The sequence below is a fragment of the Kutzneria chonburiensis genome (assembly GCF_028622115.1).
GTDB classification, from domain to species: domain Bacteria; phylum Actinomycetota; class Actinomycetes; order Mycobacteriales; family Pseudonocardiaceae; genus Kutzneria; species Kutzneria chonburiensis.
Window position 1 is genome coordinate 4107784 of record NZ_CP097263.1, and the last position, 55521, is coordinate 4163304.

The 55521-nt window shown below is 69.7% G+C and carries 56 protein-coding genes and 1 pseudogene (2 of these 57 cut by a window edge); 31 read left to right on the forward strand and 26 right to left on the reverse strand.

What is annotated here, in order from left to right; translation table 11 throughout:
• The 6 genes from M3Q35_RS18375 to M3Q35_RS18400 form a co-directional block, all read left to right on the forward strand.
• Window positions 1-30: the final stretch of a DUF1775 domain-containing protein gene (locus M3Q35_RS18375; RefSeq protein ID WP_273943091.1), read on the forward strand. It extends 1410 nt beyond the left edge of the window; the window shows 30 of its 1440 coding nt (coding positions 1411-1440); its start codon lies off the left edge, out of view; its stop codon occupies window positions 28-30.
• Window positions 27-1658, forward strand: a complete 1632-nt coding sequence (locus tag M3Q35_RS18380) for a copper resistance CopC/CopD family protein (RefSeq protein WP_273943092.1) — start codon at window positions 27-29, stop codon at window positions 1656-1658. Before M3Q35_RS18375 ends, M3Q35_RS18380 begins: the two co-directional genes overlap by 4 nt.
• Before the next feature lie 69 nt (window positions 1659-1727).
• Window positions 1728-2276, forward strand: coding sequence for a cysteine hydrolase family protein (locus M3Q35_RS18385; RefSeq protein ID WP_273943093.1), 549 nt, complete (start codon window positions 1728-1730; stop codon window positions 2274-2276).
• A gap of 7 nt (window positions 2277-2283) precedes the next feature.
• A complete protein-coding gene (locus M3Q35_RS18390; protein ID WP_273943094.1) occupies window positions 2284-3180 on the forward strand; it encodes a GlxA family transcriptional regulator in 897 nt (298 codons plus the stop codon).
• 156 nt (window positions 3181-3336) lie between these two features.
• Entirely contained in the window at window positions 3337-4311 is a 975-nt protein-coding gene (locus M3Q35_RS18395; protein ID WP_273943096.1) for a hypothetical protein, read from the forward strand.
• 347 nt (window positions 4312-4658) lie between these two features.
• Window positions 4659-5816: a YcaO-like family protein gene (locus M3Q35_RS18400; protein ID WP_273943097.1), complete on the forward strand. Its 1158-nt coding sequence runs from the start codon at window positions 4659-4661 to the stop codon at window positions 5814-5816.
• Here the strand turns inward: M3Q35_RS18400 and M3Q35_RS18405 are convergent.
• From M3Q35_RS18405 to M3Q35_RS18430, 6 genes are all read right to left on the reverse strand, one after another.
• Window positions 5782-6972, reverse strand: coding sequence for a helix-turn-helix transcriptional regulator (locus M3Q35_RS18405; RefSeq protein ID WP_273943099.1), 1191 nt, complete (start codon window positions 6970-6972; stop codon window positions 5782-5784). The two genes, M3Q35_RS18400 and M3Q35_RS18405, sit on opposite strands and share 35 nt — an antisense overlap.
• The gene (locus M3Q35_RS18410; protein WP_273943100.1) at window positions 6891-7859 is read right to left on the reverse strand and encodes an ATP-binding protein; all 969 of its coding nucleotides are present in this window, start codon (window positions 7857-7859) and stop codon (window positions 6891-6893) included. The genes M3Q35_RS18405 and M3Q35_RS18410 overlap by 82 nt, the downstream gene beginning before the upstream one ends.
• Window positions 7802-8380, reverse strand: a complete 579-nt coding sequence (locus tag M3Q35_RS18415) for an AAA family ATPase (RefSeq protein WP_273943101.1) — start codon at window positions 8378-8380, stop codon at window positions 7802-7804. The genes M3Q35_RS18410 and M3Q35_RS18415 overlap by 58 nt, the downstream gene beginning before the upstream one ends.
• Before the next feature lie 24 nt (window positions 8381-8404).
• Complete coding sequence (locus M3Q35_RS18420; RefSeq protein WP_273943102.1) at window positions 8405-9280, reverse strand: methyltransferase family protein; 876 nt, start codon at window positions 9278-9280, stop codon at window positions 8405-8407.
• Window positions 9277-9540 (reverse strand): hypothetical protein, encoded by a 264-nt coding sequence (locus M3Q35_RS18425; protein WP_273943103.1) that lies wholly within the window; start codon window positions 9538-9540, stop codon window positions 9277-9279. Before M3Q35_RS18425 ends, M3Q35_RS18420 begins: the two co-directional genes overlap by 4 nt.
• Window positions 9541-9602: 62 nt before the next feature.
• Window positions 9603-10769 (reverse strand): DUF3089 domain-containing protein, encoded by a 1167-nt coding sequence (locus M3Q35_RS18430; RefSeq protein WP_273943104.1) that lies wholly within the window; start codon window positions 10767-10769, stop codon window positions 9603-9605.
• Between the two features lie 157 nt (window positions 10770-10926).
• Here M3Q35_RS18430 and M3Q35_RS18435 point away from each other — a divergent pair, with 157 nt between their 5' ends.
• The gene (locus M3Q35_RS18435) at window positions 10927-11127 is read left to right on the forward strand and encodes a TMEM175 family protein (protein WP_273943105.1); all 201 of its coding nucleotides are present in this window, start codon (window positions 10927-10929) and stop codon (window positions 11125-11127) included.
• Window positions 11061-11558: a TMEM175 family protein gene (locus M3Q35_RS18440; protein WP_273943106.1), complete on the forward strand. Its 498-nt coding sequence runs from the start codon at window positions 11061-11063 to the stop codon at window positions 11556-11558. The genes M3Q35_RS18435 and M3Q35_RS18440 overlap by 67 nt, the downstream gene beginning before the upstream one ends.
• A 66-nt stretch (window positions 11559-11624) precedes the next feature.
• Here the strand turns inward: M3Q35_RS18440 and M3Q35_RS18445 are convergent, their stop codons facing one another.
• Genes M3Q35_RS18445 through M3Q35_RS18470 form a run of 6 tightly spaced genes read right to left on the reverse strand, consistent with a single transcriptional unit; the run spans window position 11625 to window position 18711 of the window.
• Window positions 11625-13022: a GH1 family beta-glucosidase gene (locus M3Q35_RS18445; RefSeq protein ID WP_273943108.1), complete on the reverse strand. Its 1398-nt coding sequence runs from the start codon at window positions 13020-13022 to the stop codon at window positions 11625-11627.
• 29 nt (window positions 13023-13051) lie between these two features.
• A complete protein-coding gene (locus M3Q35_RS18450; protein ID WP_273943110.1) occupies window positions 13052-14047 on the reverse strand; it encodes an ABC transporter ATP-binding protein in 996 nt (331 codons plus the stop codon).
• Window positions 14047-15018, reverse strand: coding sequence for an ABC transporter permease (locus M3Q35_RS18455; RefSeq protein WP_273943111.1), 972 nt, complete (start codon window positions 15016-15018; stop codon window positions 14047-14049). Before M3Q35_RS18455 ends, M3Q35_RS18450 begins: the two co-directional genes overlap by 1 nt.
• Window positions 15019-15021: 3 nt before the next feature.
• The gene (locus M3Q35_RS18460; protein WP_273943112.1) at window positions 15022-16002 is read right to left on the reverse strand and encodes an ABC transporter permease; all 981 of its coding nucleotides are present in this window, start codon (window positions 16000-16002) and stop codon (window positions 15022-15024) included.
• Window positions 15999-17039 carry an ABC transporter ATP-binding protein gene (locus M3Q35_RS18465; protein WP_273943113.1) on the reverse strand — a complete coding sequence of 347 codons (1041 nt, stop codon included), beginning with the start codon at window positions 17037-17039 and terminating at the stop codon, window positions 15999-16001. Before M3Q35_RS18465 ends, M3Q35_RS18460 begins: the two co-directional genes overlap by 4 nt.
• A 1-nt stretch (window position 17040) precedes the next feature.
• The gene (locus M3Q35_RS18470; protein WP_273943114.1) at window positions 17041-18711 is read right to left on the reverse strand and encodes an ABC transporter substrate-binding protein; all 1671 of its coding nucleotides are present in this window, start codon (window positions 18709-18711) and stop codon (window positions 17041-17043) included.
• Window positions 18712-19200: 489 nt separating this feature from the next.
• Here M3Q35_RS18470 and M3Q35_RS18475 point away from each other — a divergent pair, with 489 nt between their 5' ends.
• The 17 genes and pseudogenes from M3Q35_RS18475 to M3Q35_RS18555 all read left to right on the forward strand — a co-directional run bounded on the left by M3Q35_RS18475 (window position 19201) and on the right by M3Q35_RS18555 (window position 36228).
• Entirely contained in the window at window positions 19201-20427 is a 1227-nt protein-coding gene (locus tag M3Q35_RS18475; protein ID WP_273943115.1) for an ROK family protein, read from the forward strand.
• A gap of 45 nt (window positions 20428-20472) precedes the next feature.
• On the forward strand, window positions 20473-21393 hold the full coding sequence (locus M3Q35_RS18480) for a GNAT family N-acetyltransferase (RefSeq protein ID WP_273943116.1): 921 nt from the start codon (window positions 20473-20475) through the stop codon (window positions 21391-21393).
• A gap of 263 nt (window positions 21394-21656) precedes the next feature.
• A pseudogene (locus tag M3Q35_RS18485) lies at window positions 21657-22490 on the forward strand (glycoside hydrolase family 16 protein); the annotation flags it as partial.
• Window positions 22491-22809: 319 nt separating this feature from the next.
• Window positions 22810-24054, forward strand: a complete 1245-nt coding sequence (locus M3Q35_RS18490; protein WP_273943118.1) for a family 16 glycosylhydrolase — start codon at window positions 22810-22812, stop codon at window positions 24052-24054.
• Complete coding sequence (locus M3Q35_RS18495; RefSeq protein WP_273943119.1) at window positions 24054-25118, forward strand: ricin-type beta-trefoil lectin domain protein; 1065 nt, start codon at window positions 24054-24056, stop codon at window positions 25116-25118. Before M3Q35_RS18490 ends, M3Q35_RS18495 begins: the two co-directional genes overlap by 1 nt.
• Window positions 25115-25675, forward strand: a complete 561-nt coding sequence (locus tag M3Q35_RS18500; protein WP_273943120.1) for a ricin-type beta-trefoil lectin domain protein — start codon at window positions 25115-25117, stop codon at window positions 25673-25675. Before M3Q35_RS18495 ends, M3Q35_RS18500 begins: the two co-directional genes overlap by 4 nt.
• Entirely contained in the window at window positions 25612-26481 is an 870-nt protein-coding gene (locus M3Q35_RS18505; protein ID WP_273943122.1) for a chitinase, read from the forward strand. Before M3Q35_RS18500 ends, M3Q35_RS18505 begins: the two co-directional genes overlap by 64 nt.
• A gap of 73 nt (window positions 26482-26554) precedes the next feature.
• Window positions 26555-27910 (forward strand): serine hydrolase domain-containing protein, encoded by a 1356-nt coding sequence (locus tag M3Q35_RS18510; protein ID WP_273944391.1) that lies wholly within the window; start codon window positions 26555-26557, stop codon window positions 27908-27910.
• A 90-nt stretch (window positions 27911-28000) separates the two neighbouring features.
• Window positions 28001-28666, forward strand: a complete 666-nt coding sequence (locus tag M3Q35_RS18515; RefSeq protein WP_273943123.1) for a YoaK family protein — start codon at window positions 28001-28003, stop codon at window positions 28664-28666.
• A 31-nt stretch (window positions 28667-28697) separates the two neighbouring features.
• On the forward strand, window positions 28698-30071 hold the full coding sequence (locus tag M3Q35_RS18520; protein WP_273943124.1) for a sialidase/neuraminidase family protein: 1374 nt from the start codon (window positions 28698-28700) through the stop codon (window positions 30069-30071).
• 4 nt (window positions 30072-30075) lie between these two features.
• Window positions 30076-31104, forward strand: coding sequence for an MsnO8 family LLM class oxidoreductase (locus M3Q35_RS18525; protein ID WP_273943125.1), 1029 nt, complete (start codon window positions 30076-30078; stop codon window positions 31102-31104).
• A gap of 40 nt (window positions 31105-31144) precedes the next feature.
• On the forward strand, window positions 31145-32233 hold the full coding sequence (locus M3Q35_RS18530; protein WP_273943126.1) for a phenylacetate--CoA ligase family protein: 1089 nt from the start codon (window positions 31145-31147) through the stop codon (window positions 32231-32233).
• A 131-nt stretch (window positions 32234-32364) separates the two neighbouring features.
• The gene (locus tag M3Q35_RS18535; protein ID WP_273944392.1) at window positions 32365-33555 is read left to right on the forward strand and encodes an aldehyde dehydrogenase family protein; all 1191 of its coding nucleotides are present in this window, start codon (window positions 32365-32367) and stop codon (window positions 33553-33555) included.
• A gap of 153 nt (window positions 33556-33708) precedes the next feature.
• Complete coding sequence (locus M3Q35_RS18540; protein ID WP_273943127.1) at window positions 33709-35094, forward strand: xylulokinase; 1386 nt, start codon at window positions 33709-33711, stop codon at window positions 35092-35094.
• A 75-nt stretch (window positions 35095-35169) separates the two neighbouring features.
• The gene (locus M3Q35_RS18545) at window positions 35170-35655 is read left to right on the forward strand and encodes a hypothetical protein (RefSeq protein ID WP_273943128.1); all 486 of its coding nucleotides are present in this window, start codon (window positions 35170-35172) and stop codon (window positions 35653-35655) included.
• Between the two features lie 22 nt (window positions 35656-35677).
• Entirely contained in the window at window positions 35678-35977 is a 300-nt protein-coding gene (locus M3Q35_RS18550) for an SRPBCC family protein (RefSeq protein ID WP_273943130.1), read from the forward strand.
• An 89-nt stretch (window positions 35978-36066) separates the two neighbouring features.
• A complete protein-coding gene (locus M3Q35_RS18555; RefSeq protein WP_273943131.1) occupies window positions 36067-36228 on the forward strand; it encodes a hypothetical protein in 162 nt (53 codons plus the stop codon).
• 149 nt (window positions 36229-36377) lie between these two features.
• Here the strand turns inward: M3Q35_RS18555 and M3Q35_RS18560 are convergent, their stop codons facing one another.
• Both M3Q35_RS18560 and M3Q35_RS18565 read right to left on the reverse strand, forming a co-directional pair.
• A complete protein-coding gene (locus tag M3Q35_RS18560; RefSeq protein ID WP_273943132.1) occupies window positions 36378-37610 on the reverse strand; it encodes an amidohydrolase in 1233 nt (410 codons plus the stop codon).
• 9 nt (window positions 37611-37619) lie between these two features.
• Window positions 37620-38051: a nuclear transport factor 2 family protein gene (locus M3Q35_RS18565; RefSeq protein ID WP_273943133.1), complete on the reverse strand. Its 432-nt coding sequence runs from the start codon at window positions 38049-38051 to the stop codon at window positions 37620-37622.
• A 79-nt stretch (window positions 38052-38130) separates the two neighbouring features.
• On the opposite strand from M3Q35_RS18565, the gene M3Q35_RS18570 reads away from it, so the two are divergent.
• Window positions 38131-38661, forward strand: coding sequence for a TetR/AcrR family transcriptional regulator (locus M3Q35_RS18570; RefSeq protein ID WP_273943134.1), 531 nt, complete (start codon window positions 38131-38133; stop codon window positions 38659-38661).
• Here the strand turns inward: M3Q35_RS18570 and M3Q35_RS18575 are convergent.
• A complete protein-coding gene (locus tag M3Q35_RS18575) occupies window positions 38617-39558 on the reverse strand; it encodes an Lrp/AsnC family transcriptional regulator (RefSeq protein WP_273943135.1) in 942 nt (313 codons plus the stop codon). The genes M3Q35_RS18570 and M3Q35_RS18575 overlap by 45 nt on opposite strands.
• A gap of 72 nt (window positions 39559-39630) precedes the next feature.
• On the opposite strand from M3Q35_RS18575, the gene M3Q35_RS18580 reads away from it, so the two are divergent.
• From M3Q35_RS18580 to M3Q35_RS18590, 3 genes are all read left to right on the forward strand, one after another.
• Window positions 39631-40275 carry a class I SAM-dependent methyltransferase gene (locus M3Q35_RS18580; RefSeq protein ID WP_273943136.1) on the forward strand — a complete coding sequence of 215 codons (645 nt, stop codon included), beginning with the start codon at window positions 39631-39633 and terminating at the stop codon, window positions 40273-40275.
• Window positions 40276-40348: 73 nt separating this feature from the next.
• Window positions 40349-40912, forward strand: coding sequence for an NADPH-dependent FMN reductase (locus M3Q35_RS18585; RefSeq protein WP_273943137.1), 564 nt, complete (start codon window positions 40349-40351; stop codon window positions 40910-40912).
• Window positions 40913-40915: 3 nt separating this feature from the next.
• Window positions 40916-42766 (forward strand): maleylacetate reductase and hydroxyquinol 1,2-dioxygenase domain-containing protein, encoded by a 1851-nt coding sequence (locus tag M3Q35_RS18590; protein WP_273943138.1) that lies wholly within the window; start codon window positions 40916-40918, stop codon window positions 42764-42766.
• Here the strand turns inward: M3Q35_RS18590 and M3Q35_RS18595 are convergent.
• Both M3Q35_RS18595 and M3Q35_RS18600 read right to left on the reverse strand, forming a co-directional pair.
• Complete coding sequence (locus M3Q35_RS18595; protein WP_273943139.1) at window positions 42742-43935, reverse strand: MFS transporter; 1194 nt, start codon at window positions 43933-43935, stop codon at window positions 42742-42744. The genes M3Q35_RS18590 and M3Q35_RS18595 overlap by 25 nt on opposite strands.
• A gap of 12 nt (window positions 43936-43947) precedes the next feature.
• On the reverse strand, window positions 43948-44718 hold the full coding sequence (locus tag M3Q35_RS18600) for a DeoR/GlpR family DNA-binding transcription regulator (RefSeq protein WP_273943140.1): 771 nt from the start codon (window positions 44716-44718) through the stop codon (window positions 43948-43950).
• A 95-nt stretch (window positions 44719-44813) separates the two neighbouring features.
• Here M3Q35_RS18600 and M3Q35_RS18605 point away from each other — a divergent pair, with 95 nt between their 5' ends.
• A complete protein-coding gene (locus M3Q35_RS18605) occupies window positions 44814-45416 on the forward strand; it encodes a TetR/AcrR family transcriptional regulator (RefSeq protein WP_273943141.1) in 603 nt (200 codons plus the stop codon).
• Here M3Q35_RS18605 and M3Q35_RS18610 read toward each other — a convergent pair.
• Genes M3Q35_RS18610 through M3Q35_RS18620 form a run of 3 tightly spaced genes read right to left on the reverse strand, consistent with a single transcriptional unit; the run spans window position 45397 to window position 48775 of the window.
• Window positions 45397-46890 carry a carboxylesterase/lipase family protein gene (locus M3Q35_RS18610; RefSeq protein ID WP_273943142.1) on the reverse strand — a complete coding sequence of 498 codons (1494 nt, stop codon included), beginning with the start codon at window positions 46888-46890 and terminating at the stop codon, window positions 45397-45399. The genes M3Q35_RS18605 and M3Q35_RS18610 overlap by 20 nt on opposite strands.
• A gap of 59 nt (window positions 46891-46949) precedes the next feature.
• Window positions 46950-48044, reverse strand: coding sequence for a Gfo/Idh/MocA family protein (locus M3Q35_RS18615; protein WP_273943144.1), 1095 nt, complete (start codon window positions 48042-48044; stop codon window positions 46950-46952).
• Window positions 48041-48775 carry a sugar phosphate isomerase/epimerase family protein gene (locus tag M3Q35_RS18620; protein ID WP_273943145.1) on the reverse strand — a complete coding sequence of 245 codons (735 nt, stop codon included), beginning with the start codon at window positions 48773-48775 and terminating at the stop codon, window positions 48041-48043. Before M3Q35_RS18620 ends, M3Q35_RS18615 begins: the two co-directional genes overlap by 4 nt.
• A gap of 132 nt (window positions 48776-48907) precedes the next feature.
• Here M3Q35_RS18620 and M3Q35_RS18625 point away from each other — a divergent pair, with 132 nt between their 5' ends.
• Window positions 48908-49660, forward strand: a complete 753-nt coding sequence (locus M3Q35_RS18625) for an SDR family NAD(P)-dependent oxidoreductase (protein WP_273943146.1) — start codon at window positions 48908-48910, stop codon at window positions 49658-49660.
• A 9-nt stretch (window positions 49661-49669) separates the two neighbouring features.
• Here M3Q35_RS18625 and M3Q35_RS18630 read toward each other — a convergent pair whose 3' ends face one another.
• The 6 genes from M3Q35_RS18630 to hsaD form a co-directional block, all read right to left on the reverse strand.
• Entirely contained in the window at window positions 49670-52447 is a 2778-nt protein-coding gene (locus M3Q35_RS18630) for an AfsR/SARP family transcriptional regulator (RefSeq protein WP_273943147.1), read from the reverse strand.
• Window positions 52448-52547: 100 nt separating this feature from the next.
• The gene (locus M3Q35_RS18635) at window positions 52548-52742 is read right to left on the reverse strand and encodes a ferredoxin (RefSeq protein WP_273943148.1); all 195 of its coding nucleotides are present in this window, start codon (window positions 52740-52742) and stop codon (window positions 52548-52550) included.
• 15 nt (window positions 52743-52757) lie between these two features.
• Window positions 52758-53990, reverse strand: a complete 1233-nt coding sequence (locus M3Q35_RS18640) for a cytochrome P450 (RefSeq protein ID WP_273943149.1) — start codon at window positions 53988-53990, stop codon at window positions 52758-52760.
• A 79-nt stretch (window positions 53991-54069) separates the two neighbouring features.
• A complete protein-coding gene (hsaB, locus tag M3Q35_RS18645; RefSeq protein ID WP_273943150.1) occupies window positions 54070-54597 on the reverse strand; it encodes a 3-hydroxy-9,10-secoandrosta-1,3,5(10)-triene-9,17-dione monooxygenase reductase subunit in 528 nt (175 codons plus the stop codon).
• Window positions 54598-55497: an iron-dependent extradiol dioxygenase HsaC gene (gene hsaC, locus M3Q35_RS18650; RefSeq protein ID WP_273943151.1), complete on the reverse strand. Its 900-nt coding sequence runs from the start codon at window positions 55495-55497 to the stop codon at window positions 54598-54600.
• Window position 55498: 1 nt separating this feature from the next.
• Window positions 55499-55521, reverse strand: the 3' portion of a protein-coding gene (gene hsaD, locus M3Q35_RS18655) for a 4,5:9,10-diseco-3-hydroxy-5,9,17-trioxoandrosta-1(10),2-diene-4-oate hydrolase (protein WP_273943153.1). 802 nt of this gene lie beyond the right edge of the window; 23 of the gene's 825 nt are visible here — the last part of the coding sequence; its start codon lies beyond the right edge, outside the window — the gene reads right to left on this strand; it ends in the stop codon at window positions 55499-55501.

Here is a 55521-nt window from a genome sequence, read left to right on the forward strand (position 1 = left end):
GCGCTGCGCCGGGGGCGAACCGCCGAATGAGGGCGTTCTTACTGATCCTGGCCGGTGTGTTCGCGGCGATGGCCGCGACCGCCGGCCAGGCGTCTGCGCACGCCGTGCTGGAATCGACCACGCCGTCCAACGGATCGCTGGTGCAGTCCGCGCCGACCCGGGTGACGCTGACGTTCGGCGAGGCCGTGCAGATCGAGCCGGACGGCGTGCACGTGATCGCGCCGGACGGCAAGTCGGCCGACGACGGCAAGGCCGACCACCTGGGCGGTGACGGCAACAACGTTGGCGTGTCGATGAATTCGACGGCCGAGGGCACGTACACGGTCTCCTGGCACGTGGTCTCGGCCGACTCGCACCCGATCTCCGGCGCCTTCACGTTCTCCGTCGGCCACGCCTCGGCCGCCGCACCGGTGGCCGCTCCCTCGTCGGGCAGCCTGACAGTGTCCATTGTGTACTGGACGGCCCGTGGCCTCGAATACGCCTCGTTCGCGCTGTTGATCGGGGCCGTTGCCTTCGTGTTCTGGTGCTGGCCGAGCGGTTCCACCCGACGCAGTGTTCGCCGGCTGATCGGCGGATCGTGGCTGACGTTGTTGCTGGCCACCGTGGCCGGCGCGCTGCTGCAAGGCCCTTACGGCGCCGGGGCCGGCCTTGACCGGCTGTTCGACGGTCAGCTGTTCTCGTCCACATTGGACATTGCGCTGGGCACGGGCGTGATCGTGCGGATCGTGTTGCTGGCCCTGGCCGCCCCGTACATCGGCGAGATCCTGGCCACGCAAGAGTGGACCCCGAACCGCCGGGCGGTGCTCGGCGGTCTCGGCGTGGTCCTGCTGAACGGCCTGGCCTGGACGTGGTCGATGTCCGGGCACGCGGCCGCCGGCTTGCAGTCCGAACTGGCACTGCCGGTCGACGTGCTGCACCTGGACGCCATGGGCGTCTGGCTCGGCGGACTGGTCGTGTTGTGGCGGGCCAAGCCGCCGCAGGAGGCAGTGCAGCGGTTCTCTCAGGTCGCGTTCCTGTGCGTCGGTGTGCTGGTGGCGACCGGGACGTACCAGAGCTGGCGGCAGCTGGGCAGCTGGGCCGGCTTCGTGGACACCGAGTACGGCCGGCTGCTGCTGCTCAAGATCGCCGGTGTGCTGGCCGTGCTGGCCGCCGCGTACTTCTCCCGGCAGTGGGTCCGCACGCACATCGGCAAGCTGCGGCGGCCGGTGCTGATCGAGACGGCCGGCGCGGTGATCGTGCTCGGGCTGACCGCGGCCCTGGTCAACGCCGAGCCGGCGCGTACGGCCGAAGCCGCGACCACGCCGGTCGTGCAGGCCACGCCGGACGGCCAGACGCTGCCGTTCGACACCGGCGGCGCGGGCGGCAAGGGCAATCTCAAGGTCTACATCACGCCGGCCCGCACCGGCCCCAACCTGCTGGACGTCACGGTCGAGGACCAGGGCGGCACGGCCGAGGATGTGCCGGAGCTGACCGTCGCGCTGACGCTGAAGGAGCGCAACGTCGGCCCGCTGAAGATCGACATGAAGCATGTCGGCCGGGGCCGCTACCGGGCGGCCGAAGCGCAGATCCCGCTGCCCGGCGTGTGGCAGGTCGCGCTGACCGTGCGCACCTCCGACATCGACGAGACGACCTCGGTCGGCATGTGGCAGGTCGGCTGACCAGATCGTTCCGCCCGACGACGAGTCCGTGCCTGTCGGCCGGGCCGGCCGGCGGGCACGATCGACGTCGTGACCAAGGCATTGCTCGTCATCGACGTCCAGGAATCGTTCCGCCGGCGGGAGAACTGGGCCCGGGTGTCTACTCCGGACATCGTGGCCAAGTCCGCCACGCTGGTCGACATCGCGCGCCGGGCCGGCGACCTGGTGGTGTGGGTGCTGCACAGCGAGCCCGGCACCGGCAACCCGTTCGACCCGGCGAGCGGCCACGTGCGGCTCATGGACGGGCTCGAGCCGGCGGCCGGTGAGCCGACGCTGACCAAGACCTCCCGCAACGCGTTCACCACCACCAACCTCCAGCAGATCCTTACCGAGCAAGGCATTCGCGAGCTGGTGATCTGCGGCATCCAGACCGAGCAGTGCTGCGAGACCACCGCCCGCGTCGCCGCCGACCTCGGCTTCGACGTCACGTACGTGACCGAGGCGACGGCCACCTTCCCCATCGCGCACCGCAGCGGCGTCGGCGAGCTCGGCGTGGAGGACATCATCGAGCGCACCGAATACGCGCTGGCCGGCCGGTTCGCCACCATCAGCACCATCGCGGAGCTGGCCGTAGGCTGACCGGATCATGCCGATCGTCGCCTTCCTGCTCACGCGGAACCTGCACCTGCTCGACCTGGCCGGGCCGGCGCAGGTGTTCGGCTCGGCGGCCAAGCACGGCCTGGACTACCGGCTGTGCTACCTCGCCGACACCGACACCGTGCGGACCGCGCAGGGCCTGACCGTGCAGGCGGCGACCGAGATCCCGGCGCTCGGCCCGGACGACCTGGTCGTGGTGCCCGGCTGCGCCGGCGACCGGCTGAGCCGGGCCCCACGGCTCGGGCCGGCGCTGATGGCCCTGCTGCGGGAGTTCCCCGGCACCGTGGCCAGTGTCTGTTCCGGGGCCGAGCACCTCGGCCGGGCCGGGCTGCTCGACGGCCGGCGCTGCACCACCCATCACGAGCTCCAGCACGAGCTCGCGCAGCGGTATCCGCAGGCCCAGGTCGTGCACGATGTGCTGTACGTGATCGACGGCCGGATCGTCACCTCGGCCGGCATCGCCTCCGGCATCGACCTCGCGCTGCACCTGGTGGCCAGCGCCCACGGGCCGGCCATCGCCGCCCGCATCGCCCGCGAGATGGTCGTCTACGCCCGCCGCAACGGCGATGACCACCAGGCCAGCGCCATGCTGCGGCATCGTTCGCACGTGAACGACACCGTGCACCGGCTCCAGGACCACATCGACGGCCACTACACCGCCCGCTTGCCGCTGGCCGAGCTGGCCCGGGCCGTCGGGTGCAGCGAGCGGACCGTGACGCGCCTGTTCACTCGGGCCACCGGGCTCACGCCGCTGCGCTACCAGCAACTGCTGCGCGTGGAGCGCGCCGAGCACCTCATCGGCTTGGGCGCGACCATGGAAACCGCCGCCCACACCGTCGGCTTCGAGGACGCCCGCATGCTCCGCCGCCTCCGCGCCCGCCCCTAGTTTCGTCACATGCGGTCCGGATGTGCCTCAGGGAGGCAAGTATGACGCGCATGTGACATTTGGGTTGTCCACAGGGGATGGGACGGGACGGTGGGTTGAGGGAGTTGTCCACAGGGGCGAGGGGGGATGGTTGCGGCGAGGGCCGGTATGCCGACCATGGAGTGGGTGACCCGACTTTCCAAGACCGACTTCGCATTGCTCGCCGAAAGGTTCCCCGACGCTGTCGCCACGTGGCGAGATCTCGTCAAGCTCGGCGTCGGCGAGGCCGTGCCCTCTCGCCGGTGTCGCCCGGGCGGCGGTTGGACGAGACTGTTGACCGGCACATATCTGCTGACCGGAGGCGCGCCGTCCAGACGACAACTCGTCCGAGCTGCCCTGCTTCGCGCCGGACCGCTTGCGGTCGTCACAGGAGTCGAAGGCGCGCGGCGGCACGGCGTCCGAAGGCTCCCCGACGAGCTCCGCGTCCATGTGTTGGTGCCCGGTGGCCAACACGTCAGCAGCCAGTCGTTTCTCCTGGTCGAACGAACCGAGCGGCCATGGCGTCAGAGCATGGTCGACGGCTTTCCCATTGCCCAGCCCGCTCGGTGCCTCGTCGACGCTGCCCGTCGCGAACAACGAATCGACACCGTTCGCGCCATGATCGCGGACGCGGTGCAACGGGACGCCTGTTGCGTCCAGTCGCTGGCCACAGAGCTCAGGCATTTGCGGCTGCGTGGCACCGCAGTTCCTCGATCAGTGCTGGATGAGGTGAATGCCGGTGTGCGTTCAGCAGCCGAGGCATGGGCGCGGCGGCTCGTACGTCGTACCTCGCTACCCGAACCGGAGTGGAACGTCGAACTCCGCTCAGCCACAGGTCACAGGCTCGCCATTGTCGACGCGTGGTGGGAGGACGTCGGTCTGGCCTGGGAGATCGACTCGAAGGAGTTCCACTTGGCTCCTTCGGACTACGAACGAACGATGACCAGGCACTCCGCGTTGGCGGCCGCGGGTGTGATGGTCGTGCACACCTTGCCGTCACAACTGAAGAAGGATCCCTCCGGCGTCGTACGTGATCTCGTCGCCGCCCATGAATGGGCCAACCGATCGCCCCACCCCGCCGTCACCACCGCCCTCTACCGCCCCACCGCCTAACCCCCACCCCCAAACGTCACATGAGCGTCGTACTTGCCTCTATACGTCACATCCGGACCGCATGTGACGTATGGGGGGTGCGGTTGGGGGTGGGTGGTGTACGCGTGGTGAGGTGGGTTGACACCGGGCGTGTCAACCACTGGTTGTGGCCGTGACCTGGTGATGTGCGACGCGATCTCATTGTCTGACCAACCAGTTGGTCAACATCCGAGGTGTGTCCGCGCGGCCCGTCAACCACTGCCCGTTCGACCCGAAAGCTGAGCAGCGCTTACTACATCACTTGGTAAAAGTCGGGACCGATGTCAGCGTTGTCGTATGCGGGCAGGACGGAGTCGACGGTGCACGTGATGCCGGTACCGGCCGAGAGGGGCCTGCCGCTCGACACCGCGCTCGCGCGCGGCCTGGCGGCGGCCGGGGAGCTCGGCCTCACCCCGAGGTTCACGCCGCTGCTCGACGCCGACCCGGGCAGCTGGCGGTGCTCGCTCGGCTCGCCGGCCGGCTGCCGGCCGGCGGCCGACGGCCACGGCCGCGGTGACCGGGCGTCCGCGCGGGTCGGCGCCCTGTTCGAGGCGCTGGAGCACTACCTGAGCGGGCTGGACGGCCTGCGCAATCGGCAGGTGCGGCTGCGTGATGCGCACGAGGTCGCGCACGGCCCGCTGGCGTCGGATCCGCTCATCGCCAAGCTGGCCGACGGCCCGGCCCGTGAGCTGGGCTGCGTGCGCTACCAGGCGCTCGACGGCAGCGCCGAGGTGGACGTGCCGGTGTTCCTGACCATTCCGGAGTACCGCCGCGAGCCCGGCGAGTCGGCCCGGCTGACCGTGGAGGACTTCTACGACTACTCGGCCGCCGGTCCCTGTGTCGAGGCCACCGGCTGGGCCGCCGGTTCCTACGCGGCCGAGGCGCTGGTGCACGCGGTCAACGAAGCCGTCGAGCGGGATGCGCTGGCCCAACTCGTGGCCGACCAGCTGACCGGCGAGCACATGCGGCCGCTCCGGATGGTCGACCCGGCCACGCTGCCCGACGACCTCGCCGACCTGATGACCGCCGCGTCGGACCGCTGCGGACGGCCGGTGCACTTGATCGACATGACCTCCGACCTGGACGTTCCGGCCTTCTACGCGGTCCAGGCGCCGGAGCCCGGCGGGCGGCCGGCGGGCGGCAGTGCGGCGGCGCTGTCCAGCCGGGTCGCGGCCGGTCGCGCGCTGACCGAGCTGATCCAGGTCCAGACCACGACCGACGACCGCGCCCTACCCAACCTCGCGTGTCGGTTGGGTGACGCTGTGACGGTCGGCTTCGTGTCGAGCTGCGGCCCGTCGACGCCACGCCAGCACCTCGACGTGCTGGTGGAGCTGTTACACGGCAAGGGTTTCACGCCGTACGCACGGGAGCAGTACACAACGCGGAACCTGGCCGTGGTCAACGTGTTCGTGCCGGGGCTGGACCGGTCCATCGATTGCCGGCGGCTGCGGGTCAGTCGCCGTCGTGCTCAAGCGCCCACCGGGTGAGCGCCGGCCGCGTGCTCAGCCGCAGCTTCTTGTAGCTGTTGTGCAGGTGGGTCTCGATGGTCCGCTCGCTCAGGAACAGCTGCTCGGCGATCTGCCCGTTGGTCAGGCCCTGGCCGACCAGCCGCACGATCTCCCGCTCGCGCCGGCTCAACGGCTGCGTGCCGCGATTCGGCACGGACAGCGTGGCCCCCATGGCACCAAGCCGCTCGCCGGCCCGGTCGTCCTCGCCGGCCATCAGCTCTTCCTGCCGCTGGGCCAACGCGTCCAGGAACGGCGACGTCCGACCGCCGGCCTTGAGGTAGCCCAGAACCTGGAGGGCCGCGGCGTTATCCTTGCGTGCCACGGCCAGGTACCCGGCGAACGCGACCCGTAGCGTATCGACGAGGTGATCGCCGAGTGGGCGCAGCGGCATGAACACAGTGTCGTCGACCTTGGCCCCGGTCCGCAGCGCGTACGCCGTCTCGGCCAGGTCGGTGACCATGACGAGGTCGTCGTGGCTGGCGTCGTAGCACTCCCGGACGACCTTCAGGTCCTGCTCGGCCCGGGCCAGATTCCCGTTCTCCGCCAACAGGAACGCCCGCGCCGCGCGGGCCCGGCCGACCAGCCGGTCCTGCCCCGTCCGCTCGGCCTCGGCCACGCTCTCGTCGGCATTCTCCAGCGCTGCCGGCAGGTCGCCGGCGATGTAGAGGACCCAGCTGCGGATCTGGATCACGTACTGCACGGCGCCGGGCAGGTAGAACTGGACCTGGTGCGCGCCCGGATTGCCGGTCGCCCGCAGCGCCGCCGGCACGTCGCCGCGCAGCACCAGCAGGCCGGGCTGCTGGAGTTTCACCGCGTAGCCGTACTGTTCCCGCGACTCGACGTCGATCTGCTCGGCCGCCTCGACGGCGATCTGGTTCTGCGTGTGGGCGGCCGTGTAGTCGCCGCCGACCCGGGCCGCGATACTGGCCCCGAAGTGCGCGACCACCCGGGCCTCGGGCGTGTCCTGGTACTCGGTCAGGCCGATCATGCGGTCCAGCACCGACCACACCCGGTCCAGGTCGTTGGCCCGCACGGCGAGCAGCCAGTGCACCATCAGCCCGATCGGCGGGTCCTCGGACTCGAACTGCACCGGCTGCATCGGCGTGCGCACGTTGCCGCGCTCGGCCTCCAGCATCGACCGGTAGTAGCCGAGAACGCGTTGCCGCAGCAGGTTTCCTCGCTCAGGGCCATGGCCTCGGCGTGATCCCAGATCGACGCGGCATCGTCGAGGCGTCCGCTGGCCTGCAAGGCACGGGCCAGGCCGTCCATCAGGTCCGGGATCATCTCGGCGTGGTCGAGCGATTCAGCATGGTGCAGCGCGACGCTGAGGTAGTTCACGGCCTCGCGCGCGTCATGCACGTCCAGGGCCCGCTTTCCTGCCGCGCCAAGGACTTCACACGCTCGTACCGGGTCGACGAGATCGCCGGCGTCGCGGTAGTGCGGGGCCGCCTTGAGCACATCGGTACGGTCCAGCGCGGCGGCGATGGTGGCGTGCAGCGAACGTCGTTGTCCCACAGTGAGTTCCGCGTACGACACCTCGGCGTACAGCGGATGCGACACGCGGTAGCTCAGGGTCGGGCCGTCCACCAGCTCTTCGATCAGGCCCTGCTGGAACAGTTGGCGCAGCACGGTGTCGAAGCCGTCCTCCGTCCACAGTGAACGGAGTAGACGCGGCGATCCGGTGCCGGCCACGGCGATCAGCTCCAGCAGCCGCCGAGCCTGATCGTCCAGGCGCTGCAAGCGATCCAGCACCACGTCACGGATGATCACCGGCAGACCGGCCGGGATCTCGCCGCCGCCGACCAACGCCGTCACGAACAGCGGGACACCCTGGGCCCGGGCGGTGACCCGGCTCAGCACCTCGGCCCGTGGCGGCGTGCCGAGCAGGTCGCCGACGAGCTCGCCGACCGCCTTGTCCGACAACGGTTCCAGCGCCAGTTCGACTCCTTCCTCCCGCCGCACGGTCATGGCCAGCGCGGCCAGCGGACCGCCCGGCTCGGCGCTGCGGTAGCCACACCACAACAGCAGGCGGCGCCGCCTGCTCCCCGGCCCAGGTAGTGCAGCAGTTCGATGGTGCCACGGTCGGCCCAGTGCAGGTCGTCCACCACGATAAACGCGGGCCGCTCGGCCGTGATCCGCTCGACCAGGCGCAGCACGGCCTCGAACATCCGGGTGCGTTCCAGGTCCGGATCACCGGTCGGCGGGGCCGGCGACAGCCGGGAGTCGGCGATCAGGCCGGCGATGTCGTGCAGGCCGGCCAGCAGCTCGGCCGACTCGGTCTCGGGCAGCGTGCCGAGGTGGCGGCGCAGCGCCTCGACCACCGGGGCGTAGGCCAGGCCGGCCTGCAGCGGGCTGGCCGAGCCCATCAGCACGGTGAAGCCGCGCTCCTTGGCCAGCCGCAGCGAGCTGATCGCCAGCCGCGACTTGCCGATGCCGGCCTGGCCGGAGACCAGCAGCATGCGACCGTTGTTCGCGGCGACCGCGTCGATCGCCGCGGTGATGATCCCCAGCTCGCGTTCCCGGCCGACCAGCCTCGACTCCACGCGCCAGAGTATGCCTCACTCGGCCTAAGGTTTGAGCCCGGTCAGCACGGTCAGCGCCGGCTGTCGGCCTACATCCACCCGGCGCAGCGCGGTCAGGCCGGCGTCGGCCAGCCAGCGGCGGTAGTCGGCCGGGTCGTGGATGACGCCGCCGCGGGTACGGAGCAGCAGCGACAGCTCATGCGTGGCCGCGCCCTGCGAGCCGGCCAGCGTGTCGATCACGGCCAGCGTGCCGCCGGCCCGCAGGGCCGGCGCGTAGCGGCGGATCAGCTCGGCCGCGCAGTCGGCGTCCACCAGGTGGCAGACGCCGGACAGCACGACCAGGTCGTACTCGCCGGGGCCGGGCTGGGCGTCGAACAGGCCGCCGGGCAGGAAGTCGAACTGCCGGCAGCTGGTGCGGCGGTTGGCCGGCACGTCCAGCACGCTGACCCGGGCCTGCGGGTCGCGGGCCGCCAGCGTGGTGCCGCACGGCGCCCCGTCCACGCTGACGTCCAGGATGCGCTTGGCCGCCGGCAGTTCGGCGACGACATCGGTCCGCATGCCGTGCAGCAGAACCGTGATCACGTCACGCTCGGCCTCGCGGGCCGGTAATCCGGTACGGACCGTGTCGGTGACCTGGTCGCGCCAGGGCAGCATCGAATGCACCGAGGCCAGGCCGGCGGTCGCCGGCTCGTAGCGGCCGTCGGCCCGCAGCTGCACGAGGCCGCTGTCGGCCAGCGTCGCGAGCACCACTCGAACCCCGCGAACGCTTGCGCCGCAGGCCATCGCCAGCTCGTCGACGGTGGCCGGCGTGCGGTCGATGTGGTCGACCAGGCCCAGCTGGACCGCCGCCGAGTAGGCCGACAGCGTGGCCGCCGCCCGGTGCAGGCCCAGCAGTGCCCCCGTGTTCTGGGCGGCCGTCATCGGGCCAGCGCCCTGCGCATGATCGCCACGCTCTCCAGCGCCACCTGGTCGGCCCGGGCCAGTTCGCGCCGGGCCGACAGCAGCTGGGCCAGGTTGATCAGCGCCCACGACAGCTGCTGGCTGTGGTCGGCGTTGTCCGGCTCCCGGGCCGCGCGGTCCTTGAGCTCGGCCACCGCCTGCTCGGTGAGCGTGACGGCGTCCTCGTGGTGCTCGCCGTGGGGAATGCCCCAGCAGCTCTCCGCCCGTGCGATCACGTCCATGCCACTCATGGTGGGGTCGAACCTCGCCGCGACCGGTACGTAATCGGGTCCGGGCGGCGAAGTTACGTACCCGCCGTCCAGGCCGTGGCCTGCCGGCCGATGAGCTCGTCGAGGTCGCCGGCGGTGAGGTTGAAGTCCAGCGCGTGCAGGCCGTAGAAGTTGGACTGCGGCGGGCCGACCAGGTTGTCGCCGCCGGTGATGTCCAGCCAGGACACCGTGGTCTGGCCGTCCATGGCCTGCTTGCACTGGCCGGTCAGCGTGCCGTGGTAGCGGGCGAAGCCGGTCGGGTAGTTCGGCACCGTCAGCGACTGGCCGAGGCCGCTGATCCGGCCGTACTGGTTGAGGTCGTTGCCGCCGACCAGCTTGCGGGTGTAGATCACCGAGTCCAGTGGCGTGCTGGCGGAGCCGGTGAGCAGCGTCGCCGGGTTCACGCACAGCACCTGGTGCTGAGGGTCGTTCGGCACACGCGCGATGTCGGCGTCGGCCGGCACCTTGCCGCCAGGCTTGAAACTGGAGTACGCCACCACGCAGGCCGTCTGGGTCGCCGTCGCGCAGGCCGGGATGTGTTGGAACGTCGCCTTCGGGTCGGTGCCGCCCCCGTCCGGCTGGCCGGTCGGGACCACCACTCGGCCGCCGAGCAACACAGCCGAGACAAGGTATTTCCGCATCTCCGAGTTGTTGTCGAACTTGTGCTGGAGTAGGGCCTCCAGCACCGCCGCGCCCTGGGAGTGCCCCAGCAGCACCACGCCCCGGCGCTTGCCAGTGGTCGGGTCAATGTTGTCGTGGTCCCAGTAGCTCTGGAACGCCTGCTCCACGTCGCCGATGCCGACCGAGTAGTCCGGCGGGATCTTCGTGATCATCGACAGCGCCAGCTCCGGCAGCGTCTTCTGCCGGTACGTCGGCGCGAACATCCGGCACCGCGCGCCGAACATCCCCATCTGCGCGATCGACTGCGCGAACTCCTCGTCCGACGGCGCCGGCACCACGTTCGGCAGGTTGTCCACCGTCGGATAGACGTAGAAGCAGTCCACCTTCGGCGACTGCGTGGTGCCTGGTCCCCCGGTGACATCCGTGGTGTCGAGGGGTACTTGGTCGTGGCTTGCCGGGTACGTAGCCTGCGTCGGCCCGCACGTGTCGTGACACATCCACACCGGCGCCGGCAGGGCATCGGCCGGCGCGGCGAGGCCGGCCGTGAGCACCGCCGCAGCGGCAAGGGTTCCCCAGGTCATGAGGGCAAGTGAACCAGGCCCTCGGCCCACCGGACCCCACCTGGTCACCCGATCGAGGTAGCCGAACACCGGCCGTCGCGCATCTTGACGGTCGCCGCCAGACGGTCTATCTTCGGACCGTCCAGTTATGGACCGTCAATCCGAAGGGAAACCCTCCATGTCCGAGACCGCCGCACGCATGCCGGCGCCGGCCGAGGCCGCCGGCCCGGAACGGCTGATCTACTTCTCGGATGCGGTGATCGCCATCGCCATCACGCTGCTGGCCCTGGAGTTGCCGACGCCGAGCGGGGCGTGCACGGCAACGCGGGGGTGCTGGGGTTCCTGGGCGAGCACGCGGCCGAGTACGTGGCGTTCCTGATCAGCTTCGCGGCGGTGGCCATGCACTGGCTGATCCACCAACGGCTGTTCCGGTACGTCACCGGGCTGGACGGGCGGATGATCCGCTGGAACCTGCTGTGGCTGCTGATGATCGTGCTGATGCCGTTCACGACCAAGCTGCTGACCAGCGAGGTCGACGCGTTCCAGGTGCAGTTCACGGTGTACGCCGCCGATCAGGCGTTGGCCGGGCTGTTCCTGGTGCTGGCCCTGTCCGACCTGCGTCGGCACGGGTTGCTCAAGCCGAACACGCCGATCGAAGCGATCGACAACGGCACCGAGTTCGTGACAGCGGTGGTGGTGATGTTCACGCTGTCCATCCCGGTCGCCTTCGTGACGAACTGGGCGGCACTGTGCTGGCTGCTGCTTCCCTTGCTACGCAAGGGAGTGCAACTGGTCCGGCGCCTGGGTTGATCCGGGTGCGGCGGCCGCCACCACCGCACCCGGCCCACTGGCTACGCGCCGCCGCGCAGCCAGAGATCAATTACCGCGGACACTCCGGATGGTGTCGCGGTACCACAGAGCGCTTGCCTTCAACGTCCGCTGCTGGGTCTCGTAATCCACGCGCACGATGCCGAAACGCTTGGCGTAGCCGTAGGACCACTCGAAGTTGTCCATCAGCGACCAGGCGAAGTAGCCCCGCACGTCAACGCCGGCCTGACGGGCGGCGGCGACGGCCCCGATGTGCGACTGGAAGTAGGCGACCCGGTCGTCGTCCTGCACGTAGTCGTCGGCATCGGGCTGGTCGGCGTAGGCCGCGCCGTTCTCGGTGATCACCATCGGCAGCCCCGGGTAGTCACGACCCAGGCGCACCAACAGATCGGTGAAGCCGGACGGCACGATCTCCCAGCCCATGTCGGTCACCGGCAGACCACTGGTCACGGCCCGGGTCACCGGCACGCCGTCGGCGTCGCGGGACTCGCCGTTCTCGTCGACACCGGAATACCGGTGGCTGGAGTAGTAGTTCACGCCGAGCACGTCGATCGGGGCCGAGATGATCTCCAGATCCCCGTCCCGCACGGGAATCTCGACGCCGCGCTGCACCAGATCCGCGACGACGTCCTTGGGATAACGGCCGTAGCGCAACGGGTCGAGGTAGATCCGCGCGCCGAGGCCGTCGGCCCGACGGGCGGCCTCACGGTCGGCGGCGCTGTCGGTCGCCGGGTACGACGACCCCATGTTCAGCGTGATGCCGAGCTCCTTGGGCGACGACGCCGCCGCACGCATCCGTTGCGTGGCAAGGCCATGACCCAGCAGCAGGTGGTGCACGGCGGCGATGGCCGCCGGGAACTCCTGCCGGCCCGGCGCCTGCCGGCCCTCGGAGTAGCCGAGCATGGCGGTGCACCACGGCTCGTTCAACGTGGTCCAGATCCGCACCCGGTCCTGGAGCTTGTCGAACACCATCATCGCGTAGTCGGCGAACCGGTAGGCGGTGTCGCGCACCGGCCAGCCGCCGGCGTCCTCCAGCTCCTGCGGCAGGTCCCAGTGGTACAGCGTCACCCACGGGTCGATGCCCTGGCCCAGCAGCTCGTCGACGAGCCGGTCGTAGAAGGCCAGCCCCTTCTCGTTGACCGGACCCGTGCCACGCGGCTGCACCCGGGGCCACGCCACGGAGAACCGGTAGGTGTCCACGCCGAGTTCCTTGATCAGCGCGACGTCCTCGGGCATCCGGTGGTAGTGGTCGCAGGCCACGTCGCCGTTCTCGGCGTTGTGCACCATGCCGGGCACCCGGCAGTAGGTGTCCCAGATGGACGGTGTGCGACCGTCCTCGTCGACGGCCCCCTCGATCTGGTACGCGGAAGTGGCCACGCCCCAACGGAAGTCGGCCGGCAGGCTGGCGATGAGGTCGGCCTCGACCGCGGCGGCGGTGGTTTCCATCGTGTTCTCCTCCAGTGTCGGTACGGGGGTCAGCGGACGGGATGCAGCCAGCAGGCCACCTCCCTGTCCGAACCGCCGGTCACGTCGGGCACGCCGAGCACCGGAAGGTCCGTGGCGCAGGGCTCGAAGGATTTCGGGCACCGCGGGTGGAAAGCGCACCCGGTCGGCATCGCCCGCAGGTCCGGCGGCGACCCCGGAATGCCCGTCAGCTCCCGCTTGGGCCCGCGCAGCGCGGGGAAGGAGCCGAGCAGTCCGGCACTGTAGGGGTGGTACGAGTCGGTGTAGATCTCCTTGGCCGGCGCCTGTTCCACGATCCGGCCGCCGTACATGATGGCGATCCGGTCGGAGAACTCGACCAGCAGCGACAGGTCGTGGGTGATGAACAGCACCGAGAAGCCCAGTCGCTCCCGCAGCTGCACCAGCTCGCCCAGGATCTGCCGCTGCATCACCACGTCCAGCGCGGTGGTCGGCTCGTCCATGATGACGACCTTGGGCTCCAGCGCCAGCGCCATGCCGATCATCACGCGCTGCCGCATGCCGCCGGACAGCTGGTGCGGGTAGCTGTCCATCCGGTCGGACGGGATGCCGACCAGGGTGAGCAGCTCGCGGGCCCGGGCGGCCCTGGCCTGCTTGCTGCTGCGGGGATCGTGCGCCTTGATCACGTCGGTGAGCTGGCTGCCGATGCGGTGCACCGGGTTCAGCGAGTTCATCGCGCCCTGGAACACGATCGAGGTCTCGGCCCAGCGGAACTCACGCAGCTCGGTGTTGGTCAGCGACAGCACGTCGTACGGGCCGCGCTCGGGGTCGTGGTAGATCACCTCGCCGCCGGCGACGACACCGGGCGGCGGCAGCAGCCGGGTCATGCCGTAGGCCAGCGTGGACTTGCCGCTGCCGCTCTCGCCGGCCAGGCCCAGCACCTCGCCGCGGTTCAGGGTCAGCGTGACGTCGCTGACCGCGTGCACCGCCTCGTCGCCGAGACCGTAGTCGACGTTGAGGTTCTTGATCTCGATCAGCGGCTCGGCCATTACCGGTTCTCCTTGCCCAGCACCGGCGTGAAGCCGATCCGCATGCGCACCGACTTGCCTTTGATCCGGCCCGCGTTGCGCAGCCGGGGGTTGACGATCTCGTCGATGCCGAAGTTGATCAGGGACAGCGCCGTGCCCAGCACCGCGATGGCCAGGCCGGCCGGCACGAACCACCACCACGCGCCCTGGGCCAGCGCCTGCTCGCTCTGGGCCCAGAACAGGATGGTGCCCCAGTTCCAGTCGGTCGGGTCGGAGACGCCGATGAAGGCCAGCGTGATCTCCGAGAGCACGGCGAAGATCACCGTGCCGACGAAGCCTGAGGCGATGACCGCGGTCAGGTTGGGCAGCAGCTCGAAGAAGATGATCCGCCACGTCGACTCGCCGGTGGCCTTGGCCGCGTCCACGTAGTCCCGGCCCCGCAACGACAGTGTCTGCGCGCGCAGCACCCGGGCGCCCCAGGCCCACGAGGTGAACCCGATGACGAGGCCGATGACCGTGTTGCTGACCGAGGGCAGGATGGAGGCCACGATGATGATCAGCGGCAGCGCCGGGATCACCAGGAACACGTTGGACAGCGCGGACAGCGCCTCGCCGCCGGCGTTGGCCAGGTAGCCCGAGCTGACGCCGATGATCACGGCCAGCGCGGTGGCCACCAGGCCGGCCAGCAGGCCGACGTAGACCACGCCGCGGGCGCCGGACAGCACCTGGCTGAAGATGTCCTGGCCGAGGTGCGTGGTGCCGAACCAGTGCTGCGCCGTCGGCGGCGACAGCAGCACGTCGCCGCGGGCGTCCGGGTCGTACGGCGACAGGATCGGGCCGAAGATCGCCAGCAGCACGTAGAAGCCGAGGATGATCAGGCCGATCAGCGTCTTGGTGTTGGCGATGAACCGGAACTTCTGCCGCTTGGCCGGCCGCGGGGTCGGCGCGGCCTCGCCGGCGGCGGCCTGCAGGTCGACGGTGGAGATGGCCACGGCTCAGCCCTCCTTGCGGGTGCGCGGGTCGAGCACCAGGTAGGCCAGGTCGGCGATGAAGTTGGCGGCCAGCACGGACAGCGTGATGATCAGGAAGATGCCCTGCATCAGCGGGTAGTCCTTGGCCCCGACCGCCTGGAACAGCTGGAAGCCGACGCCCGGGTAGGAGAACACGATCTCCACCAGCAGCGTGCCGCCGACGATGAGGCCGAGCGACAGCGCGAAGCCGGACACGTTGGGCAGCAGCGCGTTGCGCGCGGCATAACCGAGCATCACTCGGCGATCGGTCAGTCCCTTGGCGTGCGCGACGGTGATGTAGTCCTCGGAGGACACCGTCACCATCATGTTGCGCATGCTCAGGATCCAGCCGCTCATCGACGAGATGAGGATGGTCAGCGCCGGCAGCAGGCTGTGCTGCACCGCGCTGCCGATGAAGTCGATGTCCCAGCCGGGCACGACACCGGGGTCGTAGCCGCCGGAGGACGGGAAGAAGCTGTTCGGCCCGGCCAGCAGCTCGATCATGATCAGACCGAACCAGAAGTACGGCACCGAGGAGATGAAGGTCGTCACCGGCAGCACCAGGTCGACCCAGCTGCCGCGGCGCCAGCCGGCCAGCACGCCGAGGCCGGTGCCGAGCAGGAAGCTGCACACCGTGGTCACGCCGACCAGGGCCAGCGTCCACGGCAGGCTGGTGCTGATCACCTCGGACACCGGCGACGGGAAGAAGGTGAACGACAGGCCGAGGTCGCCTCGCAGCAGCTGGCCGAGGTACTCGACGTACTGGTGCCACAGCGGATCCTGCTTGTCCAGTCCGAACAGGACGTACAGGGAGTGGATGGCGTCGGCGTTGAGCTGGCCGCGCTGCTTGGAGATCAGCGCCTGCACCGGGTCGCCGGGGATCAGCCGCGGCACGAAGAAGTTGATGGTGATCGCGGCCCACGCCGTGAGGACATAGAACGCGATACGCCGCAGGAGATAGCTCATCCGGCGACCTCCGCACTGCCGACGGCCGCCGGCTTCTCGACGTCGTCGGCGTAGAGCCAGCACGCGGCCCAGTGGCCGGGCTCGTCGCCGATCTCCAGCCGGGGCGGCAGTTCCGTCTTGCACCGCGCCATCACGTGCGGGCAGCGCGGGTTGAACCGGCAGCCCTGCGGCGGCCGGATCAGGCTGGGCGGCTCGCCCCCGACCTCGTCGGCCCTCGGGGGCCGGTCGGGGTCGGGGGCGGAGTCGATCAGCAGCTGCGTGTACGGGTGGGCCGGCTTCTGGGTGACGGTCTCGCTGTCGCCGCCCTCCACCATCCAGCCCGCGTACATGACCACCGTGTCGTCGGCGAAGTAGCGGGCCGACGCGATGTCGTGCGTGATGTACAGGATCGCCAGATTGAGGCGTTCCTTCAGGTCCCGCAACAGGTTCAGCACGCCGAGCCGGATGGAGACGTCCAGCATGGACACCGGCTCGTCGGCCAGCAGCGCCTCCGGGTTGGCGCCGAGCGCGCGGGCGATGGCCACGCGCTGGCGCTGCCCGCCGGACAGCTCGTGCGGGAACTTGTCGATGTAGCGCTCCGGCGGCGTGAGCTGCACCCGGGTCAGCAGCTCACGCAGCGCCTCCTCGAGATTCCCGTTGGCATTGCCGTGGATGCGCAGCGACCTGGTCAGGTGGTAGCGCACCGTGTGCACGGGGTTCAAGGAGCCGAAGGGGTCCTGGAAGATCATCTGCACCTGCCGGACGTACTCCCGGAACCGGCGCCCGCCTCTGACGTTGACCCGCTTGCCGTGCAAGCGGATCTCGCCCGAGGTGGGGTGGTGCAGCTGGGCCAGCAGTCTGGCCACGGTGGACTTGCCCGAACCGGACTCGCCCACCATCGCCGTCACGTGGCCGCGGCGCAGCGTGAAGCTGACGTCGTCGACCGCGTGCACACTGCGTGCCTTGCGGGTCAGCAGCTCCCGGCCCTTGCGGCGAACCGGGAAGTGCTTGCTGAGACCGTCTACTTCCAGGACGACCTCGCCGGTCTTGTCAGTCATGTCAGGCGGCCGGCTTCAGGTTCAGGATGACGTCGAGGGCGCCGGGCAGGGTCGGGTGGGCGTCGGCGTACGGGTTGTCGTTGGTCGGCCACCCGGTCCAGTTCTTGGTGCTGTACTCGCCGCCGAGGTTGGACGCGCTGGTCAGGGCGACCGGCATGTTGTCCACGAAGATCTTCTGCAACTTGTTCATGGCGGCGGTGCGGCCGGCGTCGTCGGCCGCGCTGGCGTAGGCCTTGAGCGCGGCGGTGGCGTCGGCGTTCTGGAAGCGGCCGTAGTTGCCGTTCACGCCCGGGGTCCCGACCGGCTTGTACAGGTCGCCGTCCATGATCGACTTGTACAGCTGGTACGGGGTGGCGCCGCCGTCGGTCCAGTGCAGCACGGCGTCGAAGTTGCCCGTGTCCACGTTCTTGGTCCACGCGTCCTGGTTGGCCTTGTCGACCGTGGCGGTGATGCCGATCTTGGACACGTTGTCCTTGATGATCTCCAGGTCGGTCTGGTAGTCGGACCAGCCGGCCGGGTCGCTCAGGGTCATCGTGACCGGCTTGCCGGTCGGGTCCTTCAGCGTGTTGCCGTCGAAGGTGAAGCCGGCCCCGGTCAGCTTGGCCTTGGCCCCGGCCACGTCGACCTTGACGTCCTGGCTCTTGTACTCCGGCGCCAGGAAGGAGTTGCCGGCCGGGGTGGGGATGCCGGTGATGTTGGTGATCGGCGGGTAGAAGTAGCCGGACTCACCCTGGTTGAAGATGTCGTCGCGGTTGATCACCATGTTGATCGCCTGGCGCAGCGCGGGGTTGTCGAACGGCGCCTTGGTGGTGTTGAACCACAGGCCGTGCCCGGCCAGGTCCGGCGGGAAGTACAGCTGGTTGTGCGCCGGGTCCTTGCTCACGAAGACCTGCTTGGCGTTCGGGATGAACGCGAAGGCCCACTCACACGCGCCGGTGGCCAGCGCGGTGGCCTGGGCGTTGTTGTCGGTGTAGGAGGTGTAGCGCAGCTCCTTGACCTTGGGCGCGTCCTTCCAGTAGTCGCTGCGCACGTCCAGCGTCACCGTCTGCGGCGTGAACGTCTTGAGCTTGAACGGGCCGGTGCCCACCGGGTCCTTGACCGGGTCCGTCGCCGGGTCCTTGAACGTGGACCACTGGTGCTTCGGCACGATCGGGGTGTCGGTGAGGATCTTGTACTCGTTGACGAACTGCGGGCTGGTGAACGTCGCGGTCACCGTGCTGCCCGACACCGTGGTGTCGCCGAACGGGATCGCGTTGTGGTTCAGGCCCGCCGTCGCCTTGAGCAGGTCGAAGGTGAACTTGACGTCGTCGGCCGAGAACGCCTGGCCGTCCGACCACTTGACGTTGTCCCGGACCGTCAACGTCAGGGTCTGGTAGTTGTTCGACCAGTCCCACTTGGTGGCCAGCCACGGCTTGGCGTCATCGGTCGGCTTGACCTTGTTGAACAGGGCCAGCGGCTCGAAGATCACGTTCTTGTAGCCGAGCGAGTTGGCCGCCGAGCTGGACAGGTACGGGTTGTTGTTGTCCGTCTGGGGGCCGTTGGGCATGCCGACGTTCAGCACGCCGTCCGCATTGCCCTTCGCGGTCGAACCGCCGCCACCGCACGCGGTGAGGGCGGTGGCCGCCATGAGACTGCCGGCTACGGCGAAGACCACTCTGCGACTGACGCGCATGGGTCCTCCTTGTCGTCTGCGAGGAGGGTGGGACCGTGTGCGCCGCCCGCGCGGCGCGTGTTGCGGCAGAGTCAACCTGCGTGTCACAGCTCACGTCAATAACGGAGCGGTCACAAAATTAACCCTAAATTTAAGCCTTGAACAAAACGGCAGGCTAGGACGGTCGCCGCCTGCGGCCGCGGCACTGACACGCGGCAGCCTAGTCGCACCGAGTGCGATGGTGTAGACACACAGAGTGCTGATTTTTCGGTCCGTTCGGTCACGTGAACCGCTGCGCCCGCGCCGACGAACGGCGTAAACGGCCGGATCGGCCGGATTCAAACGTCCACGGTTGTGAACGTCGGCTAACCTCTCGGGGCCGGGACACTTCAGGGTGATCCGCACCGACGCGTTGGGCCGCCAGGGTTTCTTACGGTGTTAAATTATGGCGCTAACTTAGTCGGTCCGGCATCCTGTCACGCAGACGTTCCCACCGTCGATGGGCACCCCATGGAACCAAAGCGCACCACGGTTCGCGATCTTCGCCGCCACAACAGGTCAACGCTGCTGTCGAAGCTGTTCTTCGACGGGCCGCTGAGCCGGCACGAGCTGAGCCAGCTCACCGGCCTGTCCGCGGCCACCGTCAGCAATGTGACCGCCGAGCTGGTCGAGGATCGGCTGATCGTGGAAGCGGGCCTGGTGGAGTCGGACGGCGGACGGCCCCGGGTGCTGCTGCGCGTCGACCCGAAGTACGCCCACGTCGTCGGCATCGACGTCGGCGAGACCGGCGTCAAGGTGGAGCTGTTCGACCTGGCCATGACCCGGCTGGCCGCGGCCGACCTGCCGCTGACCTCGATCGAGCCCGATCCGGCCGAGGTCGTCGCCCGCACCGCCGAGGGCCTGCGCCAGGTGATCGAGGCGGCCGACGTGACCGAGAGCAGCGTGCTCGGCGTCGGCATCGGCGTGCCCGGCACGGTGGAGAAGGGCACCAGGACCCTGGTGCACGCCCAGACCATCGGCTGGGACGCGGTTCCGCTGCCGTCCATGCTGCGCGACCAGGGCATCCGGCTGCCGCTGTTCCTGGACAACGGGGCCAAGACGCAGGGACAGGCCGAGATGTGGTTCGGCGCCGGCCGGGGCGCGCGGCACGCGGTGATCGTGCTCGTCGGGTCCGGGGTGGGCGCGGCGGTGATCACCGACGGCCAGACCTACGCCGGCTACAGCAGCAGCGCCGGCGAATGGGGGCACACCACCATCGTCTACGGCGGTCGGCAGTGCCGCTGCGGGGCGCGCGGCTGCCTTGAGGCGTACGTCGGCGCGGAGGGCATCCTCGACCGGTACCGCAAGGCGCGCGGCGGTCGCGGCACGGTCGACACCGACGAGCAGGCGGCGCTGGCCGCGCTGGTCGCCGCGGCCGACAGCTCCAAGATCGCGGCCAAGGTGCTGGACGACACCGCGGGCTACGTGGGCGCGGGCATCGCCAACCTGATCAACCTGTTCAACCCGGAGCGCATCGTGATGGGCGGCTGGGCCGGGCTGGCCATGGGCGATCAGTGGCTGGAGGGCGTGAAGAAGGCGACCGCCGAGCACGCGCTGCGGCACCCGTATGAGCAGACCTCGATCGAACTGTGCCGGTTGGGCCCGGACGCCGTCGCCGTCGGCGCCGCCACCCTGCCGGTGGCCGCGCTGCTCGACGCCGGCGGCGATCCCCGTGAGAGCACCCGCAGCGTTGCCTGATTATTGGGTCGACCGGGGCTGAGGCCTCTGGCACAGTGGCCGGCCATGGACCTCCTCACCGCGGCGGACGTCCGGCTGATGCAGGGCCTGGCCCAGCGCATCGTGGCCACCCGCCTCGACCTGGTGAACTCGGACGCCTCGGTCGGCGAGCTGGCCTGGAACTGGGGCCGCAACCACCGGCTGTACAACGCGACCTGGCCGCGGCGGCTGTGGTTCGCCGGTGACGACCTGGTGGCGTGGGGCTGGGCCCAGCTGCCGCGGCAGGTTCGGCTGCGGGACGGGTCGGCCAGGGAGGTCACCGACGCCGCGCTGACGCACCAGGTGCATCCCGATCACGCCGGTCTGGTCGACGAAGTGATCGACTGGTTCGAGGACGTGACGCCAGGTCTCGTGCGCACGATGATCCTCCAGGACGCCGACGAGTTCGCGCTCCAGCGGTGGACGGCCCGTGGCTACGTGGTCGAGTCCGCCTCGGACTCGTGGACCCAGCTCAACGTCCGAGAGTTACACGAGATCGATAAACCCTTGCTGCCACAGGGTTTCCGGTTCCGCAACGCGGACGAGGCCGGGACGGCGGCGGTGGTTCAGGCCCATGTGGACGCTTGGCCGGTGACGACGTACAACGCCGACGCCTACGCGGATCTGCGCGCGACGCCGCCGTATCGCGGCGATCTGCACGTACTCGTCGAGGCGCCGGACGGCACGATGGCGTGCTCGGCGGTGATGTGGCTGGACGAGGTCAACAAGACCGCCGAGTTCGAGCCGGTCGGCACGCATCCGGACTTCCGGCGGCGTGGCCTGGGCCGAGCGTTGCTACTGCACGGTATGCACGTGGCCCGTGACGCCGGAGCCACGCAGATGACCGTCGCCTGCCTCGGTGCCGCCGAACACCCCAACGCCCGCGGCCTGTACTACAGCGTCGGCTTCCGCTACTTCAGCCACGACATCGCCCTCCACCACCCCTAACCCCTGCGAGTCCCGCCCAGCGTCACACCGAAATGCGGTTTCGGGCAGAAGCAAGGTCCGAGGCTCAGTTCTGCACGAGACCGTGTTTCGCTGTGACGGAGAGCGGGACTCGCGGGGGTGGGGATTTGTCGCGCCTTACATCTAGCCGTGAAGTATGTCCGTTGCTACCGTGGAGCCCCCTGCACGACTCGTCGTGGGCCGCTCACATACGGTGAGCGCTGCCGCCTCCCGCGACGCGTCGTTGGTTCGACCTGGAGGCGACAATGACGTCACTTGCCCGTTCCCGCCGGGCCGCGGTCGCCGTCGCGGCCGCCGCCGCGGCGGTGTTGGCCTGCGTGACCCCGGGCTCCGCCGGCGCGCAGCCGCAGCTGACCGCGACGTTCACCGAGGACTTCAACGGGGCGGCCGGCAGCGCCGCCAACGGCAGCCGGTGGAACTACGAGACCGGCGACAACGTCAACAACCACGAGCGTGAGTGGTACACGTCCGGCGCGGCCAACGGGGCGCTGGACGGCAACGGCCACCTGGTCATCACGGCCAAGAAGGAGGGCGGCCACACCTGCTGGTACGGCCCGTGCCAGTACACCTCGGCCCGCCTGACCACGGCCAACAAGTTCAGCGCCCAGTACGGCCATGTCGAGGCGCGCATGCAGATCCCGCGCGGCCAGGGCATGTGGCCGGCGTTCTGGATGCTGGGCGCGAACATCGGGCAGTCCGGGGTCGGCTGGCCCAAGTGCGGCGAGATCGACATCATGGAGAACATCGGCAAGGAGCCGAACACCGTGCACGGCACCATCCACGGGCCCGGCTACTCCGGCTCCGGCGGCATCGGCGCGGCCTACAACGGCCCGGTCTTCGCCGACGGCTTCCACACCTACGCGGTGGACTGGTCGCCCAACAAGATCGTGTGGTCGGTCGACGGCCACGCGTACGAGACGCGCACCCCGGCCGATGTGCACGGCAACGCGTGGGCGTTCAACCACCCCTTCTACATCATTCTCAACCTGGCCGTCGGCGGCTACTGGCCGGGTGACCCCAACGGCAGCACGCCGTTCCCGGCCAAGCTCGTCGTCGACTATGTTCATGTCACTACTGCCTGACATGTAAGCGTTTCTCGGTTCCCGCCCGGAGCGCGAAGCACCGGGCGGGAACTGTCGCGCGTCCTAGTTGATCTTGACGTGGCGGGACTTGTTCCTAGTCTTGTATGAAGTGTCCGCGCAGGCATTGCCAAATGTGGTTCATACCTCTGATACTCGTCGCACCGACGGGTCACATCCCTGCGCCCGTTGGACTTCGACCCCTGCCGTAGACCGATTTCGCGACCCTGCAAGGAAAACCGCCGCACTCTGCCGAGATCCGCCCTCGGTCGGTGCCTCCTGCGGTGCGAACACAACGTTCCCCGAGAGGCGAAAGCTCATGCGCAGACACAGACATCTCCTGCTCGCCGCGGTGCTCGCGGCGACAACCGTCGTCCCGTTGGGACTGACCGCATCGGCGGCCCCCGCCGCGCCCGCGGCCACCACCACCTTCAGCGACGACTTCGACGGCCCGGCCGGCAGCCCGGCCGACGGCGGCAAGTGGTCCTACGAGACCGGCGACAACGTCAACAACCACGAACTCGAGTGGTACACGGCCGGGTCGAACAACGCCGCGCTGGACGGCCAGGGCCACCTGGTGATCACGGCCAAGCGCGAGAACCCGGGCAACAACAACTGCTGGTACGGCTACTGCCAGTACACCTCGGCCCGGCTCAACACCGCGCAGCGCTTCACCCAGGCCTACGGCCACTTCGAGACCCGCATGCAGATCCCGCGCGGCCAGGGCATGTGGCCGGCGTTCTGGATGCTGGGCGACAACATCGGCGACCCGAACGTGGGCTGGCCCAACAGCGGCGAGATCGACGTCATGGAGAACGTCGGCAACGAGCCCGGCACCGTGCACGGCACCATCCACGGCCCCGGCTACTCCGGCTCCGGCGGCGTCGGCGCCGGCTACTCGCTGCCCGGCGGGCAGGCCTTCGCCGACGGCTTCCACACCTTCGCGATCGACTGGTCGCCCAACCGGATCACCTGGTCCGTGGACGGAAACGCCTACGAGACAAGGACTCCGGCCGACATCAACGGCAACCGGTGGGTGTTCGACCACCCGTTCTTCATCATCATGAACCTGGCCGTCGGCGGCTACTGGCCGGGCAATCCCGATGGCAGCACGCCGTTCCCGGGCAAGCTGGTGGTGGACTACGTGCACGTGACCACCGGCGACAGCGGCCCGCCGCCGGGCGGCGGCGGCACGATCACCGGCATCGGCGGCAAGTGCATCGACGTGGCCGGGGCCAACTCCGCCAACGGAACCGCCGTCCAGCTCTACGACTGCAACGGCACCGCCGCGCAGCAGTGGTCCGTCGGCAACGGCCAGATCAAGGCGCTGGGCAAGTGCCTCGACGTCTCCGGCGGCGGCACCGCCAACGGAACCGTCGTGCAACTGTGGGACTGCAACGGATCCGGCGCGCAGAACTGGACCGTCAGCGGGGCCAACGACATCGTCAACATCCAGGCCAACAAGTGCCTCGACGCCTCGAACAACAGCTCCGCCAACGGGACCAGGTTGCAGATCTGGGACTGCTCCGGCAACGCCAACCAGAAGTGGACGGTGAACAGCTGATGCGCCGGCGAATCCTCACCCTCCTGGCCGGATTGCTGTTGGCCCTGCCCCTGTTCGGGCTCAGCTCGGCGCCGGCCATGGCGTCCGACCCCGGCGGCCCGTCGGCCAGCCAGCTGCTGGCCAAGGTGACCAACTGCCAGCAGATCTCGCACGGCAGCTACGCCACCGACGAGGGCCAGCCCGGCACGGTTCCGGTGTGCCAGGCCAATGGCGCGGTGTTCTTCAAGGCCGACATGGACGTCGACTGCGACGGCCAGCGCACCACGCAGTGCAACGAGCAGACCGACTGCTGCTTCTACCCGGACACCGCTTTCCACACCTCCAACGACCAGCCGCTCAACGCCGCTCAGCTGCCGTACATCGTGCTGCCGAGCCCGTCGGGCATCTGGGACTACCGCACGGCCGGCATCGACGGCGGCGCGGTGGTGGCGGTGATCTACAACAACCAGGTGACCTACGCGGTCGTCGGCGATACCGGACCCACCGGCATCATCGGCGAGTCCTCCTACGCCACCGCGCAGTCGCTGGGGATCAACCCTGACCCGAAGAACGGCGGCACCGACAGCGGCGTGACCTACATCGTGTTCCCGCACTCCAAGGTGAACCCGATCGAGAGCCACAGCAGCGCCGTCTCGCTGGGCCAGCAGCTGGCCACCACCTTCGTCGGTGGCGGCGGCAACCCGCCGCCGCCCACCGGCGGCACGATCACCGGCATCGGCGGCAAGTGCATCGACGTGGCCGGGGCCAACTCCGCCAACGGATCCGCCGTTCAGCTCTATGACTGCAACGGCACCGCCGCGCAGCAGTGGTCGGTGAGCAACGGCCAGATCAAGGCGCTGGGCAAGTGCCTTGACGTCTCCGGGGCCAACTCGGCCAACGGGACCGTGGTCCAGCTGTGGGACTGCAACGGCAGCGCCGCGCAGAACTGGTCCCGTCCGGGCGACGGCTCGATCCGGGCGTTGGGCAAGTGCCTCGACGCCTCCAACAACAGCTCCGCCAACGGAACCCGGTTGCAGATCTGGGACTGCGCCGGCTCCGCCAACCAGAAGTGGACGGTCGCATGATCAGGAAGTCCGTCACCCTGCTGGCCGGGGTGGCCGCGCTGGCGACCGTGCTGCTGCCGGGCACGGCGTCCGCGGCGACCGGCACGATCACCGGCATCGGCGGCAAGTGCGTCGACATCGCCGGGGCCAACTCCGCCAACGGAACCGCGGTCCAGCTCTACGACTGCAACGGCACCGGGGCCCAGCAGTGGACCACCGGCTCCGACGGCAGCATCCAGGCGCTGGGCAAGTGTCTCGACGTGGCCGGGGCCAACGCGGCCAACGGCACCAAGGTGCAGATCTGGGACTGCAACGGCACCGCCGCGCAGCAGTGGACCATCGGCTCCAACGGCGCGATCCAGGCGCTGGGCAAGTGCTTGGACGCCACCAACAACAGCTCGGCCAACGGGACCCTGCTCCAGATCTGGGACTGCGCCGGCTCGCCCAACCAGACCTGGACGGCGCCCGGCGGCGGCACCACTCCCCGCCGCCGCCCCCGCCGCCGAACGGGGCGATGGCCGTCGCGCCGTACTACTTCAACGGCTGGGGCAACCCGCCGGACCCGCGCACGGTCATGAGCGCCACCGGCGTCAAGTGGTTCACCATGGCGTTCGTGCTCAACAACGGGTACTGCACCCCGATGTGGGACGGCGGCCGGCCGCTGACCGGCGGCGTCGACCAGAACACCATCAACACGATTCGGTCGGCCGGCGGTGACGTGGTGCCGTCGTTCGGCGGGGCCAACGGCAACAAGCTGGAAGCCTCCTGCAACAACGCCAACGACCTGGCCGGGGCCTACCAGAAGGTGATCAACACCTACGGCCTCAAGGCCATCGACCTCGACTTCGAGGGCGACGTCTACGGCAACGGCACCATCCAGCAGCGGCTGGTCGACGCACTGAAGATCATCCGGGCCAACAACGCCGGGCTGGCCGTCTACGTCACCATCGGCAGCGGGCAGAACGGCCCGGGCAACGACCTGATCACCCGCGCGGCCAACTCCGGGCTGACCGTGGACGTGTGGACGATCATGCCGTTCGACTTCGGCGGCGCCGGCCAGGACATGGCCCGGCTGACCGCGCAGGCCACCGACGGCCTGGAGCGGGCGGTCCGCGACGCGTACCACTACACCGACGACGTCGCCTACCGGCACAGCGGCCTGTCGTCGATGAACGGCATCACCGACAACAACGAGCGGGTGACGGTGGCCAACGCCCAGACCATGGTGGGCTACGCCAACCAGCACCACCTCGGCCGGTTCACCTACTGGGCGACCAACCGGGACCGGCCGTGCCCCGGCGCCTACCCGAACGACGACACCTGCTCGGGTGTCGCCCAGAACGCGTGGGACTTCACCCGGACGTTCGCGCAATACAAGGGCTAAGGACCCTTGAAGTGACCTGACAGGACGGCGCGGGGCGACCCGCGCCGTCCGTATGCTCCGTGCGGTGCAGCGTATGGAGCACTGGCAGAGCAGGCTCGACGAACTGGCCCGGCGGCACGGTGTGCCGGGCGCCGTACTGGGGATCTCCACCCCCGGCTCGACCGGGGTCGCCGCGACCGGCGTGCTGAACGTGCGGACGGAGGCGCCGGTTCGGCCGGATTCCGTGTTCCACCTGGGATCCATCACCAAGGTCTTCGTCACCACGGCGGTCATGCGGCTGGTCCAGGACGGCCGGCTGGACCTCGACAAGCCGGTCTCGGCCGTGCTGCCCGAGCTCGACCTCGGCGACATAACCGATCGGGTGAGCCTTCGTCACCTGCTCACCCACACGAGTGGCATCGACGGCGATGTCATCGTCGACACCGGGCGCGGCGACGACTGCCTGACCCGCTATGTCGCCCAGTTGGCCGATGTGGCACAGAACTCGCCGCTCGGCGCGACCTGGTCGTACTGCAACTCCGGTTTCAGCCTGGCCGGCCGGGTCCTCGAGCAGGTCACCGGGAAGGTGTGGGACGACGCCATGCGGGAGCTGGTGTTCGAGCCACTGGGCCTTTCGGACACCGTCACCCTTCCGGAGGATGCGCTGCTGCGTTCGGCCGCCGTGGGGCACATGGTTGAGGATGACCGGACGATTCCCGTGCGGCAGTGGCAACTTCCGCGCGCCATCGGTCCCGCCGGCACCATCGCGTCGACGGTCTCCGACCTGCTGACGTTCGCTCGCCTCCACCTCGACGGCGGCCCGTTGCTGACCGCGTCGTCGCTGGCCCAGATGCAGGCTTTACAGGTTCGCGTCGAGGCCAAGTACTCGCTGGCCGAGACCTGGGGCCTGGGCTGGCAGCGTTTCGTGTGGGACGGTCAGCCGCTCATCGGACACGATGGTTCGACCATCGGGCAGCAGTCCCATCTCGTGCTGCTGCCGTCGCAGGGATTGGCCGTCGCGCTGCTGACCAACCGGCGTACTCCTCACTTGTACGAGGACCTGTTCCGGGAGATCTTCGCCAAACTGGCCGGCATCGAGATGGCCCACCAGCCCGTGCCGCCCGCTACGCCGCTGGGGCTGTTGCCGGTCGACTACGTCGGCACGTACGAGCGGGCCGGTCAGCGCATCGAGGTGCTGATCTCCGACGGCCGGCCCGTGCTCCGCGTGACCACCCTCGGCAAGCTCGCCGAGTACGTCGCCGATCCGGTGGAGGAACTCCCCATGGTCGCCTTGGAGCCCGACGTGTATCTGGTGCCTCTCACCGGCAGCGACCACTGGCTCCCGGTCAGCTTCTACTCGCTGGCCGACGGCTCCCCGTACCTCCACTTCTGCGGCCGGGCAAGCGCTCTCCGCCACTACTCCCACCCCCACGTCCAGTCAAGCCCTTGATGCTTGGAAGGGGGCATTCCAGCACTCGGAGTGGAGGAATTGCGCGTTGATCAAGGAGGGTGAGGCGGCGGCGGGGCAGACTCTGGGCCCATGGAGGTCATCACCGCCAAGACGTTGCGGCTGATCGTGCTGCTCGGCATTGCCGGTGGCTACCTGGACGCGTTCACCTTCGTGGCCCACGGTGGCGTGTTCGCCAACGCGCAGACGGGCAACGTGGTGCTGCTGGGCGTGGACGCGGCCCGGGGCGACGTGGCCGGGGCGCTGGCCCATGTGCCGCCGCTGATCGCCTTCGTGCTGGGCGTGGCGGCGGCGGAGACGCTGACCCATCCCCGTATCGCGCCGGTGGTGCGCCGGCCGGTGCGGGTGGTGCTGCTGATCGAGATCGCCGTCCTGCTGGTCGTGGGGGCGATCCCGACCTGGTTCGCCAGCAGCGCGGTGGTGCTGGCGGTGGCGTTCGTGGCGGCGCTGCAGAACGCCACCTTCGGCACGGTCCGGGAGTGGTCGGTGAACACGACCATGACCACCGGCAACCTGCGCACGGCGGCCCGGGCGACGTACCGGGCGGTGTTTCGGCGGGATCAGGACGCGGCCGTTCAGGCTCGGACGTTCGGCCTGGTGGTGCTGTGTTTCCTCCTCGGCGCGGCGGTGGGCGCACTGATCACGGAGCGCATCGGGAACATGGCTGTCTGGGGTGCGAATTTGTTGATCGTGACCGGATTGGCGCTTTTCTTCCTTGACGAGCGGGTGCCAGGTTAGGGTCCTGCCGCCACCGAGCAGGGGGAACCACATGAAAAAGTACCTGGTCACGGCCATGGCCGGCTTGCTGCTGCTGGCCCCGACGGCCTACGCCGACGCCACGTCGTCAGTCACGAAGATCTCGCAGGCCAGCCCCTTCCCGGCGGGCTGCGACCACAAGGACCCGGTCGGCACCAACTACCCGAACGCCGAGGTGCAGCCGGACATCGCGGTCGACCCGCACAACCCGGCGCACATGGTCAGCGCCTTCCAGACCGACCGCTGGTCGGGCGTCGGCGGCCACGGCCTGATCACGGCGGCGACCTTCGACGGCGGCCGCACCTGGACGTACGCGACGCCGCCCGCGGTGTCGACGTGCGCCGGCGGCGGCTTCGACCGGGCCACGGACACCCAGGTCAGCATCGGCAACAACGGCCAGGTGTTCCTGACGTCGCTGAGCATGAACACCACCACGCCGCACGGTGATCACGCGATCCTGGTGGTCAGGTCCGGCGACGGCGGCCGCAGCTGGGGCCCGCCGACCACGATCACCCGTGAGGGCACCGGCGACACGGACAACATCTGGAACGACCTGCCGACGGTCTACGCCAACGGCAAGGACGTCTACGTGGCGTGGGACCGGATCGACCTGAACGACGGCACCGCCCCGATCTACCTGGCCCACAGCGGCGACGGCGGCACCACGTGGGGCGAGGCCCGCAAGGTCGTCGGCTTCGACGCCACCAAGGGCGTCTCCGGCATCCGGCTGGCCGCGGTGCAGGGCAAGCTGGTCGCCTTCTTCGCCTACTACGAGCCGATTCCCGGCACCAGCGACTACGCGACGTCGTGGCGGTCGGCCACCTCGGCCGACCGCGGCGAGACCTGGTCGGCCCCGACGGTCATCGCCCCGGCGACGGCCGTCGGCACCAAGGAGCCGGGCGGCAAGAACGTCCGCGACGGGCACGCCATCTTCGGCCAGCTCGCGGCCGGACCGAACGGCGAGCTCCGGGCCGTGTGGCAGGGTTCGCAGTTCACCGGCGACCACGACGGCATCGTGCTGGCCACCTCCACCGACGCCGGGGCCACCTGGTCCGCGCCGGTGCCGGTGGGCTCGTCGCCGGCCAAGCAGTTCATGCCGGCCGTCGCGGTCAACTCGGACGGCGTCGTCGGCGTGACCTACTACCAGCTCGACAGCACCGGCACCACGTACTGGCAGGCCACCTCGGCCACCGGAACCTCGTGGCGGGCCAACAAGTTGGCCGGCCCGTTCGACATCACGTCGGCGCCGGTGGTGACCGACGGCTCGTACTACGTCGGCGACTACCACGGCATGGCCGCCGCCGGCGGGTGTTTCGTCTCCGTGTTCGCCAAGACCAACAGTGGGCAGCCCGACAACCGAACGGATGTCTTCGTCACCGTATCGTAGGACCATGATCCCACTGTCCGTACTGGACTTGTCGCCGATCGTGTCCGGCGGCAGCGCGGCCGAGTCGCTGCGCAACAGCGTCGACCTCGCCCGGCGGGCGGAGGAGCTGGGCTACCACCGTTTCTGGGTGGCCCAGCACCACCTCACGCCGGGCGTGGCCGCGGCGGCCCCGTCCGTGCTCGCCACCGCCATCGCCGAAGCCACGTCACGGATCCGCGTCGGCCCGGCCGCGGTGCTGATGGGCTACATCTCGCCGGTGGTCGCGGCCGAGCAGTTCGGCACTCTCGCGCACCTGCATCCCGACCGCGTCGACCTCGGCCTCGGTCGGTCCGGGACGACCAAGCTGGCCGAGGTGGTCGGCCAGGTTCCGGACGCGCAGCTGACGGTGTGGGAGCAGCTGAACCGGATCCTCATCCCGGTGGACGCCGGCTCGTATTTCGAGCAGGTGCAAGCGATCCTGGATTTCGTAGACGGCACGGGGCCGTATCACGCCGTCGCGGCGGAGCACGCGCGCTTGCAGGTGTGGATCCACGGCTCCACGCCGGGCGAGAGCGCCCGCGTCGCCGGGGCGCTGGGCCTGCCGTTCGGCGCGGCCTACCACTTCGCCCCGGACGCGGCGTTCGACGCGATTGCCGCCTACCGCGCGGCTTTCGTGCCGTCGCAGCGGCTGGCCGAGCCGTACGTGGCGGTGTCGGCCGACGTGGTCGTGGCCGAAACCACTGCGGCGGCAAGGGAACTGGCCAGCGGCTACGGCCAGTGGGTGCTCGGCGTGCGGTCCAGCACCGGCGCGCCGCCCTATCCCTCACCGGCCGAGGTGGCGGCATTCCCCTGGACCGAACGGCAGCGCGCCTCGGTGGCCGACCGGGTGGCCGCCCAGTTCGTCGGCGCACCCGAGGAAGTGGCCGCCGGCCTGGCGGAACTGCGGGACAAGGCCGGTGCGGACGAGGTCGTCGTCACCACGATCACCCACGACCACGACGCCCGCGTTCGCTCGTACGAGTTGTTGGCCGCAGCCTGGGGTACACCCGGATGATGTACTCCACGCGGGATGGCGCCGGGTTATGTTCGACCACGTGTGGGACAGTGCTGATTCATCCGGGCCTGATTCGGCCGGCGACGATGCCGACGAGTACATCCGCGCGGCCATGCGGTGGCACTTCGATCCCGCGACGGGATCGCCGTTCTGGCTCGCGCAGGCCGACTCGCTCGGCTTCGATCCGCGCGAGCGGGTCCGGTCGGTGGCCGACCTGCGGCTGTTCCCCAACGTGGTCGACCAACTCCGGGACGTGCGCCCGGAACAGCTGATCCCGCGTGGCTACGGCGATTCCGCCGAGATCGTCGGCGTGTACGACAGCGGCGGCACCACCGGCGCACCCAAGCGGGTGGTGTTCCTCAACGACTGGCTCCAGCGGATGATCACGCACATGCTGGAGCCGCTCGACCGGCTCGGCGTCCCGCTCGGCCTGAACTGGCTGGGCATCCTGCCGACCGGGCCGCACGCCGTCGGGCACTTCATCGGCCTGGTGGCGCGGGCCCGGCGCGGGTTCCTGTACACAGTGGACCTGGATCCGCGCTGGGTCCGCAAGCTCATGGCCTCCGGCCAGACCGCGCAGGCCGACGCGTACATCGAACACCTGGTCGAGCAGTCCTCGCATATCCTGCTCAGCCAAGACATCGGCGTGATCGTGACCACGCCGCCCCTGCTGGAACGCCTGGCCCGCCGCGAGGATCTGCTCGAGATCATCAACCGCGACGTGCGGCTGATCATGTGGGCCGGCGCGCACCTGGACGCCGACACGCACGACCTGTTCCGCACCGAGGTCTTCCCCGGCATCGCGCTGCACGGCGTGTACGGCAGCACCATGATCATGGGCGGCGCCAACCAGCGGCTCGGCGACACCGAGTTCCCGGTGTTCGACGGCTTCGGGCCGCACATCACCTTCCAGGTGGTGGATCCGGTGACGCTGGAACCCGTGCCCTACGGCCGGCGCGGCCAGGTCGTCACCAATCACGTGAGCCGATCCATGTTGCTGCCCAACAACCTTGAGCGTGACACCGCCATCCGCGTACCCGCTCTTCCCGGCCAGCCCGGCGATTCGCTGGCCGACCTCGCGCCCGTGCAGCTGTTCGGGGCCAAGCCGGTCATCGAGGGCGTGTACTAGCCGTGTTGGCGGTCGACGCCCTCGGCCCCGCCGGGCCTTACCGCGCACGTAAGCAGTTGCCGATCACCGACGTCACCGGCTCCCCAGTCGCTTCCGTCACCTTGGTACCGCGCCTTTTCGTCACGCGCACCATGGCTGCGTTGAACCGGTCGACGCCGCTGCCGCTGGCCGACCGACTCAAGGCCTTGACACTCGCCGGTTCCTTGTTCGCCAAGGACTCCGAGTCCTATGTGGACGTGGTCACCCGCGTTTCCGGGCTGCCCCGGGACGACATCCGCAGCGCCGTCGAGACCCTCGCCGAAGCCTGTTGCACGGCCTACACTGCCGCTCAGCAGGGCCGGCCCATCGGGGCTTCGGAGTCCCTTGTGGACGAAGGCGGCGTGTGGGTCCGCCGCGGCACCGTCTTCACCGTGTTGGCCGCCGGCAACCACCCCGCCGTGCATTCCCTGTGGCTGCAAGCACTTGCCCTCGGCTACCGCGTCGCCGTCCGCCCCTCCCGGCGGGAGCCTTTCACCCCGCACCGACTCATCTCCGCCCTCCGCGCCGCCGGCTTCCCACCCGATCACGTTGCCCTGCTTCCGTGCGAGCACGACGTCGCCGACGAGCTGCTCCGCTGCGCCGACCTCGGCCTGGTCTACGGCGGCGACGACGTCATCGCCAAGTACGCCGACAATCCCAAGGTCCTCCCCCAGGGCCCCGGCCGCAGCAAGATCCTGCTCACCGCCGAGTGGGCTCCCTCCCTCGACACCATCGTTTCCTCGATCGCCCACCACGGCGGCGTCGGCTGCATCAACGCGACCGGCATCCTCGTCGAAGGCGATCCCACTCCCCTGGCCACTGCCCTCGCCGCCAAACTGGCCGCCCTCCCGAATTCCGTGCTCCCGCGCTATCCCCTCGCCGCGGCCCTGACCCTGCGCGACCACCTCGCCCACCGCACCGCCGGCACTCACCCCTTGCTCGGTGTCGATCAACTCGTCACCGACCTCGGTGACGGATCCGCCGTGCTCCGCCCGGCCCTGCACCTCCTGCCGTCGGCCACTGCCCCGCAGCTAGGCGCCGAACTGCCCTTCCCGTGCGCCTGGATCGCCCCCTGGTCCCGCGCCGACGGCATGCAGCCCCTGCGCAACACCCTCGTCCTCACGGCCATGACCAACGACCAGTCCCTCATCGCCGAACTGCTGGCCGAACCGACCATCGCCAACCTCTACGTCGGCGACCGCCCGACCCACTACTTCCACCCGCATCTCCCCCACGACAGCTACCTCACCGACTTCCTCATGCGCACCAAGGCCGTAACCCAAACCCCCGCGAGTCCCGCCTAGCGGCACACCGAATGTAGGTTTCGAGCAGAAGGCTCCAGTCACATGCGGTCCGCACGTGCCTCTGGGAGGCAACAACGACGCGCATGTGACATCCGAGTGTGCGCGAAACCGCATTTCGGTGTGACGGAGAGCGGGACTCACGGAGGTCAGGGCGTGCGGGAAGTCATGCTCGGAATCGACGTCGGCACCACGGCGGCGAAGGTCGCGGCGTTCGGCCTCGACGGGGAACCCCTCGAAACCCGCACGGTCGGCTACCCGATCCACCGCCCGCGACTGGGCTGGGCCGAGCAGGACGCGAACGACTGGTGGCGGGCGGTCGACGAAGGCGTGACCGCGATGACGGCCCGCTACCGGATCCGCGCGGCCGGGATCGTCAGCCAGGTCAACACGCATCTACTGGTGGACGCCGACCTGAACCCGTTGACGACGGCGATCATCTGGCAGGACCAGCGCTGCGCGGCGATCGCCAAGGAGCTCGACGGCCGGTACACGGAAGCCGACAAACAGCGCATCTGGGGCGGGCCGATCGTGCTGGACGCCTCGTTCGTCGGCGCGCGGGCGGAGTGGTTCGCCCGCAACGAGCCCGAGGCCTGGCGCAAAGCCCGCTGGATCCTGAGCCCGAAGGACTTCATCGGCGCCAAGCTGACCGGCCGGGTGGCCACTGACCTGCTGTCCGGCGTCCGGATCGCCAACGCCGACGGCTATCTCGCCGAGGCCATGACCGACGGCCTCCAGGAACGGCTGCCGGAGATCCTCGCGCCGGAAACCATCCTCGGAAACGGCCTGGTCGTCGGCACGATGGACGCGTACGGAGCGGTCTTCGGCACGGCCACCACGGAACCCGGCCGGGGCATGATCTCGTGCGGAACGTCGCTGGTGGTGGCCGGCGCGTCGACGGAGAACGTCCCGACCGCCGGGATCGTCACCTTCCCGCCCCGCAACGGACTCTACGTGCACGCCGGCCCGACGCAGGCCGCCGGCGACGCCGTGCGATGGTGGAGCGAGACCAGCGGCCTGAGCATCCCCGAGGTGTTCGCCGACGCCGCCAACGGCAGGTCACAGGTGATCTTCACGCCCTATCTGTCCGGCGAACGGGCCCCGCTCTGGGATTCCTCGCTGCGGGCGAGCTTCCTGAACGTGAGCGCCGCGACCACACGAGCCGACCTGTCCCGAGCGGTGCTCGAAGGCGTCGCGATGTCGGCCCGGCACGTGCTCGACTTCGTCGAACAGGCCGCCGGCCGGCCGATGAAAGCGCTTGCCTTCGTCGGCGGCGGGGCGCGCAGCGACTTCTGGGCCCAGTTGCATGCGGACGTCCTGCAACGCCCGGTCCGGCAGCTCCGCGTGCACGACAGCGCGGCGCTGGGCGCGGCCCTGCTCGGCTCGGTCGGCGCCGGCCTGCATCCCGACGTCGAAACCGCAGGTGAGGCCGCTGTCGCCGTCCGGGCGACGGTCGAGCCGTCAGAATCCAACCACCTGTATGAGGTTTATGTGGGAATTCACCAAGCGCTGCATGACATCCATCACCGGTTGAATCCGTAGTTCTGGCGTTCGGAGGATTGAGATCAACCGGACCGGGTAATCCCAGTTCTTGATGGAGATCGGGAGGGAGGACCGATGAGCGAGCGCAAGGACGGCATGGTGCGCCTGCTGGTGCGCACCGCGGTGGACCGGATGCAGGCCTCGGACCCCGACGGGGCGCTGGACGCGTTGACGTCGCTGTACCGCGGCGCCGACCACAGCCCGAGAGAGGCCGCCGACGTGCTGGCCGACGCCTCGGCCGACATGCTGAAGTCTCTGTGTGTGCAGGTCGGGGATGGTGCACCGATCAAGATGCAGCTGGGCGACACCGAGGGCAACGAGATCCCGATCGACGACATCGACCCGCCGCTGCGGGCCAGCTTCCGCGCGGTGATGGCGCTGGTCAACGCCGACGAGCAGTCCGCGGACGTGCAGCTGGGCCTGGTCTTCGACCGGCACGATCCGGAAGAGGACACCGTCGCGCTGATGCACCTGCTGCTGTGGACCACCGACCTGCTGACGGCGTGTCGCGAGGGCGGCGCCCGGGCGCCGGACTGGCTGGTCGACTCCTCGGCCGGCTAGAACGACAAGGAAAGCACCCCACATGAACTCCTTCGAGGAGACGGTCGAGCTCGCGGTGCCCCTGCGCACCGCGTACGAGCAATGGGACAGCCACAGCTCCTCGCCGCGCCCCGTGACCGCGCACCGCCGGAACGAGCTCATCGCCTGGCCCGGCGGACGGGTCACTTTCGAGTACATCGACACCCACACCACCCGACTCGTGCTGCGCGCGGACCCGGACACCACGCCGGCCGGCATCCTGCTGCGCTTCAAGGAGTTCGTGGAGTCGGCCCCGGTGACCTCGCCGGCCACCCGGCAGTACTGGCGAGTGGAAAGAGCCTGATCGGGTTACCCCCGTGGGGGTAGTTTCACCCTCGGGCGGCGGCGGACCCTGGTAGGCAGGCATCAGCACCTGGGGAGGGAGTTTTGCTGATGTCGCCAGGCACTCCGATCTTCGACCAACTGGCCGCGGCCAGCGGCCTGCACTGGGTGACCCTGCCGGACGGCCGCATCAAGGTCGCGCTGGGCGAGCCGCGCAAGAAGGACACGGCAACCGAGCCGGCCAGACCCGGCCACCGCGCCCCCGTCTCCTGACGCCCCACCCGCCCAATGTCACATGCGCTCCTCACTTGACGCCCAGCGGCAAGTACGGAGCGCATGTGACATCCGAACCGCCATACCGCCCAATGCCACATGCGCTCCTCATGTGACGCCTGGAGGCAAGTGCGGAGCGCATGTGACGTTCAGGCCGGCGGGGCGAGCCAGGCGAGTGCGGCGGTGACGAGGGCGGTGACGCCGCCGTCGAGGGTGGGCTGGAGCAGGGGCGCGAACTTGGGCGAGTGGTTGGACGGGATGTCCCGCTCGAACGTGCCGCCGGTGTAGGCCGTCACGAAGCGCTCCTGGTCCTCGCCGCCGAACAGCCAGTAGCAGGTGGGCACGCCGGCGGCCGCGCCGAAGTGGCCGAAGTCCTCGCTGCCGGTCACCGGCCCGGGGTCGATGACCATGGGAAACACGGCGTCGAACGCGGCCTTGGTGCGGGCCATCGCGGCCTCGTCGTTGACCAGCACCGGAAAGGCGTTGGACCGGACGATCTCCGGCTCCTTGGGCGCGCCGGCGGCGGCCGCCTCGGCCCGCACGATGCGTTCGATTGCGGCCAAGACCCGGGTCCGCACCTGGTCGTCGAAGGTCCGCACGTTGACGCCCAGGTCGACGTGGTCGGGAATGATGTTGTCCTTGGTCCCCCCGTGAATGGTCCCGACGGTGACCACGGCCGAGTCCTTGGCCGCGACCTCGCGGGCGACGATGGTTTGCAGCCGCAGCACGACGGCGGCAGCGAGCACTACCGGGTCGACGGTGGTCTCCGGCCGCGAACCGTGCCCGCCCTTGCCGTGCAGCCGCACGTCGAGGGTGTCGGTGGCGGCGAACGCGGGCCCGGCGTGGCAGCCGACCCAGCCGGCCGGGATGGGCGCGAGGTGCTGGCCCAGCGTGACGTCCGGCCGGCCGAAGCGCTCGTAGAGATCATCGTCGACCATGGCCTCGGCCCCGGTGGCCAGCTCCTCGGCCGGCTGGAACACGGCGAGCACCGTCCCGGCCCACTGGTCACGGCCGCGGGCCAGCAGGTCGAGCGCCCCGAGCAGACACACGGTGTGCATGTCGTGCCCGCACGCGTGCATCACGCCGTCGACCGTCGACGAATACGGCAGGTCAGTCTGCTCCTGCACCGGCAGCGCGTCCATGTCGGCCCGCAGCAGCACGGTCGGCCCGTTTCCATTGCGCAGCACGGCAACCACGCCGGTTCGGCCGACTCCGGTGGCGACCTCGTAGCCGGCCGCCGCCGCCCGTCGCGCGACCTCGGCGGCGGTGCGATGCTCCTCGAAAGCCAGCTCCGGGTGGGCGTGCAGGTCCCGGTAGAGGTCTTCGAGGGCGACCCGGACATCGTCCAGGCCCGCCATCACGTGATCATGCGCCGAGGTCATGCCCCGACCCTACAGAGCGAGCCTGCGCTCATCCGCGGTGATCTTGAGGTCGTTGATGCTGGCGTAGCGCCGGGCCATCAGGCCGTTCTCGTCGAACTCCCACATCTCGTTGCCGTAGCTGCGCCACCACTGCCCGTCCACGTCGCGGCACTCGTACTCGAAGCGCACCGCGATGCGGTTGCCGGTGAAGGCCCAGAGTTCCTTGCGCAGCTTGTAGTCCAGCTCCCGGTCCCACTTGCCGCGCAGGAACTCGCGGATCTCGTCACGGCCCTTGACGAAGGTGTCCCGATTGCGCCACTCCGAGTCCTCGGTGTAGGCGAGCGCCACCCGAGCCGGGTCGCGCGTGTTCCACGCGTCCTCGGCCGCCTGCACTTTGGCGCGGGCGGTCTCCTCGGTGAACGGCGGCAGTGGTGGACGCTGGGGCGGACGCTGCTCGGACATGATCGGCTCCGATCGGTAGAGAACGAGCGTTCTCCGAGCTACCCTAGGAGAACGTTGGTTCTCCACGCAAGGGGCGGACATGATCGAGGAAGCCGAGGTGCTGGCCGCGGCCGAAGCGCTGTTCTACGAGCGCGGCGTGCAGCAGGTCGGCATGGACCAGGTGCGGGCGGCCGCCGGCGTGTCGCTCAAGCGGCTCTACCAGCTGTTTCCGTCCAAGGACCAGCTCGTGCTCGGTTACCTCGCCGCCCGCGACGAGCGCTGGCTGGCCTCCGTCCGTGCCTACGCCACCGACGTGCCGGCCGTGTTCGACTGGCTGGCCGCGTGGTTCGCCGAGCCCGACTTCCGCGGCTGCGCCTTCGTGAACTCCTTCGGCGAGCTCGGCGGGACCTCCACGGCCGTGGCCGACATCGCCCGCCGGCACAAGGAGGCGTTCCGCCGGCTCATCCGCGACCTGGCCGGCGACGACGAACTGGGCGACCAGCTCACGCTGCTGGCCGAGGGGGCCATCACCATGGCGGCCATCTGCGGCACCGTCGAGCCCGCCCACCAGGCCAAACGCGCGGCGCTAGCCCTGCTTGACCGTGCGCATCAACACCGCGGTCTCCAGTGACGTGATCTCCCGCAGCGCCCCGACCTTCTCGGTCAGATACCGGTACAGCCCACCGGAATCCCGACACGCCACGACCGCGACAAGGTTGGTCGGGCCGGTCGTCGCGGCGACGAACGACGTCGCGGCGTGCTCGGCGAGCCGGCGGCCGACGTCGGTCAACGCGTGCGGCGGCACGGTCATCCACAGCCGCGCCTGGATGCCGTAACCCAGCACCGAAGGCGGAACGTCCACTTGGTACGACACAACCCCGTTGTGCCGCAGGATATCCAGCCTCCGCCGAACGGTGGACTCGGACAGCGCGGCGCGCCCGGCCAGCTCCGCGTACGACATGCGGCCGTCGACCGCCAGCAGCTCCAGCAACGCCTCGTCGGTATCATCGACCTCGACCTGAGCAACACTCGGTTCGACAGGTCGCAGCCCTGAAACCTGTACGGGGTCGAGCCAGTGCAAGCCGGACCAGTCGGACGGCAACGTGAAGGCGGCCAACACGGAGTGCGCGCTGACGCCCAGAACCCGCCCGGCCCGCGGCAACTTCTCCAGCAGCAACGTCTCCTCGCCGGGCGGCAGCTGAGCGTGGCAGGAGATCTCCGCGCCACCGGACATCACGTGCACCCAAGACACATCGGGACGTTTCGCCAGCGCCCGGGCCAACGGCAGAGCCACATCGGGCGTACAGCGCAGGCGTAGCGTCCAGGCGCTCCGACCGAACAGCACGCCGTTGACCGCGCCGACCACCCGCAGCCCGGCGACCGACCGCAGCCGCTTGTACCGGCGCGCGACAGTCGTCTCCGCGACGCCGAGGACCTCGGCCACGCGGGCGAACGGAATCCGGCCATCGAGCTGCAAAGCGTGCAGGAGTCCGCGATCGACATCGTCCAACACGACAGATTCCGTCACATCGGGCAGCGTAGCGCCGGAATACGCCACCACGGTAGGCGAGCCCACCGGCGGCGTCGCAGACTGGGACCCATGAGCCACGACTTCGACGCCTTCTACCAGGGCGAACCGCTCGCCCCCGGCCTCAGGCACAACGGCATCCCCTGGGACATCGGCCGGCCGCAGCCGGTGCTGGCCGGCCTCGACTTCCACGGCGAGGTGCTCGACGTCGGCTGCGGGCTGGGCGACAACGCGGCGTTCGTGGCCGGCCAGGGGCACGAAGTGACCGCCATCGACAGCAGCCCGACCGTGATCGCCCAGGCCGCCCAACGCTTTCCGGACAACGGCGTGCATTTCGCCGTGGCCGACGCGACCGATCTCGCCGGTTACGCTGCCCGTTTCGACACCGTGCTGAGCTGTGCTCTCTTTCACTGTCTGGACGGCACCGACCGAATCCGCCATCTGCACGCACTGCGCCGCGCCACCAGACCGGGCGCGATCCTGCACCTGCTGACGTTCTCCGACCAGGTCCGCGACGGCCTGCCGGCGCCGTTCCCCCAGTCCGAACAGGATGTTCGGAAGCCGTTGTCCGACAACGGGTGGACCATCACCGACTTCACCGAGGGCACGTTGATCGCGAACGGCGCGACCATGGTTGCCTTCTTCGACGCGGTCGGCCGTTCTGCCACTCAGTGGCCGGAATTGCCGTGCTGGCTGGTGCGCGCGGCAAGGGAGTGACCTGGAATACCGAAACTTTCCGAATGGGTTCATGTCGAGATGCGACTGGCACCGGTCCTGATTCAACGGTGAAATGGACACTGTGAGCGATCTGAACATCCTGGCGATCTCCGGCAGCCTGCGCGCCGGCTCGTTCAACACGGCCCTGGTGCGCAACGCCCAGAAGCACGCGCCGGCCGGCCTCGACATCACCCTGTACGAGGGCATGAACGACCTGCCGCTGTACAACGGCGACCTGGACACCGACGAGAACCTGCCCGAGTCGGTCGCCCGGCTGCGGCTGGCCATCGCCGACGCGGACGGCCTGCTCATCGCCACCCCGGAGTACAACTACTCCATCCCCGGCGGGCTGAAGAACCTGCTGGACTGGGCCTCCCGCCCGGCGGCGAGCTCGGTGCTGCGGCACAAGCACATCGCCATCATGGGCGCGTCGCCGAGCCAGTTCGGCACGGTGCGCGCGCAGCTGGCGCTGCGCCAGGTGTTCCTGTGGACGCACTCACACGTGGTCGTGAAGCCGGAGCTGATGCTGTTCGGCGCGGCGCAGCGGTTCGACGACGGCGGCAACATCACCGACGAGATGACCATCAACCTGCTGCGCGAGCTGCTGACCGCGCTGCACGACCAGATCCGAGGCTGAGCCATGACGCGCGGTTTCGTGCACTCCCCCAGCCCCACCCGGGTCGTCTTCGGCGCCGGCACGGTGGCGCAGGCCGCCGAGGAGGTGCGGCGGCTGGGCGGTTCCCGGGTGCTGCTGCTGGCCCGGCCGCGGCACGGTGAGAAGGTCGCCGCGGCGCTGGGTGATCTGGTCGTCGCACGGTTCGACGGGGCGCGCATGCACACTCCCGTCGAGGTGACCGCGCAGGCGCTGGACGTGTTGACGTCGGCCGCCGCGGACTGCGTGGTCGCGGTCGGCGGCGGCTCGGCCACCGGGCTGGCCAAGGCCCTGGCGGCGCGAACCGGTGTGCCGCAGGTGATCCTGCCCACCACGTACTCCGGTTCCGAGGTGACGCCGATCCTGGGCGAGACCGAGAACGGCCAGAAGACCACCCGCCGTTCGCCGGACGTCCTGCCGGAGACCGTGATCTACGACGTGGACCTGACGCTGGACCTGCCGGTGCCGACCACGGTGACCAGCTCGATCAACGCCATGGCCCACGCGGTCGAGGCGCTGTACGCACCGGAGGCCAACCCGGTCGTCGATGCCATTGCCGTACAGGCGATCCGTGGCATCACACACTCGCTGCCCCTGATCGTGGCCGATCCGTCCGATGTGGACGCACGGGCCGAGCTGCTGGAATCGGCCTGGCTGGCCGGCAGCTGCCTGGCCTCGGTCAGCATGGGCCTGCACCACAAGCTGTGCCACCAGCTCGGCGGCCAGTTCGACCTGCCGCACGCCGAGACCCACACGGTGATGCTGCCGCAGGTCATGGCGTACAAGGAAAAGGAGTCGCCGGAGGCACTGGCGAAGGTTGCCGAGGCGCTGGATGTGCCGGACGCCGCGGCGGCCGTGTTCGACCTGGTGACCGAGCTCGGCGGCCCGACCTCGCTCCGCGAGCTGGGCCTGCCTGAGTCCTCTTTGGACGGTATTGAGCCGGCGTCGGTGCTGCACGCGGCGTGGGCCGGCACCCGGCCGGACGGCGCGCCCACTCTGAGCGCGCTGACCGCGCAGGTGTTGGCCAGCTTCGACAACACCCCCGACCCGCGGCTCAAGCAGCTGATCACCGACCTGGTCCAGCACCTGCACCACTTCGCCGTGCACAACGACCTGACCGAGGACGAGTGGCTGTTCGCCATCGACTTCCTCACCAGGACCGGGCAGATCAGCGATGACAAGCGCAAGGAGTTCGTGCTGCTGTCGGACACGCTCGGCGTGTCCAGCATCGTCGACGCGCTGACCAACTCGCGCAGCCCGCTGACCACGCCGTCCGCGGTGCTCGGACCGTTCTATGTGGAGGGTCCGCCGGCCATGGAGCACGGCGCCGACATCTCCGGCGGACTGGACGGCGAGCCGCTGTGGGTGTCCACCGAGATCATCGACACCGAGGGCAAGCCGGTGCCGGGCGCGGTGGTGGATGTGTGGCAGGCCAACAAGGACGGCTTCTACGACGTGCAACTGGCCGAAGTGGACGGTCCGGTGCTGCGGGCCCGGTTCGTCGCCGACGACGAGGGCAGGCTGACGTTCTGGACGACGCTGCCGCACGAGTACCCGGTGCCGGAGGACGGCCCGGTCGGGCAGATGCTGGGCGGCACCGCACGGCATCCCTACCGGGCCCCGCACGTGCACTTCATGATCATGGCCCCGCACTACCACACGCTGGTCACCCAGCTGTTCGTGAAGGGCGGCGCGTACATGGACTCCGACACGGTGTTCGGCGTCAAGAACGGGCTGATCGTGGACTTCCCGAAGGCCGAGGGCGAGCCGCCCGCCGGCCGTGAGGTGACGGCGGACGGCTGGCACCGGCTGGACTACACGTTCCGCATCGGCCGCTGACCGACGAGTTCGCTGTCCTCACGGGGATTGAGCGCGGAGGCGAACACCACGGTCAGCACGCACAGCACGATCGGCACGGCGAAGGCCACGTTGAGCGGCATGAACCGGGTCAGGCCGCCGATGACGGCCGGCCCGGCCAGCAGACCGACGTAGCCGAGGCCGACGACCCTGGCCATCAGGGCGCCGGCCGAGCGGTGGTCGAGGTTGCCGGCGGCGGTGAACAGCTGCGGCACGCCGCCGGCCAACCCGATGCCGAACAGCGCGTACCCCACCAGCGCCAACCAGATCCACGGCGACACCGTCACGATCGTCAGGCCGATCGCGGCGATTGCCGCGCCGTAGCGGACGATCCGGGTCGCGCCGATCTTCGCCGCGACCCGGTCGGTGGCGAACCGGCCGACGGTCATGGCCACCGCGAACGCGCCGTAGCCGAGCGGGGCCACGCCGGCCGAGGCGTTGAGGATGCCCTTGAGCTCCAGCGTCGCCCAGTCGTTGGCCACGCCCTCGGACAGCATCAGCGCCAGCGCCAGGAAACCGAGGATCCAGACCAGCCCCTTCGGGGCCGGCTTCGCCTCCGTGACAAAGCTTTCCTCGTGCTGTTGCTGGTGGTGGTCGGCGTCGATGGTGAACCGCCCGGCGACCAGGGACAGCGCGGCGACGAACAGGCCGACGGCGGTCAGCGTGATGCCGGTCGGCACGGCGGCGTTGAGCACGACCGAGCCGATCCCGGCCGCGAAAGCGCCGCCGATCGACCACATGGCGTGGAACGCGGCCATGATCGGTCGCGGGTAACCCCGTTCCACCACCACGGCATGGGCGTTCATGGCCACGTCGAGGCCGCCGTTGGCGAAACCCATCACGATCAGCATCAGGCCGAGCGACCACCACGAGGGCAGCCAGCCGACCACGGTCAGCGACAGGCCGAACGCCGCGGCGGCGGCCGGGGTCAGCCGGCGGGGACCGACCCTGTCCACCAACGGACCCAGGACCTGCATGCCGATCAGGGCGGAACCGCCCAGCACCAGCAGCAGCAGGCCCAGCACGCTGTGCGGGACGCCGATGTCCCGCTCGACGTTCGGCAGGTGCACCAGCCACATGCCGAGGCCGAAGCCGTTCAGGCCGAAGATCAGGAAGGTCGCGGCCCGGGCGGCCCTCGGGGGCGAGGTCATGCGTTCTCCTCGTCAATCAAAATCGGGGCTAACGTGCACCAGCACGCCGCGGTCAGCCAGCGCCTGGCGCTGGTCCTCGGGTGCGGTCGGGTCGGTGACGACGACGTCGGGGCGATCGGCGGCACAGACGTGGGCCAGTGCGGCGCGATCCCATTTCGCGCCGTCGACCAGCGCGAGCGTGCGCCCGGACACCGCGATGGCCTGCTGCTTGACCTCCGCGTCGTCCAGGTCGAACGCGGTGAGCCCGGAGTCGAGGCTGAACGCGCAGGGGCTCACCACGGCGACGTCGAATCGCAGCTGTTTCAACGAGTTCAGGGTCAGCGGACCGACCATGGCCAGCTCGCCCCGGCGCGGCTCTCCGCCCGGGATCAGCAGCCGAACCCTTGGGGCGTCAAGGAGTTCGGTCACGGCATGCAGCGAGAGCGGCAGCACCGTCACCGCCCGGTCGCGCAGCCGGCGGGCCACTTCCAGCGCCGTGGTGCCGCTGTCCAGCACGACCGTCTCGCCGTCGCGGATCAACTCCACCGTGGCCTCGGCGATCGCCTGCTTGGCCTGGATGGCCGACACCGCGCGCGCCGCGAACGGCGGCTCCACTCCGGACGGCGTCGCCGGCACCGCGCCGCCGTGCACCCGGCGCAGCACGCCGTGCGCCGCCAGGACGTCGAGGTCGCGCCGTACCGTCATCTCCGACGCGCCCGTCACCATGGCGAGCTCGGCCACCGTCACCTGAGCGGTGCTCTTCAGCCGCTCGACGATCACCCGCTGCCGCTCTGCTCCACGCACCCATAGGATGTTTCCACCTTGCCGTGCGTTCGCACAAGCGGTATGTTCGTTCTATCACGCCGCTTGTGCTTTTGCCGCTGCGGCATGATGGATTCATGCGCGCCGTCGACACCGGGGGCTACCTGAAGGGCCGGATCCGCCGGGAGGACATCATCTCGGCGGCGGCCGTCGTGTACGGCGAGGTCGGCTACCACGGGGCGTCGCTGCGGGAGATCGCCAAGCGCGTCGGCATCTCCCACGCCGGCCTGCTGTACTACTTCCCCACCAAGGAGGCCCTTTTGGCGGCCGTCCTCGAGCGCCGCGACGCCGAGGACGCCGAGCGTGAGCAGCTCGCCTCCCCGCCCGGCCTCGAGGTCCTGCGCCACTACCTGGCGCTGGCCTCGCACAACGTCCGCCACCCCGGCATCGTCGACCTCTACACGCGCCTGGCCGCCGAGGCCGTCGCCCCCGACCACCCGGCCCACAACTACTTCCGCAAGCACTACGACGAGGCCCGGGCCGGCGTGCGGGACTCCTTCCGGGTGTTGTCCGAGCGTGGCGACCTGCGAACCGGCGTCGACCCCGAGCAGGCCACCGTCGCCTTCATCGCCCTGATGGACGGCCTCCAGGTGCAGTGGCTCACCACCCCCGACCAGATCGACCTGGTCGGCTCCCTGCGGTTCTACCTCCAGTCGCTGCTCACGGTGCCGCTGGACTGAGCAATTCGACCGGCGGGTAGTCGACGCCGGCCCACACGGCGCGGCGGCCGACGGCCGGGCCGGGGTCGGTGATCAGGCGGTCGGTGCGGTCCCAGATCCGCACCGGCGTAGAAGCCGCGGTAACCGGCGGCCAGCCGGGGTCGCCGTTGGCGGCGAACGAGGCCCACGCGTCGACCATGCGGCCGGCCAGGGCCCAGTCCTCGGCGGTGGCGGTGCCGCCGATCAGCAGGTCCTGGAAGGGGCCGCCGGGCTTGAGGTCGCCGAAGGTGAACGGCAGGTCGGCGGCGTGGCACGCGCCCAGCGCGCCGCCGAAAGCCGGGCTGCGCCAGGCGAAGCGGGCCAGAAAGGCGCGGCCACCGGCGGCCTCGGCCAGGCGTATGGCGTACTCGCCGAAGAAGAAGTCGGTCAGCAGCATCGCGTGCAGGTCCGGGACGGACGCCCCGGGCGCGGTCGCCTTGAAGTGGGCGAGGTCGTTCGGGGTCAGTCCGACGTCGGCGGCGAGGGCGGCCAGCTCGGCGTCGGTGCTGACGGCCGGCACGCCGCCGGTCACGCTGAACAGCCGGAACTCGTCGATGGTGTGGCACAGCAACAGATCGACGTTGCCGACGGCGTCGAGCGGCGTCGTGGGCAGCATGTCACCGTCGACCACGGGGCTGAACAGGGTCGGGACCTGCCGGCGCAGACCGGGCTTGTCGCGGTAGCTGCCGAGCACGGCGTTGGCGGCGTCGATCATACGGGCGGGGTCGGTGTTGGCCAGGGCGTCGATGTCGTACGGGACGCCCGCGGCCTCGGCGACCTGGCGGCCGAAGACCTCGGCCATGCTCGGGGCGAAGTACTCGCTGGGCACGCTGTGGGCGATGCCGCGGCGGAACAGGCCGTCGGCGGCGGGCATCGCCGCCAGCGTGACGACCGAGCCGCCGCCCGAGGACTGCCCGGCGACCGTGACGTTGCCGGGATCGCCGCCGAACGCGGAGATGTTGTCCCGCACCCATTCCAGCGCGGCGATCTGGTCAAGCAGCCCGCGGTTGTCCGGCGCGCCGGGCACGTGGCCGAAGCCGTCGAAGCCGACGCGGTAGTTGAACGTCACGACGACCAGGCCAGCCCGGACCAGGGCGGCCGGGTCGTACATGTCGGCACAGCCGTTGGTGTAGCTGCCGCCGTAGATCCAGACCAGCACCGGCAGCCCGGTGTTCGGTTGCTCGGGCCTGGCCACGTCGACCGTGAGGATGTCGTCGCCGTCGCCCGGACGCCAGGTCGGGATGCCGGGAAACGGCGTGTCCGGCTGCGGCGGGATCGGCCCGAACGCCGTCGCGTCACGCACGCCGTCCCATGCTCGTGGCGGTTGTGGCGCTTGGAACCTACCGAGGCCGGTCGGGGCCAGGGCGTACGGGATGCCGCGGAACGAGAGGACACCGTCGGCCGTGCGCGCCCCGCCGACCTGGCCGCCGGCGACCGAAACCACGTGCTGGGTCATGCTTCGACCGTACTCGGCGACCGTCCACAGCAGACCGAACGGGCAGCGGACGCGGTCCGTCAGAACGTCGCGGCGTGCGGATCCCAGTCCTCGGGCAGGGCCGGCGGAATCTCCACCGTGCTGGCCACTTCGACGGCATGCCCGAGGGTGATCGACTCCTCGGCGGCGAGCAGCGCGTCGAGGACGTGATAGGCCAGCTCGCCCGAGGCCCGTTCCGGCACGCCGGCCCGGATCGCGCGGGCCAGCTCGAGCGCCCCCGTGCCGCGCTCGGCCGAATGTCCTTGCGCGGCAAGCTCTTGCGGCTCGTCCCCGAGATGGAGCGTGGTGCTGCCGACGAACGTGTTGGGATCGGGCAGCACCGCCGTGCCGCTGCTGCCGGTGATCTCCAGCTGCCCGCGGCGGACCAGCTGCGAATCGAAGCTGAACACCGCCTGGGCCGAGCCGCCGCGTTCGAACTCGATCAGCGTCGTCACGTTGGTCGGCACGCCGACCGGGAACTCCGTGCCCGCCTTGGGACCGCTGGCGATCACCCGCCGGTCGCGGGACCGGGTGCCGGCCGCCGTGACCCGGCGGATCGGGCCGAAGAGGTTGATCAACGTGGTCAGGTAGTACGGGCCCATGTCCAGCAGCGGGCCCGCGCCGGGCTGGTAGAGGAATTCCGGCGAGGGATGCCAGATCTCGGGTCCCGGCATCTGGAACAGGGCCAGCGCCGACAGCGGCGTGCCGATCATGCCCGCGTCGACCGCCCGGCGGGCCGTCTGCAGGCCGGCCCCGAGCACCGTGTCCGGCGCACTGGCCACCCGCAGACCGCGTTCGCGCGCCCGGTCGAGGAGCTTGCGGCCGGTCTGGCGGTCCATGGCCAGCGGCTTCTCGGCCCACACGTGCTTGCCGGACTCCAGCGCCGCCAGGCCGACGTCGACGTGCGCCGTGGGCACCGTCAGGTTGACGACCAGCTCGATCTCGGGGTCGGCCAGCAGTTCCGTGACCGTGCCCGAGCGCGGGACGTTGAACTTGCCGGCCTGGGCGGCGGCACGGGCCGTGTCGATGTCGGCGACGAACCGCACTTGCAGGTCGGGGAAGCTGGTGAGGTTGGTCAGGTAGGTGTCGCTGATGACGCCGGCCCCGATCAGGCCGACGCCCATCGGGCCCGTCACGGCTCCAGTCCGAGCACGAAGGCGCGGCTGGCCGTGATCCCCTCGTAGATGTCGCCGTCGTACTGGTCGAACTCCACCACCCTCAGCGCCTGCGGCGCCGCCGCCAGCACCTCCGCCACCGGCACCTCGCCTTGACCCGCCGGCACCTGGCCCGTCGCGTCGGTGTTGAGGCCGCCGTCCTTCACGTGGATCGCCCGCACGCGGTCGCCGAGCCTTTGCAGCAGGGCCGGCGCGTTCTCCCCGCCCGCCGTCGCCCAGTACGTGTCGACCTCCAGCACCAGCGCCGGGTCCAGCTGGTCCGCGAACACCTCGAACGCGCTGCGCCCGTCGATCCGGGATTCCAGCTCCCACCAGTGGTTGTGGTAGCCGACGCGGACCCCGTGCTCACCGGCCAGCTTCGCCGCCGCGTTCAACGCGTCGGCCGTCTTGGCGATGTCGTCGGCGTGCTGCCAGTGTTCGGCTCGCACCATCGGGTCGATCACCACGTCGATGGCGAGTTCGGCCGCCGCCGCGAACACCGCCGCCTGGTCCGCCCCGATCAGCCGGGCATGCGCCGTCGGCGCCGACAGGCCGTTCTCCGATAGACCATTACGCAACGTCTCGACGTTCTCCAACACCCCGTACGGCTCCACGTTGGTGAAACCGATCTGCGCCAGCCGCGCCAGCACCGCCGCCGGGTTCTCGGCGAACTTGTCCCGGACCGAGTACAGCTGCACGGAAAGCTCGCCCATCCCCAGCTCCTTCGCGTCGATGACCGTGCTTCGATTTCTACCAGGTGGTAGAAATCTGCGCCAGAGGGCAGCTGCCGCCGAAAACCCCTTGGCTCATTGCCTGCCGCGCGTGGCCCATGATCAGGTCTCTTGGTGAAACGATTCGACGGACGTCGCGTTCTGGTCACCGGCGGCGGCCGCGGCATCGGCCGCGCCGTGGCACTACGCCTGGCTTCCGAGGGCGCCCAGGTCGTCGCCGTCGACGTAGACCCCGACGGTCTGTCCGAGACCGCTCGCCTCGGCGACGTGCACACCCTCGTAGGCGACGTTTCCTCGGAATCCTCGGTGTCCGATTTCGTCAGCTCCGCCCTCGACCACCTCGGCGGGCTCGACGTGCTCGTCAACAACGCCGCCGTGCTCCACGCCGCCCACACCCATTCCACGCCTTTGGACCTTTGGGACCGGATCATCGCCGTCAACCTCACCGGCCTGTTCCTGGTCACCCGCGCCGCTCTGCCCTCGCTCGTCGAGACCGGCAACGGCGTCGTCGTCACCATCGGCTCCACCGCCGGTTCCTTCACCCACCCCTACTTGTCCGCTTACGCCGCCACCAAGGGCGGCGTGCAGGCTTTCACCCGCGCCGTCGCCGCCGAGTACGCCCACCAGGGCCTTCGCGCCGTCACCATCCAGCCCGCCGGCATCGACACCGGCATGCCGCCTCGCGTCGGGGAGACGTTGCCCGAGGGGGCCGACATCATGCTGTTGGCCCGCAACCTCTCCCTGCTGACCGGGGGCGCTCTGGTCCCCGCCGACCGGGTCGCCGGAGTGGTGGCCATGGTCGCTTCAGATGATGGCCGGCACATCACCGGAACCGAGATTCGCGTGGACGGCGGCGCACACGCATGACCAGACGGGTCAGGACAGGCCCAGAGTGACGGCCTCGTCGATGGAGAGGCGGGAACCGGCGGCGAAGGCGAGGTCGTAGCCGCGGTCGCCGAGGCCCTGGCGGGCGAGGTGCTCGCACTGCTCGTGCGGGGCGGCGAAATTCTGGGAGCCGAAGAGGGGAACGCCGACACGGGGCCAAATGGCGGCGACGGCGCCGAGGAGGCGGGCGGCGCGGTCGGGGTCGCCGGACATGGCGGCGAGGAGGGCGAGGAGCTCCACGGAGAGGGCGATGCCGAGGAGGTCGTTGAAGGTCTGCTTGATGCCCAGACAACGCTTGGCGTGGGCGACGGCCTGGCCGAAAGCGCCCTGGAGACAAGCGGCGAAGCCGAGAACGTAATGGGCGTAAGCGAGAGCCCACTGCTCGCCGTGCTGCTCGGCGACGGCATGAGCCTCCTGGGCGAGGGTGACGGTGGAAGGAAGGTCGCCGGCGAAAGCGACGGTCATGGCCAGGCCGACCTTGGTCATGATGACGTTGCTGTCGAGCTGACCGAGACCGGTGAGGAGGCGGTTGGCCTCGGCGAAGAGCGCCGTCGCGGAAGGGAGGTCGTCGTTGAAGATGGCCGCGGCGCCGCGGACATAGGTCGAATAGGCAAGGGCAACGAGGTCGTCGGACTGGGCGCGGCACTCGTCGAGCATGCCGATGGCGGCGACGGTATCGCCCTGGAGGGTGGCGACATAGCCGTTGACCCACAATGCCTTGTGTCGGGCAGGGCCGCGAAAAGGTAATCGCAGCAAAGCATCCAACCAACGCCGACCCTCGGTGGAAACGCCGCAGCCGATCCAGTAGAACCACAGGGTGCCGGCCAGCTGGAGACCGGCGCCGGGATCGGCGGCCAAGCCGAACTCGAGAGCGGAGCGGATGTTGGCGCGGTCGGCGTGGATACGGGCGAAGACGGAAGCCTGCGAAGGACCGAACCAAGCACGCTCGCCCCACGACGCCAGACGCTGACACCACGCGAGATGCCGGCGCCGCAAGGTTTCGGTGAAGCCGTCGGCCAACAACCGCTCGGCGCCGAACTGACGCAAGGTTTCCAGCAACCGGTACCGCACAACACCGCCGGCGGCGTGGGAAGACAGGACGGACTTGTCGACGAGGCGGGCGACCGAAGACAGAACGTCCTCGCCGCCGCACACCTCCTCGACGGCCTCCAGGTCGAAACTGCCGGCGAACACGGAAAGCTGGCTCCACAGAAGGCGTTCAGCGGGGGTGCAGAGCTCGAAACTCCACTCCACGGCGGCCCGAATGGTCTGGTGACGGGCCATCACGCCGCGGCGGGCACCGCTGAGCAGAGCGAAACGATCGTCCAAACGGGACAAGAGCTGGGCCGGCGACAGGGTCCGCAACACCAAGGTCGCCAACTCGATGGCCAACGGGATGCCGTCAAGGCGACGACACACGTTCTCCACCACGCGAACATTCTCGGCGGTCACCTCGAAATCGATGACCACGTCCCGAGCCCGTTCGGCGAACAAGCGCATGGCGGCGTGCTCGACGGGCATCGGAGGCACGATCAACACCTGCTCGCCCTCGACGCCCAACGGCTGACGGCTCGTCACCAACATCATCAGCCGGGGACAACCCCGCAACAGAGCCGTGGCGAAATCGGCGCACGCCTCCAACAGGTGCTCGCAATTGTCCAGCACCACCAACACATCCTGGTCCCGAAGCACGTCGATCAGCACGTCCAAGGGGGACCGGCCGGACTGGTCGCGAACGCCGAGCGCCTCGGCGACGGCGTGGGGCACAAGAGCCCGGTCACCCAAACCGGCGAGCTCGACCAGACGAACACCGCCCTGCACGGAAGCGGCGAGCTGGCCGGCGCAACGCAACGCCAACCGGCTCTTGCCCACGCCGCCGGTGCCGACGAGGGAAACCAGCCGACCGCCGGCGAACATGCCGCCGAGCTTGGCCAACTCCTCCTCACGGCCGACAAAACTCGTCAACTCGGCCGGCAGACCGACGCCCAAGGTCTGCACCGACACCGGCGGCTCCTGCACGGGCTCCTCGGCCAGAATGGCGCTCTCAAGCCGCCGCAACCGGGTCCCGGGCTCCACCCCCAACTGCTCGACCAAGGTCGACCGGGCCCGGCGGAACGTGGCCAACGCCTCGGCCTGCCGACCCGAACGATAGAGGGCCAGCATCAGCTGCTCCCACAAGCGTTCCCGGAACGGATGGGCGACCACCAGGCCAGCCAGCTCGCCGAGGACCTCGCCATGCCGGCCCAGCGCCAACTCGGCCCCGATCAAGTCCTCCTGGGCGTCCAGACGGGCATCGCCCAACCGGGCGGCCTCCTGCCGAACCCACTGGCCCTGACGGCAATCGCCCAACGCGTCCCCACGCCACAACGCCAGGGCGGCCTGAAGCTGGTCGGCGGCGGCCCGATGATCACCGGCCGACAGCGCCTGATGCCCGCGCCGGGCCAACGACTCGAAGCGCACGACGTCCACCGAGAACGGCGGAATGCGCAGCAGGTACCCGGGATCCCGAGTGACGATCATGTTGAGCACGTCGTTGGCCCGCAGGTCGCGGCGCATGTGCGCGACGTGGCTGCGCAGCGTCTTGGGCGCGGTCGGCGGGGCCTGGTCCCACAGCGCGTCGATCAGCGCGGACGAGGCGACCGGCTGGCCGGGGCGCAGCGCGAGCCGGGCCAGCAGGGTTCGGTGCCCCCTGCCCCGCAGCGTCACCGCGCCGTGCGGGCCGGCGATCTCGACGGGGCCGAGCACCCGGACTCTGATGTCGTCGGACACGAGTGCAGGGATCGACCGCGCAACGGCAGCACTCCATCGGCCGACCGGGTGTAATCACGACACGAGTCGGTGATTTAGCCCAGCCGGCCGATGGCCGTGGTCACTCCTTGTCGATCCAGATGGCCGACGACGGGCAGACGTTGACCGCCTGGCGGACGTTGTCCTGCTCCCCCGCCTCCGGGTCCATGGTCAACGGCGCCACCAGGCCGTCGTCGTCCTGGTCGAACACGGCGGGCGCGGCCAGCACGCACTGGCCGGCGCCGACGCACCGCTCCCTGTCCGCGGTGATGTGCATGTGTTGCCTCTTCCCTCAGAAATGCACCGGAACCCGGTAGATACCGTAGATGCCGGCGTCGTCCTTGTACGGCAGATCGGCCGCCGGCACGGCCAGCGCCAGCGTCGGGACCCGCCGGAACAACGTCTCGAAGACGATCTCGAGTTCCAGCCGGGCCAGGTTCTGCCCGAGGCACTGGTGCACGCCGTAGCCGAAGGCCACGTGGTGCCGCGCGCCGCGGTGGAAGTCCAGCTGCTCCGGGTTCTCGAACACGTCGGAGTCCCAGTCGGCGGCCAGGCCGGACACGATGACGCCCTGGTCCTTGCGGATGGTCACGCCGCCGAGCTCGATGTCGGCGGTGGCCACGCGGGCCGTCGCGCTCTCCACGATGGTGAAGTAGCGCAGCATCTCCTCGATCGCCGACGGCAGCAGCGACGAGTCGGCCACGACCTGCGCCTTCTGCTCCGGGTTCTCCAGCAGCGCCACGGTGCCGAGCGAGATCATGTTCGCGGTGGTCTCGTGACCGGCGATCAGCAGCAGGATGGCGGTGCCGACGATCTCGTCGTGCGTCATCACCGGGGTCTCGCGGTTGCGCGCGATGAGCCGGCCGATCACGTCGTCGGTCGGTTCGCCCTGCTCCTTCTGGGTGACCAGGTCGCCGAGGAAGTCGTTGAGCAGCTCGGCGGCCTCGCGGCGCTCGGCGCCGGAGGTGCTGCGGCTGATCAGCTTGCGGGTCCACTCGTGGAAGCCGTGCCGCTGCTCGTAGGGCACGCCGAGCAGTTCGCAGATCACGAGCGACGGCACCGCCAGCGAGAGGTGCTCGACCAGGTCGGCCGGCTGCTCGGCGGCCAGCATGTCGTCGATGCACTGGTCGACGATCTCCTGGATGCGCGGGCGCATCGAGGCGATGCGGCGCACGGAGAACTCGCTGATCAGCATCTTGCGGTGGGCGCCGTGCTCCGGCGCGTCCAGGCCGATCATGGACTTGCGGAAGTTGAGCCGGTTGTTGTCCTGGAACGCCTTGCGTTGCTCGGTGGTCAGCGCCAGCGGGAAGTTCGGGTGCAGCCGGTCGGAGCTGACCCTCGGGTCGGCCAGCAGCTGGCGGCTCAGCTCGTGGCCGGTGACCAGCCACGCGATCGTGCCGTCGGGCATCCGGACCCGGCTGACCGGCTCCTGCGCGCGGATCTCCCGGTACTCGGCCGGCGGGTGCATCGGGCACTCGCGGGCCATCGGGAAGGACGGCAGGTCTGTCTCAAGCATCTCGGTCATCGGACGCGCTCCCCAGGTCGTCACAGTTGCCTGTTACAACCAACGTACAGAAGCGGAGGGAAATCGTCCACATATATCGCTACAGCCAGTCCGCGCTCCGTGACCAGGTGAGAAGATTGTCCAGTTCCCCGTCGACCTCGTAGCGCGAGTCGGTGGCCGCGTAGGCCCCGCGATAGAACAGCAGCGGCTGGCCGTCGCGGCATTCGCCCAGCTCAGTGACCCGGCCGACGACCACGTGATGATCGCCGGCATCGTGCACGTCCTCGACCTTGCAGTCGATCCAGGTCAGCACGCCGTCCAGCACCGGGCAGCCGTTCGGCGACGGCCGCCAGCCGGTGCCGCTGAACCGGTCGGCGCCGCGCGTGCCGAACAGCCGCGACACCTCCCGCTGGTCCTCGGCCAGCACGTTCACGCAGAACAGGCCGGCCTCCCGGATCGCCGGCCAGGTGCCGGAACGCCGGTCGGGGCAGAACAGCACCAGCGGCGGATCCAGCGACAACGCCGCGAACGACTGGCAGGCGAAGCCCACCGGCACGCCGTCGGCGACGGTCGTCACGACCGTGACACCGGTGCAGAAGTGGCCGAGGACCGAGCGGAAGCGGTCCATCTAACGGCTGCCCACACCGAAGTCGTGGCCCCACAGGCTGACCGCGGTGCTCTCGCGGGCGATCCACGTCTCGTCCTCGACCTGCCGGCCCTCGGTGCCGAACTCGACGTCGAAGCCGCCCGGGGTCTTCATGTAGAAGCTCAGCATCAGGTCGTTGACGTGCCGGCCGAGCGTGGCCGACAGCGGCACCTTGCGGCGGGCCGCGCGGTCCATGGCCAGTCCGACGTCGTCGGCGTTGCCGACCTCGATCATCAGGTGCACGATGCCGCTCGGCGTCGGCATCGGCAGAAACGCCAGGCTGTGGTGCCGCGGGTTGCAGCCGAAGAACCGCAGCCACGCCGGCGCGCCGTCGGCCGGGCGGCCGACCAGCTGCGGGGGCAGCCGCATCGAGTCGCGGAGCTTGAAGCCGAGCACGTCCCGGTAGAAGCGCAGGGCTTCCTCGTCGTCACGGGTGCTGAGCACCACGTGGCCCAGACCCTGTTCGCCCGTCACGAAAGTGTGCCCGTACGGGCTGACGACGCGCCGGTGCTCCAGCGCCGCGCCGTGGAAGACCTCCAGCGTGTTGCCGGACGGGTCGTCGAAGCGGATCAGGCCGTTGACGCGGCGGTCCCTGAGGTCGTCATCGCTGGCCTTCTCCACGGCGACACCGGCGGCGTCCAGCGCGGCGGCGATCTCGGTCAGCTCGCCCTCGTTGGCCACCTCCCAGCCGGCCTGGGCCAGCCGGTCCCGCTCGCCGGGGAAGATCACCAGGCGGGCCGGGAAGTCGTCCATGCGCAGGTAGAGGGCCTCGGGATTGGCGCCCTTGCCCTCGATCATGCCCAGCACCTTGAGGCCGTACTCGCGCCACGCGGCCATGTCGGTGGCCTCGATGCGCAGGTAGCCCAGTGACCTGATGCCCATCTCAGTCCTCGCTCAGGAAGTCGA

What these genes read in the sequence shown, in the direction of transcription:
- M3Q35_RS18380 (WP_273943092.1), top strand. Translation starts at nt 27, where the DNA reads ATGAGGGCGTTCTTACTGATCCTGGCCGGTGTGTTCGCGGCGATGGCC.
- M3Q35_RS18390 (WP_273943094.1), top strand. Translation starts at nt 2,284, where the DNA reads ATGCCGATCGTCGCCTTCCTGCTCACGCGGAACCTGCACCTGCTCGAC.
- M3Q35_RS18395 (WP_273943096.1), top strand. Translation starts at nt 3,337, where the DNA reads ATGGAGTGGGTGACCCGACTTTCCAAGACCGACTTCGCATTGCTCGCC.
- M3Q35_RS18400 (WP_273943097.1), top strand. Translation starts at nt 4,659, where the DNA reads ATGCCGGTACCGGCCGAGAGGGGCCTGCCGCTCGACACCGCGCTCGCG.
- M3Q35_RS18405 (WP_273943099.1), bottom strand. Translation starts at nt 6,972, where the DNA reads ATGCTGGAGGCCGAGCGCGGCAACGTGCGCACGCCGATGCAGCCGGTG.
- M3Q35_RS18420 (WP_273943102.1), bottom strand. Translation starts at nt 9,280, where the DNA reads ATGACGGCCGCCCAGAACACGGGGGCACTGCTGGGCCTGCACCGGGCG.
- M3Q35_RS18425 (WP_273943103.1), bottom strand. Translation starts at nt 9,540, where the DNA reads ATGGACGTGATCGCACGGGCGGAGAGCTGCTGGGGCATTCCCCACGGC.
- M3Q35_RS18430 (WP_273943104.1), bottom strand. Translation starts at nt 10,769, where the DNA reads ATGACCTGGGGAACCCTTGCCGCTGCGGCGGTGCTCACGGCCGGCCTC.
- M3Q35_RS18435 (WP_273943105.1), top strand. Translation starts at nt 10,927, where the DNA reads ATGTCCGAGACCGCCGCACGCATGCCGGCGCCGGCCGAGGCCGCCGGC.
- M3Q35_RS18445 (WP_273943108.1), bottom strand. Translation starts at nt 13,022, where the DNA reads ATGGAAACCACCGCCGCCGCGGTCGAGGCCGACCTCATCGCCAGCCTG.
- M3Q35_RS18450 (WP_273943110.1), bottom strand. Translation starts at nt 14,047, where the DNA reads ATGGCCGAGCCGCTGATCGAGATCAAGAACCTCAACGTCGACTACGGT.
- M3Q35_RS18460 (WP_273943112.1), bottom strand. Translation starts at nt 16,002, where the DNA reads ATGAGCTATCTCCTGCGGCGTATCGCGTTCTATGTCCTCACGGCGTGG.
- M3Q35_RS18465 (WP_273943113.1), bottom strand. Translation starts at nt 17,039, where the DNA reads ATGACTGACAAGACCGGCGAGGTCGTCCTGGAAGTAGACGGTCTCAGC.
- M3Q35_RS18470 (WP_273943114.1), bottom strand. Translation starts at nt 18,711, where the DNA reads ATGCGCGTCAGTCGCAGAGTGGTCTTCGCCGTAGCCGGCAGTCTCATG.
- M3Q35_RS18475 (WP_273943115.1), top strand. Translation starts at nt 19,201, where the DNA reads ATGGAACCAAAGCGCACCACGGTTCGCGATCTTCGCCGCCACAACAGG.
- M3Q35_RS18480 (WP_273943116.1), top strand. Translation starts at nt 20,473, where the DNA reads ATGGACCTCCTCACCGCGGCGGACGTCCGGCTGATGCAGGGCCTGGCC.
- M3Q35_RS18490 (WP_273943118.1), top strand. Translation starts at nt 22,810, where the DNA reads ATGCGCAGACACAGACATCTCCTGCTCGCCGCGGTGCTCGCGGCGACA.
- M3Q35_RS18495 (WP_273943119.1), top strand. Translation starts at nt 24,054, where the DNA reads ATGCGCCGGCGAATCCTCACCCTCCTGGCCGGATTGCTGTTGGCCCTG.
- M3Q35_RS18500 (WP_273943120.1), top strand. Translation starts at nt 25,115, where the DNA reads ATGATCAGGAAGTCCGTCACCCTGCTGGCCGGGGTGGCCGCGCTGGCG.
- M3Q35_RS18505 (WP_273943122.1), top strand. Translation starts at nt 25,612, where the DNA reads ATGGCCGTCGCGCCGTACTACTTCAACGGCTGGGGCAACCCGCCGGAC.
- M3Q35_RS18510 (WP_273944391.1), top strand. Translation starts at nt 26,555, where the DNA reads ATGGAGCACTGGCAGAGCAGGCTCGACGAACTGGCCCGGCGGCACGGT.
- M3Q35_RS18515 (WP_273943123.1), top strand. Translation starts at nt 28,001, where the DNA reads ATGGAGGTCATCACCGCCAAGACGTTGCGGCTGATCGTGCTGCTCGGC.
- M3Q35_RS18520 (WP_273943124.1), top strand. Translation starts at nt 28,698, where the DNA reads ATGAAAAAGTACCTGGTCACGGCCATGGCCGGCTTGCTGCTGCTGGCC.
- M3Q35_RS18525 (WP_273943125.1), top strand. Translation starts at nt 30,076, where the DNA reads ATGATCCCACTGTCCGTACTGGACTTGTCGCCGATCGTGTCCGGCGGC.
- M3Q35_RS18535 (WP_273944392.1), top strand. Translation starts at nt 32,365, where the DNA reads ATGGCTGCGTTGAACCGGTCGACGCCGCTGCCGCTGGCCGACCGACTC.
- M3Q35_RS18545 (WP_273943128.1), top strand. Translation starts at nt 35,170, where the DNA reads ATGAGCGAGCGCAAGGACGGCATGGTGCGCCTGCTGGTGCGCACCGCG.
- M3Q35_RS18550 (WP_273943130.1), top strand. Translation starts at nt 35,678, where the DNA reads ATGAACTCCTTCGAGGAGACGGTCGAGCTCGCGGTGCCCCTGCGCACC.
- M3Q35_RS18555 (WP_273943131.1), top strand. Translation starts at nt 36,067, where the DNA reads ATGTCGCCAGGCACTCCGATCTTCGACCAACTGGCCGCGGCCAGCGGC.
- M3Q35_RS18560 (WP_273943132.1), bottom strand. Translation starts at nt 37,610, where the DNA reads ATGACCTCGGCGCATGATCACGTGATGGCGGGCCTGGACGATGTCCGG.
- M3Q35_RS18565 (WP_273943133.1), bottom strand. Translation starts at nt 38,051, where the DNA reads ATGTCCGAGCAGCGTCCGCCCCAGCGTCCACCACTGCCGCCGTTCACC.
- M3Q35_RS18570 (WP_273943134.1), top strand. Translation starts at nt 38,131, where the DNA reads ATGATCGAGGAAGCCGAGGTGCTGGCCGCGGCCGAAGCGCTGTTCTAC.
- M3Q35_RS18580 (WP_273943136.1), top strand. Translation starts at nt 39,631, where the DNA reads ATGAGCCACGACTTCGACGCCTTCTACCAGGGCGAACCGCTCGCCCCC.
- M3Q35_RS18585 (WP_273943137.1), top strand. Translation starts at nt 40,349, where the DNA reads ATGGACACTGTGAGCGATCTGAACATCCTGGCGATCTCCGGCAGCCTG.
- M3Q35_RS18590 (WP_273943138.1), top strand. Translation starts at nt 40,916, where the DNA reads ATGACGCGCGGTTTCGTGCACTCCCCCAGCCCCACCCGGGTCGTCTTC.
- M3Q35_RS18595 (WP_273943139.1), bottom strand. Translation starts at nt 43,935, where the DNA reads ATGACCTCGCCCCCGAGGGCCGCCCGGGCCGCGACCTTCCTGATCTTC.
- M3Q35_RS18605 (WP_273943141.1), top strand. Translation starts at nt 44,814, where the DNA reads ATGCGCGCCGTCGACACCGGGGGCTACCTGAAGGGCCGGATCCGCCGG.
- M3Q35_RS18610 (WP_273943142.1), bottom strand. Translation starts at nt 46,890, where the DNA reads ATGACCCAGCACGTGGTTTCGGTCGCCGGCGGCCAGGTCGGCGGGGCG.
- M3Q35_RS18620 (WP_273943145.1), bottom strand. Translation starts at nt 48,775, where the DNA reads ATGGGCGAGCTTTCCGTGCAGCTGTACTCGGTCCGGGACAAGTTCGCC.
- M3Q35_RS18635 (WP_273943148.1), bottom strand. Translation starts at nt 52,742, where the DNA reads ATGCACATCACCGCGGACAGGGAGCGGTGCGTCGGCGCCGGCCAGTGC.
- M3Q35_RS18640 (WP_273943149.1), bottom strand. Translation starts at nt 53,990, where the DNA reads ATGACCGAGATGCTTGAGACAGACCTGCCGTCCTTCCCGATGGCCCGC.
- hsaB (WP_273943150.1), bottom strand. Translation starts at nt 54,597, where the DNA reads ATGGACCGCTTCCGCTCGGTCCTCGGCCACTTCTGCACCGGTGTCACG.
- hsaC (WP_273943151.1), bottom strand. Translation starts at nt 55,497, where the DNA reads ATGGGCATCAGGTCACTGGGCTACCTGCGCATCGAGGCCACCGACATG.